The sequence below is a fragment of the Spirillospora sp. NPDC048823 genome, assembly GCF_043198445.1.
Lineage (GTDB): Bacteria > Actinomycetota > Actinomycetes > Streptosporangiales > Streptosporangiaceae > Spirillospora.
The window spans coordinates 1-41,247 of sequence record NZ_JBICUT010000028.1 but is presented as its reverse complement, the minus strand read 5'-3'; the positions used below and the strand labels follow the sequence as shown (position 1 = coordinate 41,247).

At 71.4% G+C, this 41,247-nt stretch carries 36 protein-coding genes and 1 pseudogene; 22 read left to right on the top strand and 15 right to left on the bottom strand.

The window, feature by feature from the left end:
* Positions 1-1,366: 1,366 nt before the first annotated feature.
* Entirely contained in the window at positions 1,367-1,990 is a 624-nt protein-coding gene (locus ACGFK0_RS36990; RefSeq protein WP_392913293.1) for a TetR/AcrR family transcriptional regulator, read from the top strand.
* Positions 1,991-2,210: 220 nt separating this feature from the next.
* Positions 2,211-2,471, top strand: coding sequence for a hotdog domain-containing protein (locus ACGFK0_RS36985; protein WP_392913291.1), 261 nt, complete (start codon positions 2,211-2,213; stop codon positions 2,469-2,471).
* 9 nt (positions 2,472-2,480) lie between these two features.
* Here the strand turns inward: ACGFK0_RS36985 and ACGFK0_RS36980 are convergent, their stop codons facing one another.
* Positions 2,481-2,915, bottom strand: coding sequence for an SMI1/KNR4 family protein (locus ACGFK0_RS36980; RefSeq protein ID WP_392913289.1), 435 nt, complete (start codon positions 2,913-2,915; stop codon positions 2,481-2,483).
* A gap of 56 nt (positions 2,916-2,971) precedes the next feature.
* On the opposite strand from ACGFK0_RS36980, the gene ACGFK0_RS36975 reads away from it, so the two are divergent.
* Positions 2,972-3,919: a MerR family transcriptional regulator gene (locus ACGFK0_RS36975; protein WP_392913287.1), complete on the top strand. Its 948-nt coding sequence runs from the start codon at positions 2,972-2,974 to the stop codon at positions 3,917-3,919.
* Positions 3,920-3,941: 22 nt separating this feature from the next.
* Here ACGFK0_RS36975 and ACGFK0_RS36970 read toward each other — a convergent pair whose 3' ends face one another.
* Together ACGFK0_RS36970 and ACGFK0_RS36965 are read right to left on the bottom strand one after the other, a co-directional pair.
* The gene (locus ACGFK0_RS36970; protein ID WP_392913284.1) at positions 3,942-4,589 is read right to left on the bottom strand and encodes a DUF4241 domain-containing protein; all 648 of its coding nucleotides are present in this window, start codon (positions 4,587-4,589) and stop codon (positions 3,942-3,944) included.
* 7 nt (positions 4,590-4,596) lie between these two features.
* Complete coding sequence (locus tag ACGFK0_RS36965) at positions 4,597-5,256, bottom strand: twin-arginine translocation signal domain-containing protein (protein WP_392913282.1); 660 nt, start codon at positions 5,254-5,256, stop codon at positions 4,597-4,599.
* Between the two features lie 923 nt (positions 5,257-6,179).
* Between ACGFK0_RS36965 and ltrA the strand changes: the two genes are divergently transcribed.
* Both ltrA and murA read left to right on the top strand, forming a co-directional pair.
* Entirely contained in the window at positions 6,180-7,376 is a 1,197-nt protein-coding gene (gene ltrA, locus ACGFK0_RS36960; RefSeq protein ID WP_392913280.1) for a group II intron reverse transcriptase/maturase, read from the top strand.
* 107 nt (positions 7,377-7,483) lie between these two features.
* Positions 7,484-8,785 (top strand): UDP-N-acetylglucosamine 1-carboxyvinyltransferase, encoded by a 1,302-nt coding sequence (murA, locus tag ACGFK0_RS36955; RefSeq protein WP_392913278.1) that lies wholly within the window; start codon positions 7,484-7,486, stop codon positions 8,783-8,785.
* 13 nt (positions 8,786-8,798) lie between these two features.
* Here the strand turns inward: murA and ACGFK0_RS36950 are convergent, their stop codons facing one another.
* Positions 8,799-9,338 (bottom strand): hypothetical protein, encoded by a 540-nt coding sequence (locus ACGFK0_RS36950; RefSeq protein WP_392913276.1) that lies wholly within the window; start codon positions 9,336-9,338, stop codon positions 8,799-8,801.
* A 110-nt stretch (positions 9,339-9,448) separates the two neighbouring features.
* On the opposite strand from ACGFK0_RS36950, the gene ACGFK0_RS36945 reads away from it, so the two are divergent.
* From ACGFK0_RS36945 to ACGFK0_RS36935, 3 genes are all read left to right on the top strand, one after another.
* Positions 9,449-10,312, top strand: a complete 864-nt coding sequence (locus ACGFK0_RS36945; protein ID WP_392913274.1) for a hypothetical protein — start codon at positions 9,449-9,451, stop codon at positions 10,310-10,312.
* Between the two features lie 132 nt (positions 10,313-10,444).
* Complete coding sequence (locus ACGFK0_RS36940; RefSeq protein WP_392913271.1) at positions 10,445-12,046, top strand: long-chain-fatty-acid--CoA ligase; 1,602 nt, start codon at positions 10,445-10,447, stop codon at positions 12,044-12,046.
* Positions 12,047-12,176: 130 nt separating this feature from the next.
* Entirely contained in the window at positions 12,177-13,742 is a 1,566-nt protein-coding gene (locus ACGFK0_RS36935) for an FAD-dependent monooxygenase (RefSeq protein WP_392913269.1), read from the top strand.
* Positions 13,743-13,980: 238 nt separating this feature from the next.
* Here ACGFK0_RS36935 and ACGFK0_RS36930 read toward each other — a convergent pair whose 3' ends face one another.
* Positions 13,981-14,388: a DUF2795 domain-containing protein gene (locus ACGFK0_RS36930; RefSeq protein ID WP_392913266.1), complete on the bottom strand. Its 408-nt coding sequence runs from the start codon at positions 14,386-14,388 to the stop codon at positions 13,981-13,983.
* 103 nt (positions 14,389-14,491) lie between these two features.
* Between ACGFK0_RS36930 and ACGFK0_RS36925 the strand changes: the two genes are divergently transcribed.
* Positions 14,492-14,842 (top strand): hypothetical protein, encoded by a 351-nt coding sequence (locus ACGFK0_RS36925; RefSeq protein WP_392913264.1) that lies wholly within the window; start codon positions 14,492-14,494, stop codon positions 14,840-14,842.
* A 21-nt stretch (positions 14,843-14,863) separates the two neighbouring features.
* On the opposite strand, the gene ACGFK0_RS36920 is transcribed toward ACGFK0_RS36925, so the two are convergent.
* The gene (locus ACGFK0_RS36920) at positions 14,864-16,264 is read right to left on the bottom strand and encodes a cytochrome P450 (RefSeq protein WP_392913262.1); all 1,401 of its coding nucleotides are present in this window, start codon (positions 16,262-16,264) and stop codon (positions 14,864-14,866) included.
* Between the two features lie 145 nt (positions 16,265-16,409).
* Here ACGFK0_RS36920 and ACGFK0_RS36915 point away from each other — a divergent pair, with 145 nt between their 5' ends.
* On the top strand, positions 16,410-16,598 hold the full coding sequence (locus ACGFK0_RS36915; protein ID WP_392913260.1) for a DUF5302 domain-containing protein: 189 nt from the start codon (positions 16,410-16,412) through the stop codon (positions 16,596-16,598).
* Positions 16,599-16,673: 75 nt separating this feature from the next.
* On the opposite strand, the gene ACGFK0_RS36910 is transcribed toward ACGFK0_RS36915, so the two are convergent.
* The 4 genes from ACGFK0_RS36910 to ACGFK0_RS36895 form a co-directional block, all read right to left on the bottom strand.
* Complete coding sequence (locus ACGFK0_RS36910; protein WP_392913258.1) at positions 16,674-17,312, bottom strand: pyridoxamine 5'-phosphate oxidase family protein; 639 nt, start codon at positions 17,310-17,312, stop codon at positions 16,674-16,676.
* 82 nt (positions 17,313-17,394) lie between these two features.
* A complete protein-coding gene (locus tag ACGFK0_RS36905; RefSeq protein WP_392913256.1) occupies positions 17,395-18,432 on the bottom strand; it encodes an MBL fold metallo-hydrolase in 1,038 nt (345 codons plus the stop codon).
* Between the two features lie 99 nt (positions 18,433-18,531).
* Entirely contained in the window at positions 18,532-19,407 is an 876-nt protein-coding gene (locus ACGFK0_RS36900) for a hypothetical protein (protein ID WP_392913254.1), read from the bottom strand.
* Between the two features lie 52 nt (positions 19,408-19,459).
* Positions 19,460-20,764 (bottom strand): M20/M25/M40 family metallo-hydrolase, encoded by a 1,305-nt coding sequence (locus ACGFK0_RS36895; RefSeq protein WP_392913252.1) that lies wholly within the window; start codon positions 20,762-20,764, stop codon positions 19,460-19,462.
* A gap of 211 nt (positions 20,765-20,975) precedes the next feature.
* On the opposite strand from ACGFK0_RS36895, the gene ACGFK0_RS36890 reads away from it, so the two are divergent.
* The 9 genes from ACGFK0_RS36890 (at position 20,976) to ACGFK0_RS36850 (ending at position 30,916) form a co-directional block, all read left to right on the top strand.
* Complete coding sequence (locus ACGFK0_RS36890; protein ID WP_392913250.1) at positions 20,976-22,595, top strand: ABC transporter substrate-binding protein; 1,620 nt, start codon at positions 20,976-20,978, stop codon at positions 22,593-22,595.
* A 6-nt stretch (positions 22,596-22,601) separates the two neighbouring features.
* Positions 22,602-23,528, top strand: coding sequence for an ABC transporter permease (locus ACGFK0_RS36885; protein ID WP_392913248.1), 927 nt, complete (start codon positions 22,602-22,604; stop codon positions 23,526-23,528).
* Positions 23,529-23,537: 9 nt separating this feature from the next.
* Entirely contained in the window at positions 23,538-24,440 is a 903-nt protein-coding gene (locus ACGFK0_RS36880) for an ABC transporter permease (RefSeq protein ID WP_392913246.1), read from the top strand.
* A 20-nt stretch (positions 24,441-24,460) separates the two neighbouring features.
* Positions 24,461-25,495, top strand: a complete 1,035-nt coding sequence (locus tag ACGFK0_RS36875; RefSeq protein WP_392913244.1) for an ABC transporter ATP-binding protein — start codon at positions 24,461-24,463, stop codon at positions 25,493-25,495.
* Complete coding sequence (locus ACGFK0_RS36870; protein WP_392913242.1) at positions 25,479-26,516, top strand: ABC transporter ATP-binding protein; 1,038 nt, start codon at positions 25,479-25,481, stop codon at positions 26,514-26,516. The genes ACGFK0_RS36875 and ACGFK0_RS36870 overlap by 17 nt, the downstream gene beginning before the upstream one ends.
* Before the next feature lie 43 nt (positions 26,517-26,559).
* Entirely contained in the window at positions 26,560-27,420 is an 861-nt protein-coding gene (locus ACGFK0_RS36865; protein ID WP_392913240.1) for a spermidine synthase, read from the top strand.
* The gene (locus ACGFK0_RS36860) at positions 27,420-28,004 is read left to right on the top strand and encodes a sigma-70 family RNA polymerase sigma factor (protein WP_392913238.1); all 585 of its coding nucleotides are present in this window, start codon (positions 27,420-27,422) and stop codon (positions 28,002-28,004) included. Before ACGFK0_RS36865 ends, ACGFK0_RS36860 begins: the two co-directional genes overlap by 1 nt.
* 49 nt (positions 28,005-28,053) lie before the next feature.
* Positions 28,054-28,827, top strand: coding sequence for an SDR family oxidoreductase (locus tag ACGFK0_RS36855; protein WP_392913236.1), 774 nt, complete (start codon positions 28,054-28,056; stop codon positions 28,825-28,827).
* A gap of 103 nt (positions 28,828-28,930) precedes the next feature.
* Positions 28,931-30,916: a SpoIIE family protein phosphatase gene (locus ACGFK0_RS36850; RefSeq protein WP_392913234.1), complete on the top strand. Its 1,986-nt coding sequence runs from the start codon at positions 28,931-28,933 to the stop codon at positions 30,914-30,916.
* Between the two features lie 24 nt (positions 30,917-30,940).
* On the opposite strand, the gene ACGFK0_RS36845 is transcribed toward ACGFK0_RS36850, so the two are convergent.
* Positions 30,941-32,098: a hypothetical protein gene (locus ACGFK0_RS36845; RefSeq protein WP_392913295.1), complete on the bottom strand. Its 1,158-nt coding sequence runs from the start codon at positions 32,096-32,098 to the stop codon at positions 30,941-30,943.
* Entirely contained in the window at positions 32,086-32,940 is an 855-nt protein-coding gene (locus ACGFK0_RS36840; protein ID WP_392913232.1) for a DUF4253 domain-containing protein, read from the bottom strand. The genes ACGFK0_RS36845 and ACGFK0_RS36840 overlap by 13 nt, the downstream gene beginning before the upstream one ends.
* A gap of 191 nt (positions 32,941-33,131) precedes the next feature.
* On the opposite strand from ACGFK0_RS36840, the gene ACGFK0_RS36835 reads away from it, so the two are divergent.
* Positions 33,132-33,626 carry an NUDIX domain-containing protein gene (locus tag ACGFK0_RS36835; RefSeq protein WP_392913230.1) on the top strand — a complete coding sequence of 165 codons (495 nt, stop codon included), beginning with the start codon at positions 33,132-33,134 and terminating at the stop codon, positions 33,624-33,626.
* Positions 33,627-33,694: 68 nt separating this feature from the next.
* Positions 33,695-36,052: a penicillin acylase family protein gene (locus tag ACGFK0_RS36830; RefSeq protein WP_392913228.1), complete on the top strand. Its 2,358-nt coding sequence runs from the start codon at positions 33,695-33,697 to the stop codon at positions 36,050-36,052.
* On the opposite strand, the gene ACGFK0_RS36825 is transcribed toward ACGFK0_RS36830, so the two are convergent.
* Positions 36,039-36,707 (bottom strand): TetR/AcrR family transcriptional regulator, encoded by a 669-nt coding sequence (locus ACGFK0_RS36825; protein WP_392913226.1) that lies wholly within the window; start codon positions 36,705-36,707, stop codon positions 36,039-36,041. The two genes, ACGFK0_RS36830 and ACGFK0_RS36825, sit on opposite strands and share 14 nt — an antisense overlap.
* A gap of 74 nt (positions 36,708-36,781) precedes the next feature.
* Between ACGFK0_RS36825 and ACGFK0_RS36820 the strand changes: the two genes are divergently transcribed.
* Positions 36,782-38,392, top strand: coding sequence for an ABC-F family ATP-binding cassette domain-containing protein (locus ACGFK0_RS36820; protein WP_392913224.1), 1,611 nt, complete (start codon positions 36,782-36,784; stop codon positions 38,390-38,392).
* A 197-nt stretch (positions 38,393-38,589) separates the two neighbouring features.
* Here the strand turns inward: ACGFK0_RS36820 and ACGFK0_RS36815 are convergent, their stop codons facing one another.
* On the bottom strand, positions 38,590-39,087 hold the full coding sequence (locus ACGFK0_RS36815; RefSeq protein ID WP_392913222.1) for an HAD domain-containing protein: 498 nt from the start codon (positions 39,085-39,087) through the stop codon (positions 38,590-38,592).
* Positions 39,084-39,842: pseudogene (locus ACGFK0_RS36810) on the bottom strand (IS256 family transposase); the annotation flags it as partial. The gene ACGFK0_RS36815 and the pseudogene ACGFK0_RS36810, both read right to left, overlap by 4 nt.
* Between the last annotated feature and the right edge of the window lie 1,405 nt (positions 39,843-41,247).

Below are 41,247 nucleotides of genomic sequence, written 5' to 3'. Positions count from 1 at the left end.
CCTTCCCGCCCGCCGTCACCACCCGCCAACGCAAGATCCTCGACGCCCTGAACACCCCACGCGCCACGCACTAACCAATTGAGCCAACTCAGGAGGAAGACGGCGGGCTCGTGCTCGTCGAAGGTTGTCCAGAGTTCGGCGATCCGCCGTTCCCAGTCCGGCTTCGTGTTGATCATCGGTCAAGGATAGGCCGGTCGGTGGTGTGAGCCGGGACGCAACGGTTGTGCAACGTGCGATAGGTGAGAGTTCAAAGAGCCCGACGATGATCCGGGCCATGGCCGCGCCGGTGCCAACCCACACATCTGCACCGGCGCGGCCGCCTACCTTGATTAGCTGCGCTCCAGATCCGGCCACGCGGGGTTCCGCCGCTGCGACCATGCCCTCGCCGCCGGCTGGGTCGATCGCGACCGGTGTCACCGAAGGCGTCCGCCGCGACCGTCTCGCCATCGCTGGCGGTCGCTGGTGCCTGGCCGGCCGCCGATGCCGCCCCGAAACTCCGCGCCCTGATCAGCAACAGCGACCTCGACGACTACTGGAGAGATCGCCTTCGGTAAGACATCACCCACTTGTAACCGCCTTGCCTGCCCCTGGGTCTTCTCTCAGGAATCGGTCGGGCCCAGGCGCTCGCGATACGTGTTGGACGTTCGGCGGAGAGGGGTCTAGCTGGGAAGACGGGCAGCGGAGCGCGTGGCCCGCTGGCCTGCTGTGTGATCGACTCTGGCTTGACCAGCGCAGAGTCGTGGGTATCGAGCAAGTGCACGGGGTTCACCGCGTCTGTTCGGAAGACGTTCCTCGGTCCAGGCGGTGTGACGTGTGCGCAGATCGTTCGCCGTGAGATCCGTCCGGCTGAGGCCGTGGCAGTTGGGCGGAAGCAGGTACTCGGCGATCTGGCCTGCTGCGGTCTGGTAGGCGTCCGTGGACACCTGCCACAGCACGTTGTCCGACCAGAAGTCGAAGTGCACCTCACCGGGCACCGGGCCTCAGTCCAGCCGGGCGCGCGGCCCGCTTCCGCGAGATGTGCCCGTCCCCACCGGAGTGAGCCCGGGTTCGGCCGCGGGGAGGCGATGGGCGTGGACCGTCTGTGCCCTCTCGGGTGGGCGAGGCCGGCGCTGCGGCCTCGTTCGCTGCGGCTCCGTCACCTGGCGGGAAAGCGGCGCAGCATCAGAGTCCGCTTCGACTCCGGCGCATCGAGCAGAGCCCAAGGCTCGTTGGGGCTGCTGGGACTCGGGGCACAGGGGCACCGAGGCACCGGGGCACCGAGGCACCGGGGCAGGATGCGCCATCACGGGTTACGACGTGATTCGCCGGGCGGTCGCGGTTGGGAGTTTTTTCGGATCGGTGATCCGGAATTGGATTACCGTGGTGGGTGGGACGGAAGAAGAGGCGTACCGAGGCGCTGCGCGGCGAGCTGCTCGAGGTCGCGGCGGGGCTGCTGGCGTCGGGTGGGAGCGGTGCGGTGACGACACGTGCCGTGGCCGCCGGCGCCGGGTCGTCGCAGGCGGCGGTGAACGAGCTGTTCGGCGGCAAGGCCGGTCTCGCACGCGCGTTGTTCGCTGAGGGGTTCCGACGGTTGGCCGGGGAACTGCGGGCGCTGGAGACCAGTGGCGACGCCGAGGCGGACGTGCTGGATCTGGCGCTGGCCGTCCGCTCGTTCGCGCACCGGTGTCCGCATCTTTACGAGGTCATGTTCTCCAGGCCGTTCGCCGATTTCCGCCCTGGCCCGCAGGATGCGCGTGCCGCCGAGGAGATCTACGGAATCGTGGTCGGCCGGGTCGCCGCGGCGCTGGGGCCCGGCCGCGCGGACGGGACGGCGAAGGACGCCGCCATCGGGCTGTTCGCCACCGTTCAAGGATTGGCCGGACTCGAATCGTCCGGGCTGCTCGGGAGCGGTCCAGAGTCTGCCGATCGCCGCTTCCGTTTCGCCGTCACCGCGGCGATTCGCGGATTCGTCGACACCGCATCCGCCTCGGCGCCGCCCCGTGAGGCATGACGTGCCGCATCGAATCGTCCTGGAGGGACCATGACCGCCGAACGACCGACCTTCGTTCCCTGGGATCGTCCCAGTCCGCTGCTCGACGCCATCGGGGGTTTCGCCCGGCATGCCGCCGACCCTTTGCGGGCCGGCTTCACCGTCGACGGCCCCAAGGCGAACGCGCGTGGATTCCTGCACGGTGGTGTGATCGCCGCCATAGGCGACGTCGTCATCGGCCATGCCCCTCGCCGTCCAGACCGATCCGCCGACCCGCCTGGTCACCGTCAATCTGTCCTGCGACCTGCTGGGCACGGCGAGGGAGGGGGAGTGGGTCGACATCCTCGTCACGCCGACGCGGGTGGGAAGAAGGCTCGCGGCGGGATCGGCGACGTTCACGTCGGGCCGCGTCATCGCCAACGTCACCGCCCTCTTCATGCCGGCCGGTCCGGTGTCCGCCACCTCCGGTCAGGCTGATGCGGCGGCCGCGCCGGCGAGCTGACGCCGGCGGCTACCGGTACCAGTCGTCGTCGCCGTCCGCCAGGGACCGGCCGAGGTAGTCCCGCAGGTCACCGGCGGCCAAGGAGCGGCTGTCCGTCTCGTGGTCCCATACGAAGATGTCCGGCCGTGGTGGCGTCTGGACGAAGGCGAACTGGTCACCGCCGCCGTTGTCGCCGAAGAAGAGCAACACGTCGAACGGCATGTAGAGGTCGGCGTACGAGTCGTCCGACCAGAAGCGGAGGTTCTGCTCGACGATCTGCTGCAGCGGCCAGACCGTGTCCACCCCATAGTGCCCGACGATCCCGTCCGTTTCCTGAAGCAGGCCGGTGAGTTCGCGCGGCAGGGAACGGCCCAGGCGCTGTTCGGCCGCCGCCAGCGCGGCCGCGTCGGCGGACGTCCTGAACCCGGCATCGGCGTATGCCCGGGATGCTGCTTCCTTCCACATGATCGCAGCCTAGGCGGGGTTGCGTCTCCCGTGGGGGGAGGCGGGAAGGTGGGGACATGGACGGCACGCTCTACTCGATCGGTGAGGTGGCCCGGCGGACCGGTTTGACCGTCAAGGCCATCCGGTTCTACGCCGACCGCCGGATCGTGGCGCCGACCGGACGCAACCCGGCCGGCCATCGCGTCTACGGCATTGACGCCGTCGCGCGCCTGGAACTCGTGCGGACGCTGCGCGACCTGGGGATGGACCTCCCCACGATCCGGCGGGTCGTGGAGCGGGAGGTCCCGCTCTCCGAGGTCGCCGCGGCGCACGCCGAGGCGCTGGACGTGCGGATCCGGGCGCTGCGGTTGCGGCGGGCGGTGCTGACGGCGGTGGCCAGGCGCGGGTCCACCCGTGAGGAGATGCATCTCATGCACAAGCTGGCCCGGCTCTCCGAGGACGAACGCCGGAGGTTGATCGGTGACTTCCTCGACACCGCGTTCGGCGACCGGGATGATGACCCGGGCTTCGCGGGCATCCGGCGTTCGATGACCCCCGAACTGCCCGGCGACCCCGGGACCGAGCAGGTCGAGGCGTGGGTGGAGCTGGCCGAACTGTCCCAGGATCCGGACTTCCGCGGCCTCATGCGGCTCATGGCCGAGCAGCATGAGGCCGACCGTGCGCCGGACGGCCCTGCGGTCGTGTGCCGCGATGCCGTCGCGATGGTCCGTGACCAGGTGGACCCGGCCCTGGCGGCCGGCATCGCCCCGGGCTCCCCGGAGGCCGAACCGGTCGTCGCGGCGGTCACGGCCGGATACGCGCGCGCCTGCGGCCACGGGGACGGTGCCGAACTGCAGCGTCGGCTGCTGGCCAGGGTGGAGACCGCGAACGACCCGCGCAGGGAGCGGTATCTCCGGCTGCTCTCAGTGATCAACGGCTGGCCGCGTCCGGACGACATGACCCCGGCGCTCGCCTGGTTCGTCCGGGCACTGCACATCCATCGCCTCGGCCTCGGCACCTCCTGAGCCGGGCTGGACCGCCTCGTCCTCAATGGGCGTCGGACAGCAGCATGAAGTCGGCGACGAACCGGGTGATCCCGCCTTCGGTGTCGCGTCCGATGAACACCGGGTAGGCGCCGTCGCCCCAGCCTGAGCCGACCACCGGCAGATTGGCTCCGGACGCGGGGTCCACCACGGCCGTCACATACCCCGGGACCGGCTTCTGAGGCAGCGGCCTGGGGATGTAGACCGTCTCGACCCGGCTGAAATCCCATCGCCCCAGGGCTTCGCACGAAGCGGCGTCCGCGATGGTCGCGCGGCCGGAGTCGACCTCGAAGCCGACGTAATCGTCCTCGGCTTCGAGGTCGCCGATCGACTCGTCCTCGGTGACGGCCATCTCCCACGACACCGTCGGAGCCTCGCTGACCCGCAACTCCAGTGCGGCATTGCGGCGATCGACTTCTTTGCCGCGTTCGCACAGGACCGCGACCCACGCGTACATCGGATGGGTGCCCGGCGGAATCGTCGCGGCGAACGGTTCGTCATCGCTGGTCGGGTAGCCGTCGGCGGCGACGATGCGTCCGGTCGGCAGTACGGCGGGAGCGAGCGCCCTGGACTCGATGATGAACTCGGTCTTCTTCCTGGACTGGCGGTGTCCGTCGACCAGAAGCGTGTCGAGGTCGGGGGTGTAAGGCATCCTCGGATCATGCCGTATACACGCGCACATGGCCGACGAACAGGTCCATCGGGAGCGCCTCGGCGTTGATGCGCCCCGTCTCGTTGATCGCCCGGACGTACATGGCGAGCGGCTGCGGCTCCGTCACGGCCTGCGCCCTGTGGCTCCGGTACGGCTCGCCGTCGATGTGGAAGACGACCTTTCCCGCCCGGCGTTCGAGACCGTAGAAGTGGAAGTCCTCGTCGAGTGGACCGCCGGCCCGCCCGATGTGCTGGACGTCGGCGTCGGAATGGCGGATGACGGAGTCTGCGTCCGCGTCGGTGCCGGTCACTTTGGCGCGAACCTCGGTGTAGGTATCCCCGCCGACGGCGAACGTGGACCGCACGCCCCCCGGATGGAAGGGGCCCTGTCCGGACGGGTCGCCGCCGAGCCGGATGCGGAGCAGGCCGTCCGACACCTGGACGTCGCCCTTCCCGACCCACTTCGCGGTGTGCAGTAACCCGCCGTTGAACTCGTCGCTCCTCGACGGGTCGAGCCTCCAGCCGGCGCCGGGTGGAAGCATCGTCTCGCGTTCCGCGTCGAAACCGAGGGCCGATGCCTTGCTGCTCGCCGCGACCATGACCCCGCCGGCCCCCGCCGCCGCGACCAAACCCAGAAAGCGACGCCGGTCGATTCCCCTGACAGCCACGCCCATCACATCCCCGGTTTCCCCTATTCGGTGTGATGGAGCCGGCGGCCCGGGAGTTCACGCGCGGTCTGGGACGTCCGGTAGGGCCGGGCCGCTGCCGTACCGCCATTGCCCCTCCGTGGACGTGGGGAGGCGGATGCCTGCGGGTGGGGCGAGGTGGGTCGCGATGCGCGGGTTCGCGAAGAATTTGCTGGGTGCTCGCCTGCGACGCCGTAGGCTGCTCGGGTGGTGCGTCCTGGAAGCTGGTCCGATCCTGCGGGTGGAAGTCCCGTCCGGGTAGACACCGGAGTGCCCGGTAGCAGGCCCCGGTTCGTTGGAGAGATCCGGCGGGCTGAGCGGGGCGTCGAGAGCCTCTTTGGAGGGAGCAAGCACGCGGGCCGTAGCCGTTTTGCGGTGAGTCCTGCAGCCTCGTCACAACTACAGCGGAGAAGCCGAGCCGTTCCCTTCACGGCGAAGGCCACGTTCGGCGGGCTCTGTTCCGGGGTCAGCCCGTCGGGTTCTTCCGGGGTATGGGGGGCGGCACGTGTGCACGGATCGGGCCGGAACAGGAGAGACCCGTCTGACCATGCCTTCGTCGGGCAGGAGACCGGGTGTATAAGCCGATGGTGAAGTCGTTCGGAGGGCAGCGGGAGTCCGAGGGGGCCGTAGTACCGGCCGGGTGTCGAGGAGACGGGACGGCGGGGAAGGGCCCTCGCTTTGATCACGCTTGTGGCGAGGGTAAGCGCGAGGGCATGACCGGGGATCCCCGGTCCAACCACCCCGGCGGGCGTCGGTCTGCCGTAGCGGAAGGCGGGGCAGGTCGCGTTGATGGCCGCCCGTCGAGTGCGAAAGTGCGACGACTTCAACGCAAGCTATGGGCTGCGGCCAAGCAGTCTCCGGAGCGGCGCTTTCACGCCCTGTATGACCGTGTCCACAGAGGTGACGTGCTGTGGGAGGCGTGGCAGCGTGTCCGGGCCAACAGAGGGGCCGCCGGGGTTGATCGGGTGACCCTGGCGTTGGTGGAGGAGGAGTACGGCGTCCAGCGTATGCTCGCCGAGCTTCAGCATGACCTTCGCGCAGGTTGTTATCGCCCCGCGCCTGCCAGGCGTGTGGAGATCCCGAAATCACAGGGTGGCAAACGGCCACTGGGTATCCCCACGGTCCGCGATCGTGTGGCTCAGCAAGCCGCCAAGCTGGTGCTGGAACCTATCTTCGAGGCCGGCTTCTTGCCGGTGTCGTATGGGTTCCGGCCGAAGCGGTCGGCGACGCAGGCGATGGAGCGGCTCCGTACGGGCTTCATCGAGGGTCAGGTGTTCGCGGTCGAGTTCGACATCGTCAACTTCTTCGGTGAGATCGGCCATGACCGGTTGCTCGCCGAGGTCGGGGGGCGGGTGTCGGATCGGTGGATGCTCAAACTGGTCCGTTCGTGGCTGCAAGCGGGTGTGATGGAGGGCGGGGAAGTCACGCGGACGGTCGCGGGCACCCCGCAAGGTGGCGTGATCTCGCCTCTGCTGGCCAACATCTATCTGCACGTCCTGGACACCGAGCTGGCCCGCCGCAGGGTGGGTGAGCTGGTGCGCTATGCCGACGACGGCGTGGTGCTGTGCCGCAGCATGGCACAGGCACGGACGGCCCTGGCCGTGGTCGAGGAGATCCTCGGCTCGCTGGGGTTGCGGCTGCATCCGGACAAGACGAAGGTCGTTGACCTCGGAGAGGGCCGGGAAGGACTCGACTTCCTCGGCTGCCACTTCAGAGCCCGCTTCTTGGGCCGGGTGTGGGAGAAGTACGGGAAGATCCGCTACTACCTGCACCGATGGCCGAGCCAGGCGGCGATGAAGAAACTCCGGTCCAGGGTCCATGAGCTGACCGACCGCCGCCGGTCGGGAACGGATGTCCGCGCGGTGATCGCGGACTTGAATCCGATCCTGCGCGGCTGGGGCAACTACTTCCGAACCGGGAACGCCGCAGCCAAGTTCCGCCAGATCGACCGGTATGTCGTTTATCGGCTCCACCACCTGATGGTCAGGAAACGGGGTCGTAATCTGCGCGCCGGACGAGCCGCTGAGTGGAACGAGGAGTGGTTCAACGGGCACGGCCTGTACCGCCTGCGAGGCACCATCCGCTACCCAGGAGCTGCGTAGCCATGTCAAGAAGATCATCGGTAAGCCGTATGCGGGAAAACCGCACGTACGAGCTTGAAAGGGGGACGGGGAATCGGGCCTCCACGGCACCGCGCCCCTGACTACCAATGACTGAGAAGTTGTGGCAGATCGAGCCGTCAGGGCCGTTGCGCGGTGACGTCACCGTGCGGGGGGCGAAGAACGCGGTCAGCAAGCACATGGTCGCGGCGATGCTGGGGGACGGGCCGAGCACGATCGGCAACGCGCCGGACGTCGGTGAAGTCGGGATCACGGCGGGGATGCTGGAGCACGTCGGGATGACCGTGGAGCGGTCCGGCGGCGATGTGACCGTCGTGCCGGGGCCGGTGGCCGATCCGAGTGTCGGCAAGGCGTTCACCGGGTTGAACCGCATCCCGATCCTGATGCTGGGGCCGCTGCTGCATCGGGCGGGCGAGGCGTTCGTGCCGCTGGTCGGCGGCGACCCGATCGGCAGGCGGCCGGTCGACTTCCATGTGGACGCGCTGAGGGCGTTCGGGGCCGAGATGACGTACGCGGCCGACGGGATCCACGCGCGGGCGACGCGACTGGTGGGGGCGCGGATCGAGCTTCCGTACCCGAGTGTCGGCGCCACCGAGACGGTGCTGCTGGCGGCGGTGCGGGCCGAGGGCAAGACCGTCATCCGCAACGCGGCCACCGAGCCGGAGATCATCGAGCTGGCGCTGTTCCTGCAGCGGATGGGGGCGCGGATCTCGTTCGCGCCGGACCGCCGGATCGTGGTGGAGGGCGTCGAGCGGCTGAGCGGTGCGCTGACGCGGCTGGAGGGCGACCGGATCGAGGCGTTCTCCTACCTGGTGGCGGGGCTCGTCACCCGGGGGGAGGTGCGGGTGCACGGATGCCCGCAGGACCGGCTCGTCACGGCGATCACGACGCTGACCAGGATGGGCGCGGAGTTCGAGATCACCGATGACTGGATCATGGCGTCGGCGCCGAACGGGCTGAGTCCCGCGGCGGTGCAGACCGACACGCATCCCGGGTTCGCGACGGACTGGCAGACGCCCCTGATGGTGCTGTTCACCCAGGCGGACGGCATGTCCGTGCTGCACGAGACCGTGTACGAGAACAGGCTCGCGTACGTCCCGGCGCTGCAGAGCATGGGCGCGGAGATCGAGGTCTACGACACCTGCCTGGGCGGCCCCGCGTGCCGGTACCACGACACGGCGGCGCTGCACTCGGCCGTCGTGCGGGGAGTGAGCAAGCTCCGCGGCGGTGACGTGACCATGCCCGACATCCGGGCCGGGTTCTCGGCGGTGCTGGCGGCGGCGGTGGCCGAAGGGCCGTCCACGCTGCGCGGCGTGCACCACATCGAGCGCGGCTACCACCGGCCCGTGGAGCAGTTCCGGGCGCTGGGGCTCGCGCTGCGGGCGGGTTAGCCCGGGGTTCTGATCAGCCGGGAGTTCTGACGTTCACGGCCGTGTCCGGCCAGGTGAACGTGAGTGCGCCGCCGACGGGGAGGTCGCGCCAGAGCGGTGCCAGTTCGTCCAGGCGGTCGAGGATGCGTTCGACGATGGGCGCGTCCTCGGGTGGGATCCGCCTGCGTTCGGCCCCCGCGGGCGTCCGGGCTCCGGCGCGGCGTCTCCAGGCGATGTCGCACAGGCCCGCGAAGTGCTCGGACCTGGCCATGTCGCTGCGGTCCGACCTGCTGAGGGACGCCTCGCGCTTCTTCAGTCTGCGCTGTTCCCGGGCCCGGCGGCGCGGATCGCCGGGCGTCTCGGTCGTCGCCGAGAAGCCGCCGCCGCCGGCCGCGGCCCGTCCGTAGACGCCGGACGCCAGCCCCAGCTCCGCCTCGGCCAGGTAGTGGACGAGGTCGTGCGGGATGTTCTCGTCGTATCCGGGTGCGGGGTCCATCCGGCGCGGATGCCGGCCGGGCAGGGAGACGACGGTCGCGTACCGGCGTTCCCCTGTGCGTTCGAAGGCGACGTCCATGCCGTCAGGTTAGGCCGGACGATTCGCCGCCGCATTTCCTTTTCCGGCGCAGACCCGCCGACGGCCGAAAGCTACAAGACGGATGCGGAGGCGGGGGCCACGCTGGAGTGATGAACCTGAACAAGGCATCCGACTTCATGGCCATGCACGCGCGTATCCTCGACCGCCGCCGCTTCGAGCTCCTGATGGGCGAGGGCGACCGGGACGCGCTGCTCGCCGCACTGAACGCCTACCGGAACCCCGACGGCGGCTACGGTCACGGCCTCGAGCCCGACCTCCGGTCGAGGACGAGCCAGCCGGGCCCCGCGCTGCACGCGTTCGAGGTCTTCGAGGAACTCGCCCCCGTCACCGTCCCCGAGGCCGCCGCGCTCTGCGACTGGCTGGAGTCGGTGACGCTGCCCGACGGCGGCCTGCCGTTCGGCCTGCACATCCCCGACCCGGCCGGCTGCGCGCCGTTCTGGGCGGGCGCCGATCCGGAGACGTCCTCTCTGCAGATCACCGCGGTGGTCGCGGCGACGGCGCAGCGCGTCGCCGCCCACGACAAGGCGGTGGCCGGCCATCCCTGGCTCGATCGCGCCACCCGCTTCTGCCTCGACGCCGTCCGGGCGAAGAGCGAACTGCACGCCCTGGAGCTGGCCTTCAGCCTGTGGCTGGCCGACGCCGTCCACGACACCGAGGTCATCGAGCTGCTCGGCGGGCACATCCCGGAGAACGGCCGCGTCCACGTCCAGGGCGGGCTGGAGGACGAGATGATGCGGCCGCTCGACTTCGCGCCGTACCCCGGCCGTCCCGTCCGGGCCCTCTTCGCGCCGGAGATCCTGGCGGCGGAGTTGCGGCGTCTCGACGAGCAGCAGCAGGACGACGGCGGCTGGCGCGTCGACTTCGCCAGCCATTCGCCCGCCGCGGAACTGGAATGGCGCGGGTACACGACCGTCAGGGCCGTCTCCATCCTCACCCGCGACACGGAACGCTGAAGCGAGCCGCGGGTGAAGTGCGCGGGGGGCGAAGTGCGCGGGGGCCCGCGGCGCGCCCGGTGGGCGGGGCGTGCGTCCATGGGATGCTTGAGACGCAGGTCACATACGCTCCGACGCACCCGGAGGCTCCCGATGGACAACGGCGTTGGCCGCACGGCGCTCACCCCGCTCGCGTTCCTGAACCGGTCGGCGGACGTGTTCCCCGGCAAGACCGCCTACGCCTACGGTGATCGGCGCGTCACGTACGAGGAGTTCGCCGCCGAGGCGACCCGGCTCGCCGCCGCGCTGCGGGCGTCGGGGATCGGGCCGGGCGACCGGGTGGCGTTTCTGGCGCCGAACGTCCCGGAGCTGCTGGTGGCGCACTTCGGGGTGCCGCTCGCGGGGGCCGTCCTCGTCGCGATCAACACGCGGCTGGCCCCGGAGGAGATCCGCTACATCCTCGGCCACTCGGGTGCGAAGGCGCTGGTCGTGGACGCGGGCCTGCATCCGTCGGTGGCGCCGCTCGCGGGCGGGCTGCCCGAGGTCGTCACCGTCCCGGCCGCCGGCGTCGAGCCCGACCCGGCGGTCGGCGGCATCGCCTATGGCGAGCTGATGGCGCGCGGCTCGGACGACCCGCTGCCCTGGGAGGTGGACGACGAGGACGCCGCCATCTCGATCAACTACACGTCCGGCACCACGGGACGGCCGAAGGGCGTCGTCTACACGCACCGCGGCGCGTACCTGAACGCGCTCGGCGAGGTGACGCACTCGCGGCACACGCCCGACAGCGTGTACCTGTGGACGCTGCCGATGTTCCACTGCAACGGCTGGTGCACGCCGTGGGCGCTCGCCGCGATCGGCGGGACGCAGGTATGCCTGCGCGCCGTCGCCGCCGGCGAGGTGTGGCGGCTCATCGACACCGAGGGCGTCACGCACCTCAACGGCGCGCCGACCGTGCTGGTGGCGATCGCGAACGCGGCGGAGGCGCATCCGCTGGAGCGGCCCCTGACCGTCACGACGGCGGGCGCCCCGCCGAGCCCCACGATCATCGGGCAGATGGAGGGGCTCGGCGCCGGCATCGTCCACGTGTACGGGCTGACGGAGACCTACGGGCCGTACTCGGTGTGCGAGCCGCAGCCCGGATGGCCCGCCCTGGCCGCCTCCGAGCGGGCACGGCTGCTGGCCCGGCAGGGCGTCGGCATGATCCAGACCGACGGGCTGCGCGTCGTCGACGACGACATGAACGACGTCCCGGCGGACGGGGAGACCCTCGGCGAGATCGTCATGCGCGGCAACAACGTCATGAAGGGCTACCACCGGGACGAGGAGGCGACCGCGAAGGCGTTCCGGGGAGGCTGGTTCCACTCCGGCGACCTCGGCGTCCGCCACCCGGACGGCTATGTCGAGCTGCGCGACCGGTCCAAGGACATCATCATCTCCGGCGGCGAGAACATCTCGACGGTGGAGGTGGAGCGCGCGATCGACTCGCATCCCGCCGTGCTGGAGGTCGCCGTCGTCGCGGTGCCGGACGACAGGTGGGGCGAGCGCCCCAAGGCGTTCGTGGTGCTCCGCGACGGACATGACGCGACCGGGGCCGAGCTGGTCGGGCACGTCCGGGAGAGCCTCGCCCGGTTCAAGGCGCCCGACTCGGTGGAGTTCGTGACCGAGCTGCCGAAGACGTCCACCGGCAAGATCCAGAAGTTCCAGCTCCGGGAGAAGGAGTGGGCGGGCCGGGACCGCCGCGTCCAGGGCTGACCGGCGCCGGGCGGAAAACGGCACGAATCGCCTGCCGTACGGTGTGCCCGGCAGGTGAGGACCGGCGGTTCCTGGGAAGTGTCTCCAAGGCGGCGGCCGGGCCGGCCGCCGAGCGCGAGGAGGGAGTGGGATGTCGCCCACCGGGAAGCCGACGGGGAACGTGCTGATCGTGGGGGCGGGCCCGACCGGTCTCCTGCTGGCGGGCGACCTGGCCGTGGCCGGGATCGGCTGCACGGTGCTGGAACGCCGCGACGCCGAGACGAGCAACCTGACGCGGGCGTTCGCCGTGCACGCCCGCACGCTGGAGATGCTGGACGCGCGCGGCGTCGCGGACGAACTGGTCGCGACCGGCGAACGGGTCGGCGAGGTGCAGGTGCTGCGGAGCAGCAGCCTCGACCTCTCGCGGCTGCCGGGCCGCTTCCCGTACGTGCTGGTCACTCCGCAGTACGAGACCGAACGCGTGCTGAGGGAACGGGCGCTGGCCGCCGGCGCGGAGATCGTGCACGGCGCCGAGGTCGTCGGGCTGAGCCAGGACGCGGCCGGTGTCGACGTCGAGGTCCGGATGTCCGGCGGCGGCGCACAGACCCGCCGCGCGTCCTATGTCGTCGGCGCCGACGGAGTCCGGAGCGCCGTCCGGCGTGAGCTGGGGCTGCCGTTCCCCGGGCAGGCGGCCGTGCGGTCGGTGATGCTCGCCGATGTCCGGCTGGACGACCCGCCGGCCGACGTCCTGACGGTCAACGCGGTCGGCGACGCGTTCGCGTTCCTGGCGCCGTTCGGGGACGGCTGGTACCGCGTGATCGCCTGGAACCGCCGCCACCAGGCGCCCGACTCCGACCCCGTCGACATGGGCGAACTGCGGGACGTGACGCGCCGCGCTCTCGGCACCGACCATGGCATGCACACCCCGCGCTGGACGGCACGCTTCCACAGCGACGAGCGGCAGGTGCCGAAGTACCGGGTGGGCCGGGTGTTCCTCGCCGGCGACGCCGCGCACGTCCACACCCCGGCGGGCGGGCAGGGCATGAACACCGGGATGCAGGACGCCGCGAACCTCGGCTGGAAACTCGCGGCGGAACTGTGGGGCTGGGCCCCGTCGTGGCTGCTCGACAGCTACCACGAGGAGCGGCATCCGATCGGGCGGCTCGTCGTGCGCGGCAGCGGCGCGACACTGCGGTTCGTCCTCGCCGAACCGCTCTGGCTCCGCAGGGCGCGCACCGCCGCGGCGTGGGCGGCGACCCGCACCCGCCCGGTCGCGCGGCGGCTGGCGGGTGCCGTGTCCGGCATCGACATCGCCTACCCGGCGCCGCGCGGCTCCCACCCCCTGACCGGCAGGCGCGCACCGGACGTCCCCCTGGCCGGGAGCCCGGGCCGGCTGTACGGGCTGCTCGGCGACGGCGCCTTCGTGCTGGTGGTCGCGGCGAACGACCCCGCGGTGACCTACCTGGCGACCAAGCGGTGGGCGGGGCGCGTGCACTGCGCCCTCGCGGGCGGCGCGACCCGCACGACGGCGCTGGTGCGGCCGGACGGCTACATCGCGTGGGCGACCGACGAGACGGCGCCCGACCGGCGGGCCGCGGCGATCCGCGACGCCCTGAACCAGTGGTGCGGGCAGCCCGCGGAACGGCCCGTCCACGAACCGCATCCGGTCGACGGAGTGCCCGGGGACGACCGGACCGGGGAGGGGCGGAGGATCTGACATGCCGGACGGCGCGGGGAGCCGGAACGTGGCCCGCAAGCTGCTCGCCTCGCACCTGGCGGGCGGCGAGAGGCCCTCGACCTGGACCGCGTCCGGACGGACGTGTCGGCCCAGTACGTCGACCACAACCTGCTGCAGTCCGACGAGCGCAACATGGCCGACCACATCTTCCTGCGGTCGGCGTGCCGCCGGTACGGGCGCGCCCTCCGGGGGCGGTGAGCGCGGCGCCCGATGAGGGTCAGTAGAGCCGCTGCTCGCGGCCGTAGCCGAGTTCCTCGGCCACGTCGGCGACGTTCTCGTACTCGCGTCTGGGCAGCGTCCGCAGCTGCTCGACCGCCGCGTCGGGCGCGTCGGCCTCGGCGGCGTGCCGGATCAGCTCGTTCGGCCGCGCCGGGTAGCGGATGCCGCTGAGCATGCGGGCGAGGGCGCTGCGCCCTGCGACGTCCTGCGCGCTCATCCCGGGCGGGGAGCCCTCGCGCTCTCCGGCGGCCGGCGCGGTCGGATCCGCGGGGTAGTCGTCGGAGTAGGGCTCGGTCTCCTTGAACTCCTGGGCGTGCGTGGGGTGACCGCCGCTGACCATTCCCTGCGTCTCGCGGGCGATCTCCTCGTCCACCTTCGCGCCGTGCTTGTCACTCTTGTCTGGCATCGTTCGTCCTCCCTGCCGCGCCTACCGGTGAGAACGTTCCCGGGCGGACGTGCCCAAACATGGGACCGGCCGTCCGGCCCGGGGGCGCGGTACGGTGTGGCGCATGCTGCCGCAGGAGGGCGTGAACGCCGTTCGGGTCGTGGTCGCCCTGCTGGTCGCGGGAGACTACGAGGAGCTGGAGACGCTGACCGAGGGGCGCAGGATGAGCGCCTCCGGCATGTCCGGCGCGATCGAGGGGAGCGGGCTCGATCTGATCAGCCCGCCGGAGGACGCCTTCGACGCCGTCGACGTGATCGGCGTCGAGCAGGTCACCGGCGCACGGCGGGCGTTCCGCGTGGCGTTCCCGCTGTGGACGGCGCAGGAGGGCCGCTCGGCCCTGGATCTGCGGCTCACGCTCAGCGAGGTCATGGACGGCGTGTGGACCGTGGAGCTGGACGGCATCGGCGCACGCTGACGTCCATCCCCCGGCGGAGCGTCAGGACTGGGACAGGCGCATCATCCGCAGGACGCGCCGGACCAGCGAACTCGACGCGGCCTCGGCCGCCGCCTCCCGCTCGGGCGCCGCCTCCCCCCCGGCCGGACGCGCGCGCGGCGGCGGGTCCGCGGGCAGTTCGTAGTTGACCGGCAGCGACCGCAGGCCCCGCATCATGGGGGAGGACCGCCACGGAAGCTGGTCGGGGGGCAGCGCGAGCCGCAGCGCGGAGAACCGCTCGAACAGCCGCTCCACCGCGATTGTGGTGATGGTCGTGGCGAGGTCGCGGCCGAGGCAGGCGTGCGGCCCGGCGCCCCAGGCCAGGTGCGCCCGGGAGCTGTAGATCGAGTCGGGGTCCATGGTGCCGGTGAACGCGGGGTCCAGGTGCGCGGCGGCGGGCGACAGCATGACGGGGTCTCCGGCCGCGATCTGGAACCGCCCGATGCGCACGTCGGTCTTCGGCCACCGGAACGTCAGGTTGGCCATCGGCGGGCTGGAGATTGCGGCCCGGTTGACCGCCTCCGGCAGCATCCCGGCGGAGATGCTGTCCCGGACGCCGGTGTCCCCGATGATCACTTCGGCGATCGTGTTGCAGACCAGCGTCCCGGTGTAGTCGCCGACCAGCCCGATGATCATGATCATCTCGCGGCTGAGCTCATCGACGGTCAGGTCGGGCACCGCGGCGAGCATGTAGGACGGCAGGTCCTCGCCGGGGGCGGCCATCTTGGCGGCGCAGATGCCGGCGACCTCGGCGCCCAGCCGCGCCGCCGCCTCGGCGGCGTCCGGCCCGGCGTCCAGCATCCGCCACATGTCCATGATGATCTCGTCGCCGCGTCCGGACTCGGCGCCGAGCAGCCGGCCCACGATCATCAGCGGCAGCGGCCGGGCGTACTGCGCCGACAGATCGGCCCATCCGCCGCGGTCCCCGTTCTCCGACAGGACGGTGATCAGCTCGTCGGCGTACCGCCGGATGTCGCGCTCCAGTTCCTTGGCCTGCGTCTGCGTGCGGTCCTGGAAGGGGCGCAGGCCCTCGCTCCAGGCGCTGCGCAGCCGGGTGAGGTCGGTGCCGTCGCGGAACACCGAGTTGTCGACCTCGAAGGCGGGCAGCAGCGGCCAGTCGGCCGGGACGCGGCCCTCCCGGCGCGCCCGCCACGAGTCGAGGCGCTTGCTCCAGATGCCCCGCGTGTCGCGCAGGATGTCGAGCGTCTGGGGGTAGCCGATGACGAGCCATGCCGGGACGCCGAGGACGTCCACCGGCGCGACCGGTCCGTACTCGGCGCGGAGCCGCTCGTAGAAGAGCGCGGGCCTGGATTCGTAGTCGCGGTTCACCAGCGGCTGGACGGCGAGCGACTCCAGCGGCGGATGGGAGGGGGCGGGCTCTGCCTGCGGGATCTGGGGCTCCACGGGCACAAACCATAGGAGAGATCGTTATGCGCGGACCAGTTGATGGCGAAATATCCTGAGACGATCTTCCCCCGGGGGGCGCAGATGGCTGCTTTACCTCGGGTATGTGAGGCTGGGGGTGCCACTACGAGAGCTGGAGGTCCGCATGGCCGACTCGGCAGGAGAACCAGAGGACGGCGAGAACGACGTGAAGCGCCGGTTCCGGGAAGCCCTGGAGCGCAAGCGCGGAGCGGCGGGCAAGAACGCCGGCGCGTCCGGCAAGAGCGGCTCGAAGGTGCGCGGCAAGCACGCCCGTGCCGATCATCAGCGGCAGTTCCGCCGCAAGAGCGGCTGACAGGGCCGCCCGACCCGTGACCCCCGCGCGCGTCGCGCGGGGGTCGACCCGTCCACGTGGCCGCCGGCCGGCGCGTCAGCTCCGGTACAGCTTCTTCGCGTAGTTGGCCTCGGAGTAGTACTGCTCCAGCTCCTCCACGCTCTTCTCCGCGTACCGCAGGTCGCCGACGATGCGGGCGTGCGACGGAAGCGCGTCCGGGTCCCAGGTGTCCGGCCTCCACAGCTTCGAGCGCATGAGCGCCTTGGCGCAGTGGAAGAAGACCTGCTCGATCTCCACGATCACCGCCAGGGCCGGGCGGTGCCCCTTGACGGTCATCTCGTCGAAGAACGGCGCGTCCCGGACCAGCCGGGCCCGGCCGTTGAGCCGCAGCGTCTCGCCGCGCCCCGGAACGAGGAAGATCAGCCCGATGCGCGGATTGCTCAGGATGTTCATGAAGCCGTCGGCGCGGCGGTTGCCGGGACGGTCCGGGACGGCGATCGTCGCGTCGTCGATGACGTGCACGAACCCGGGCGGGTCGCCCTTGGGCGAGACGTCGCAGTTGCCGTCCGCGTCGCTGGTGGAGATCAGGCAGAACGGGGACCGCGCGAGCCATTCCCTGTCCCAGGCGTGCAGCGTGACGCGCTCCTTGGCGACCGCCACCGGCATCGGCGCGCCGAGGAGCTCGCGCAGCTCCTCCGGAGAGGTGATCGGAGTGGACTCGGGGGCGAGCGTCATCGCCGCTCCTTCCGGGAGGGGAACCGGAAGATCAGCCTAACCCCGGCGATTCCGGGCCTGACGGCCGCGTCTCGCGGCGCGGTCAGCTCCGCGCGGCGTAGCGGCGGACGCCGGCCTCGTCGTGGGCGTCCAGGACGCCCCGGTCGGCCAGGACGTCCAGGTGGGCCTCGATCTCCAGGACGGCCAGCATCCGGCTGAAGGCGTCCAGGTCGCCGAGCGAGCGCCTGCGGCGCGTCCACGGCATGGCGGCCGCGACCTCGAAGGCCGTCGTGTGGCCCGCGCGGACCTGCGCGGCGGCGGTGTCGAGCCGCTCGGCGTGATGCTCCATCAGCTGGTCGATCCGGGTGTGCACGCTCGGCGTCACGGGGCCGTGCGCGGGCAGCAGCAGCGTGTCGGGCATGTCGCGGACGAGGCGCAGCGACTCCAGGTAGCTGCGCAGCGGCTTGCGCTCCGGCTCGGTCTCCAGCCCGATCGACGGGGTGATGTGCGGCAGGACGTGGTCTCCGGCGAACAGCAGCCCGGCGTCCGCGTCCCGCAGGACGATGTGGCCTCGGGTGTGGCCCGGCGTGGCGAGCACGTCCAGGCCCCGCCCGGTCAGGCCGACGCGTTCCCCGTCGTCGAGCCAGGCGTCCGGGAGGGTGTGCGGGACGTCGCGCTCGGACCGCTCGACGGGCGTCCCCGCGATCTCGTCGGCGATCGCGTCCGCGCCGCAGCGGCGCAGCATCTCGACCTGCCGGGGGTGCAGCCCCCGGCGGACGTCGAACGCCTCGATGGACGCCCGCTCGCCGCGCCCGATGCGCACCCGCGTCCCGAACGACTCGCGCAGGGCGAGGGCCTGAGAGTAGTGGTCCCAGTGCGCGTGCGTGACGAGGAACTGCGCCACGTCGTCCAGCCCGTGGCCGAGCGTGCGCAGGGCACGTTCCAATGACGTCCGCGTGTCCGGCATGGCCCAGCCGGAGTCCACCACGACGACGCCGCCGGCGTCCTCGATGACGTACACGTTGACCGCGTGCAACGCGGGGATCGGCAGCGCCAGGGGGATCCGGTGGACCCCCGGCGCCACGGGATGCGCGCCGGGTTCGGTCCAGTCAGTCGGCTGCTCCACGACCGGTGCCGTCACCGCGCGCCCCCTGTTGTCGATCACCCGTATTGGAATTCCGTTCTACTAGAACGTACTTCATGCCGTACACCCGGTTCGTGACCGGGGTGGTGGCCTGGGTCACCCGTGCCGCGCGTCCCGGTCGGCCGCACGGCGCGCCTCCGCGGCCGCCGCGCCGGCCTCCCGAGCCGCCTCCTCGGCGCGGGCGCGGTTCTGCTCGGCGCGCTCCGCCCGCCGCGCCGCCGCGTCGCGCTCGGCGACCGCCTGCTCCAGCTCGTGCCGGAGCCGCCCCACCTCAGCGGACGCCTCGCCCGCCGCCCGCTTCGCCTCGTCGGCCCGCTCCCGGCGCTCGGCGAGCTTGCGGTCCGCCTCTTCGGCGCGCCTGCGCAGCGTCTCCGCCCGCCGTGCCCGCGCGGCACTCGTCCGGGTGACGTTCGACCTCGCCCGCCGGGGTTCCTTCACCGTCGCGGCCTTCTCCCCCTCCTCCTCCTCCTCCTCCTCCTCGGCCCCCGGTGCCATGGGGAATCCGGCGGGGACGAAACCGGTGTGGCTGCGCGGCTGCGGCAGCCGCCCCTCCCGCACCTCCTCGGCGATGCCCGCGTCCACCGTCGCCGCCTGGAGCGTGTCCTCCACCTCGCGGAGGGCCTGCTCGCGCAGCGGATTGCCCGCCTGCGCGGCGAGTTCGCCCGCGGCGCGCACCAGCGACCCGACCAGTCGGGCCCGGCGCTGCTCCAGGTCCCCGAGCCCGCCGCCCGAGCCCCACGCCGAGCGCAGCTCGTCCCCGACGTCCAGCAGCCTTCCCAGCTCGCCGGCGGCCGAGCGGGCGAGAAGGTTCACCGCCCAGGCCGACAGCGTCGGGCGCCGCAGCGCCCCGATCCGCTTGGCGAGCGGCCCGTCGCCCGCCGCCTTCGCGTCCTGGGCCAGGCGCTTGCGGGTCGCCACGAACTGCGCGGGCTGGACGCCGTAGAGCTCATCGGCCGCACTGGAGAAGTCCACGCCCCGTCTCTACCCGTTTCAGCTCCCCACCCGTTTCAGTTCTCCACCCGGTTCAGCGGGTGTCGAGGAAGCGGTCCAGGACCCGGGTTCCGAAGGCCAGGCCGTCCAGCGGCACCCGCTCGTCCACGCCGTGGAACATTCCGAGGTAGTCCAGATCCGGCCCGAGCAGCAGCGGCGCGAAGCCGAAGCTCGCGATGCCGATCCGGTGGAACGCCTTGGCGTCGGTCCCGCCCGCCATCACGTACGGGACGGGGCGGGCGGACGGGTCCTCGGCGCGCAGCGCGCCCGCGAGCGCGGCGAACGTCGGGCCCGCCGGGTCGGCGGCCGGGGCCTCCTCATGGTTGATGAACTCGCGGGTGACGCCCGGGCCGAGGAGCCGGTCGACGGTGGCGAGGAACTCCTCGCCCGTGCCGGGCAGGTAGCGGCCGTCGACCTGCGCGGTCGCGATGTCCGGCACGACGTTGACCTTGTAGCCGGCGTCGAGCCGGGTCGGGTTGGCCGAGTTGCGGACCGTCCCGGCGAACAGGCGGCCGACGCCGCCGAGGCGGGCGGCCTCCTCGTCGAGCCGGTCGTGGTCGATGGCGGTGCCGAGCGCGTCCGCCAGGCCGTCCAGCAGGGCCCGGACGCCGGGGGTCAGCCGGACGGGCCAGCGGTGGGAGGCCAGCCGGGACACGGCGTGCGCGATCTCGGCGACGGCGTTGCCGGGCGCCGGCTTGGACCCGTGCCCGGCGGTGCCGCGCGCCGTCAGCCTCATCCAGGCGGTGCCGCGCTCTCCGGTCGCGATCGGGTAGATCCGCGTCCCGCCCGCCTCCACGCTGAACCCGCCGGACTCGCTGATCGCCTCGGTGCAGCCGTCGAAGAAGTCCCGGTGCTCGCGCGCGACGTACCGGGACCCGTAGTCGCCGGTGCACTCCTCGTCGGCCAGGAACGCCAGAACGAGGTCCCCGCGCGTGCGCCGCCCCTCGCGGAGCCGCCGCCGGACGGTGGCGAGCGTCATCGCCACGCTGCCCTTCATGTCGACCGCGCCGCGCCCCCACACGCACCCGTCGCGGACCTCGCCCGAGAACGGCGGGACGGTCCACCCGGACGGGTCGGCGGGCACCACGTCCAGATGGCCGTGGACCAGGAACGCGGGATGCGCGGGGTCGGTGCCGGGAATGCGGGCCAGCACGCTGGCGCGGCCGGGCGCGGCCTCGACGATCTTCGCCTCGGCGCCCGCCTCGTCCAGCAGCGCGGCGACGTGCTCGGCGGCCGGCCGCTCCGGGCGCGCCACGCCCTCACCCCGGTTGGTGGTGTCGAAGCGGATGAGATCGGCACAGATCGCGGCCGCCTCGGTCCCGGTCGGGTCGTCGCGCACCTTCCCCCCCCAGCAGCCACTTCCGTAATAAACCTGTATTTTCGCCGCTCGCTGACCTCTGTCAATGGAAGATCAAGAACGTCTCGATCCGGTTTCGACTCCGTGAGCCCCGTACACAAACCGTCACCGTGAGCAGACGCTGCGAGGAATCTAGGTGCCGCGGGTGGCCAAGCACCCGCGGCGCGACGCAGCGACCGGGCCGAGGAGGACCATGTCAAGCCAGAGGGGTGCCGGAAGGGGTGTCCGCGGGAGGGTCGCGGGGCTCGCCGCGGTGGCGCTGGCCGCGTCGCTCGGCCTGTCGGCCTGCGGCGGCGACAGCGCCGGCGCGAGCGACGGCACGTTCACCGTGGGCCATTCCGAACCCGACCACCTGATGCCCGCCAACACCACGAGCAGCTACTCCTTCGACGTGATCACCGAGCTGTTCGACAACCTGATGACGCTCGACGCGGAGGGCGAGGCCGTCCCGCTGGCCGCCGAGTCGGTCACCTCCGACGACCAGAAGGTCTGGACGATCAAGCTGAGGCCGGGGCAGAAGTTCCACAACGGCGAGCCGGTGACCGCGCAGAGCTTCGCCGACGCCTGGAACCACGCCGCGTACGGGCCGAACGCCATGGGCGCCAACGACTACTTCTCGGCCATCGAGGGGTACGAGGCGATGAACCCCGAGGACGAGAACGCGAAGCCGGAGGCCGAAACGCTGTCCGGGGTCGAGGTCGCCGACCAGAACACGCTGAAGGTCACGCTCGGCGACCCGTTCAGCCCGTTCCCGCTCCTGCTCACCCACCCGGCGTACGCGCCGATGCCGAAGGCCGGGCTCAAGGACCCCAAGGCGTTCGACGAGCATCCGATCGGCAACGGCCCGTACATGATGGACGGCGGCTGGGAGCGCAACAAGCAGATCAAGCTCGTCGCGTTCCCCGGCTACACCGGGCCGCGCAAGCCCAAGAACAAGGGCGTGACCTGGAAGAGCTACTCCAGCGCCGACACCGCCTACACCGACCTGCGGGCCGGCCGGATCGACGTCCTGCAGACCATCCCGTCCGGCAAGGTGCCCGAGGCGAAGCAGGTGCTGGGCGACCGGTTCCTCGCCCGCAAGATGAGCACGACCGACTACCTGGGCTTCCCGCTGTTCGACGAGCGGTTCGCCGACCCGGACCTGCGCAAGGCGATCTCGATGGTCATCGACAGGGAGGGCATCAACAAGGCGGTCTACAACGGCGACTACTTCCCGGCCGACTCGCTGGTCCCGTCCATCATCCCCGGCCACCGCGACAACGCCTGCGGCGAGCCGTGCACCTACGACCCGGCCAAGGCCAAGCAGCTGTTCGACAAGGCCGGCGGGTTCAAGGGGACGATGGAGCTGTACTTCTCCAACTCGCAGCCGACCTACGCGCAATGGATGCGGATCGTCGCGAACTCCCTGCGCGACAACCTCGGCATCCAGGACATCGAGTTCCGGCAGGTGCCCGCGTCCGACTACTTCTCCATGCTGAGGGAGCGCGAGGAGAAGGGCCCGTACCGGCAGAACTGGGAGGCCGACTTCCCGAGCCCGCAGAACTACCTGGAGAACCTGTGGGGCTCGGCCAACAACCGCATGGGCTGGACGAACAAGGAGTTCGACGACCTCATCGCCAAGGCCAACCGGACGGCCGACCGGCAGGAGGCCGTGAAGCTCTACAACCAGGCCGAGGACATCGCCATCCGGGAGATGCCGATGATCCCGCTGTGGACGTGGGCGGGCCAGGGCGGCCGGTCGGACGACGTGGGGAACGTCAGGATCACCCCGTTCTCGACCGGCCTGGTCGCCACCGAAGTGACGGTGAAGTAGCCCGCGATGTGGCGCTACGTCGTCCGGCGGCTCCTGCAGGCGGTCCCGGTCTTCTTCGGCACCACGCTGCTCATCTACGCGATGGTGTTCGCGCTGCCGGGCGACCCGATCCAGGCGCTCGCCGGGGACAAGCCGGTCCCGGACAACGTCCTGCGGGAACTCCGGGACCGGTACAACCTGGACGATCCGCTGCTGGTGCAGTACGCGAAGTACATGTGGGGTCTCGTCCAGGGCGACCTGGGCGAGAACTACACCGGCCAGAGCGTCTCGGAGATGCTCAGCGGGCGCTGGGCGGTGACCGCGCAGCTGGCGCTCACCGCCTGGATCTTCGAGCTGGCCATCGGGATCGTCCTCGGCGTGTGGGCGGGCCTGCGGCGCGGCAGGCTCGCCGACACCCTCGTCCTCGGCGGGACGACCCTGGTGATCGCGGTCCCGGTGTTCGTCCTCGGCTACATCGCGCAGATCGTCTTCGGCCTGCACTGGAAGATCTTCCCGACGGCCGGGACGGACGAGGGGTGGCCGCTGAGCTACCTGCTGCCCGGCATCGTGCTGGGCTCGCTCGGCCTGTCGTACGTGGCGCGGCTGACCCGGACGAGCCTGTCGGAGAACCTGCGGGCCGACTACGTCCGCACCGCCAACGCCAAGGGGCTGTCGCGGGCGCGGGTCGTCGGGCGGCACGCGCTGCGCAACTCGCTGATCCCGGTGGTGACCTACCTCGGCGTCGACTTCGGGAACCTGATGGGCGGCGCGATCGTGACCGAGGGCATCTTCAACCTGCCCGGCATCGGCCAGCAGGTGTTCCAGTCGATCCAGCTCAAGGAGGGCCCCGTCGTGGTCGGCGCGGTCACGGTGCTCGTGCTGATCTTCCTGCTGGTCAATCTCCTCGTGGACCTGCTGTACGGGGTCCTGGACCCGAGGATCAGGTACGAGTAGGGGGCGGCGATGACGGCGAAGGAGGCGGAGGCCGAGGCCCTCGCCGCCGCGGGCGGGGAGATCGGCCGGGCCTCGCTGTGGGACGACGCGTGGCGCGACCTGCGGCGCCGCTGGGTCTTCTGGGGTTCGGTGTCGATCCTCGCGGTGGTGGCGTCGATGGCGGCCTTCCCGGGCCTGTTCACCGGCCGCGCGGCCAACGAGGGCTGCGACCCGAACCTGGCCAAGCTGGGCCCGTCCGGCGAGCACTGGTTCGGCACCGACCTCGCGGGCTGCGACTACTACGCGCACGTCGTGCACGGCGCCCGGCCGACGCTGCAGATCGGCGTCGCGGTCACGCTGTTCGCACTGCTGATCGCGCTGGTGTTCGGGATGCTGGCGGGCTACTATGGCGGGTTGCCGGACGCGCTGATCGCCCGGATCACCGACGTGTTCTTCGGGCTGCCGTTCGTGCTGGGCGGCACCGTGATCCTCGTCGCGTTCCCCGGCCACGGCGTCGGCGCGATGACGCTGGTGCTGGTGCTGCTCGGCTGGACGACGATGATCCGCATCATGCGGGGGCAGGTCATCTCCGTCCGCGACGCCGACTACGTGCAGGCCGCGCGGCTGCTCGGCGCGTCCGACCCGCGGATCATGATGCGGCACATCCTGCCGAACGCGATCGCCCCGGTGATCGTGATCGCCACCCTCAACGTCGGCAACGTGATCGTGGGGGAGGCGACGCTGGACTTCCTCGGCGTCGGCCTGCAGTACCCGCAGGTCTCCTGGGGCCTCCAGCTCGGCCAGGCCAAGGACGTCTTCATGACCGACCCGCACCTGCTGATCTTCCCCGCGGCGTTCCTGTCGGCGACGGTCCTGAGCTTCCTGATGCTCGGCGACGCCGTCCGCGACGCCCTCGACCCGAAGCTGCGGTGACCGATGACCGGAGGCATCACATGACGGCGGACCTGAAGGGCGGCCCGGTCCCGGCGCCCCGCCCGGACGCGCCGCTCCTCGCCGTCGACGACCTGCACGTCAGTTTCCGGATGCGCGGCCAGGACGTGCACGCGGTGAACGGGCTGTCGTACACCCTCGCCCAGGGGGAGACGGTCGCGATCCTCGGCGAGTCGGGGTCGGGCAAGAGCGTCGCGGCCCAGGCCGTCATGGGCATCCTCGACGTCCCGCCCGCCCGGATCGGCCGGGGGTCGGTGCGGCTGCGCGGCGAGGAACTGCTGGGCCTGCCCGAGCGGCGGCGCCGCGAGTACCGCGGCGACCGCGTCTCGATGATCTTCCAGGACGCGCTGACCGCGCTGAACCCGGTGTTCACCGTCGGCGACCAGATCCGCGAGATGTACCGGGTGCGCCGCGGCCTCGGCCGCAGGGAGGCGAAGGACCGGGCCGTCGAGCTGATGGAGCGGGTCCGCATCCCGTCGGCGGCGCGGAGGCTCGGCGACTACCCGCACCAGTTCTCCGGCGGAATGCGCCAGCGCATCATGATCGCGATGGCGCTGGCGCTGGAACCGGACGTGCTGATCGCCGACGAGCCGACCACCGCCCTCGACGTGACCGTGCAGGCGCAGGTCATGCGGCTGCTGGCCGGGCTCCAGGACGAGATGGGCATGGGCATGGTGCTCATCACCCACGACCTCGGCGTCGTCGCCGGCGTGGCCGACCGGATCGTCGTCATGTACGCCGGGTCCGTCGCCGAGCAGGCACCCGCCCGGGGGCTGTACGCGCGGCCCGCCCACCCCTACACGCGCGGGCTGCTCGCGTCGGTGCCGCGCCTCGACCGGCGCGGGAAACCGCTCGTCCCGATCAAGGGGGCGCCGCCGGACCCCGCCGCGCTGCCGCCCGGCTGCCCGTTCCGGCCGCGCTGCCCGCGCGCGGAGGCGGTCTGCTCGGCGGAGCGGCCGCCGCTCGTCACCGTCGCGCCCGGCCACGCCGCCGCCTGCCACTTCGCCGAGGAGGTTCACGATGCCGGACCCGAGTGAGCGCGCACCCCGGCGGGACGCCCCGGTCCTCCGGGTGGAGGGGCTCGTCAAGCACTACCCGGTGACCCGCGGCATGCTGCTCAAACGCCCGGTCGGGCACGTCAAGGCCGTGGACGGCGTCGACCTGCAACTGCGCCGCGGCGAGACCCTCGGCGTCGTCGGCGAATCCGGATGCGGCAAGTCGACGCTGGCCAGGCTGCTGCTCGCCGCCGAACGCCCCACGGCCGGGACGGTCCGCTTCGACGGCCGCGACGTCTTCGCCATGCCGAAACCCGAACTGCGGGCGCTGCGCCGCCGGATCCAGATGGTGCTCCAGGACCCCTACTCGTCCCTCAACCCCCGCATGACGGTCGGCGACATCGTGGGGGAGCCCTTCGCGATCCACCCCGAGGCCGCCCCGAAACGGCGGCGGCGGGCGCGCGTCGAGGAACTGCTGGAACTCGTCGGCCTCGACCCCGGCCACGTCAGCCGGTACCCGCACCAGTTCTCCGGCGGGCAGCGCCAGCGCGTCGGGATCGCCCGCGCCCTCGCGCTGCGCCCCGACGTGATCGTGTGCGACGAGCCGGTGTCGGCGCTGGACGTCTCCGTCCAGGCGCAGGTCATGAACCTGCTCGCCGAGCTGCAGCGGGAACTGGGCCTGGCGTACGTGTTCATCGCACACGACCTGGCGGCCGTCCGGCACATCTCCGACCGCATCGCCGTCATGTACCTCGGCAAGGTCGTCGAGACCGGCGACGAGCACCAGATCTACGAGCACCCCACCCACCCGTACACGCAGGCGCTGCTGTCGGCCGTCCCGGTGCCCGACCCGGACGCGCCCGGATGGTCCGGCCGGATCGGGCTGGAAGGGGAACCGCCGTCGCCGCTGGACCCGCCGTCCGGCTGCCGGTTCCGGACCCGCTGCTGGAAGGCCCGCGACGTGTGCGCGGAACGGGAGCCCGCACTGGAGGAGCGGGACGGCTCCGCCCACCCCAGCGCATGCCATTTCGCGGCCGAGGAGGCCCTCACCGAACAAACCTGACGTTCCGCCGGTCTCCCGCAAGGGGTTCCGTAGGGTGGTGGACATGGCGCGCAAGGGCAGGCACGGTCCCCGGCCGAACACCTACAGGATCGACGGCGGGGAAGCCGAACTGCTGCGGGACGCCGACCGCGACGGCGGCTGGATGCTGCTCGTCGGGGGTGTGCCCCAGTCGTACGTGAACCTGTCCGACCCCACCTATCTCGACTTCGAGTACATGCGCCTCATGGGCGACGTGGTCGACTCCCTCGGCGAGGACGGCCGGGCGTTCGACGCGGTCCACATCGGCGGCGCCGGCTGCACCCTGCCCCGCTACATCGCAGCGACCCGGCCCGGGTCCCGGCAGATCGTCCTGGAACCCGACGCGGAGCTGGTCCGGCTCGTCCGCGAGCAGCTTCCCGTCAAGGGGATCCCCGGCCTGCGGATCCGCGTCACCGACGGGCGGACGGGGATCGCGGCGCTCGCCGACGGGGCCGACGACCTCGTGGTGATGGACGCGTTCGCCGAGGCGTCGATGCCGCCCGAGCTCGCGACCCGCGAGTTCGTACTGGACGCCGCGCGGGTGCTGCGGCCCCGGGGCGTATACATGATCAACGTCGCCGACGGGTTCCGGCTGCCGTTCGCCCGCCGGGTCGCCGCCACCGTGCGGTCGGTGTTCCGGCACACGCTGCTGATGGGCGACCCGGGCGTACTGCGGGGCCGCCGGTTCGGCAACCTGATCGTGGCCGGGTCGCGCGAACCGCTCCCGGTGTCCGCGCTGACGCGCCGCGCGGCGGGCGGCATCGTCCGGGCCCGGCTGCTGGAGGGCGGCGACCTCGCCGCGTTCTGCGCGGGCGCCGCGCCGATGCACGACGGCGAGGAGATCGTCGCGCCCGTCCCGCCGCCGCAGGTCTTCGGGAGACCCTGATGGACACCGGGCCGATGGCGGCCGGCGAGGCCGCGGAGTTCGAGGCGATGCGCCCCAGGCTGACGGGCATCGCCTACCGGATGCTCGGGGAGGTCCAGGAGGCCGAGGACGCGGTGCAGGACGCGTTCCTGCGCTGGAACCGCACCGACCGGGCCGCCGCCGAGGAGCCGCGGGCCTGGCTGACCAAGGTCGTCACCAACCTGTGCCTGAACCGGCTGACCTCCGCGCGGGCCCGCCGCGAGTCCTACATCTGGCCGTGGCTGCCCGAGCCGGTGCCGGCCGCCGCGCCGGGGCCGCTGGAGCCGCTGGAGACCGTCCAGCAGCGCGACTCGGTGTCACTGGCGCTGCTGACGCCGATGGAGTCGCTCACCCCCGCCGAACGGGCGGTGTTCGTGCTGCGGGAGGCGTTCGCCTACCCGCACCGGCAGATCGCGGACATCCTGGAGGTGTCGGAGGCGTCGAGCCGGGTGCCGGAGGTCTCCGGCGACCGGATCACGAGCCTGTTCATCATCGTCAATCCCGACAAGCTCGCCTTCGCCGACCGGGCGCTGTCACGTTCCGGGGAGTCGTCCGGTCCATCCTGACGGGAAGGGTCCCGATGGACGGACGGGACCCGAGTCGAAGGAGGAACCGATGATTCTCGTGACCGGGGCCAGCGGCACACTGGGCGGCCCCCTCACCCGCCTGCTCGCCGAGGCCGGGGCGGACGTGCACGGGCTGAGCCGCCGCACCAGGGACCCGGAGGGCGGCGTGACCTGGCACAGGGGCGATCTGTCCACCGGCGAGGGCATCGACGCCGCCGTCGCCGGCGCCGAGACGATCGTGCACTGCGCCAGCGACCCGTTCCACACCAAGCGGGACCTGCCCGCCGCGCGCCTGCTGATCGAGGCCGCGCGCAAGCAGGGCGCCCCGCACCTGATCTACATCTCGATCGTGGGCGTGGACAAGATCCCCTACGGCTACTACCGCACGAAGTACGCGGTGGAGAGGCTCATCGAGGACTCCGGGCTGCCGTACACGATCCTGCGGACCACGCAGTTCCACACGCTCCCGGACATGGCCCTGAACGTCCTCACGAAGATCCCCGGCATCGCCGTGCTCCCGAAGGGACTGCGCGACCAGCCGATCGACGTCGGAGAGGTCGCCGGGCGGCTCGCGGAACTGGCCCTCGCCGGCGGGCCCGCGCGGCGGGTCGACGACATGGGCGGCCCGGAGGTGCTGGCGTTCGAGGAGATGGCCCGCGCGTACCTGCGGGCGCGAGGGTTGCGCCGGCCCGTCCGGGTGCCGCTGCCGCTCTTCGGAAAGGTCGTCCGGGGATTCCGGGACGGGCACCACCTGACGCCCGGCCACGCCGTGGGCGAGCGAACCTGGCGACAATTCCTTGACGAACGCCACACGCGCACCTGACGGACGGATTCCGGTCGGTTCCCCTGCCGTATCGCCCGCATCGCGGCCCGTGATGTCCCATAATCGAGCGATGGAGTCGTCCACCCGAATTCTGATTCTCGGCATGGATTCGTCTGGGAGAATACTCCAGTTCGACCGAAACGCCGCCGCAGTTCTCGCCCCCAAGGGCGACGACCTGCAGGGCGCCCCGCTCGACGAGCTGATCCCCGGCGCGCGGGAGCCGCTGCTTGAGGCGATCAAGGCCGGGCGGGAGCGCACGGCGATGCTCGCCGTGGAGAACCCGGAGGGGGGCACCCTCGACGCGGTCGTCACCGTGCACCCCATGATCACCGTGCACCCCATGAACGGCGGCGCCCCCGACGTCGTGGCGCTCGCCGTCGTCCGGGTGCCGGTGCCGCTCGCCGACCGGTTCGTCGACCCCGCCGTGATCCGCAGGGCGCTGCTGGACGACGCGCTCCCGCGGATCGGCTCCACCCTCGACCTCGAAATGCTGGCGCGCGGCCTGATGGACGTGCTCGTCCCGCATTTCTGCAATTCCGGCGCCCTGCTCCTGCTGGAGCGCCACATCGACGCGGACGAGCCGCCGGACGGCCCGGAAGGCCCGCAGATGCGCCGCATGGCGATCGGGTTCGACGACGACGACCCGGCCTGGGACGCGACGTTCCCCACCGGCGAGTCGCTCGTCTACCCGGCGGACACCCCGCACGCGCTGTGCATGGCGTCGGGCGAGCCGGTGCTGCGCGCCCTCGGCGCCGAGGGCGCCGCGAAGCTCGCGGCCGGATGGCGCCGCCCGCCGGTCGCCGAGCTGCTCAAGGGCGCCTCGATGCTGCTGCTGCCGATCGCGTCCGCGGCGGGCGAACTCGGGTTCTTCGTCTGCACCCGCAACGTCGCACACCGCCCCTTCGACGCCTACGACGTCGAGATCGGAATGGACTTCGCCAACCGGGCGTCCATCTTCATCGAGAGCGCCCGGCAGTACTCCAGGGAACGCGCCACCGCCCTCACCCTGCAGCGCAGCCTCCTGCCGACGGGTCTGTCGGCGCCGTCGCCGGTCGAGGTGCACCACCGCTACCTGCCGGGCAGCCGCCTCATCGAGGTCGGCGGCGACTGGTACGAGTCGATCGCGCTGCCGGGCGCGCGGGTCGCGCTGGTCGTCGGGGACGTCGCCGGGCACGGGGTGAAGGCCGCCGTCACCATGGGCCGGCTCCGCACCGCCATCCACACCCTCGCCGGGCTCGAACTGCCGCCCGCCGAGGCCCTCGAACGGCTCGACTCGCTGATGCGGACGCTCGGCGAGCGGGAGCCGCACTTCGCCACCTGCGCGTACGTCGTCTACGACGCGGTCAGCGGCAGATGCGAGGTCGCCAGCGCCGGGCATCTGCCGCCGCTGCTCGCCCCGCCCGGCAAGGACTCGGAGTTCCTGCCGGTGCCGCCCGCGCCGCCGCTCGGCGTCGGCGGCGACGGCCCGATCGTCAGCCGCGAGTTCACCGTCGAGGACGGGACGCTGCTGTTCCTCTACACCGACGGGCTCGTGGAGAACCGGGCCCGCGACATCGACGACGGGCTGGCGCGGCTGCAGGCCACCTTCGGCCCCGGCGCCGCCGCCCGCCCGCTGGAGGACCTGTGCCAGGCGGCGCTCGACGGCGTCTACGACGACCAGCACCGCGACGACATCGCGATGCTCGTGGCCCGGCTGGCGCGCATCCCCGCCGACCAGCACGCCACCTGGGAGCTGCCCGCCGAGCCCGCCGCCGTCCGCCGGGCCCGGGGCCTCATCCGCGACCGGCTGGCCCGCTGGGACCTCGACGACATGGCCCACTCCACGATGCTGCTGGCATCCGAGCTGGTCACCAACGCGATCCGGCACGCGGGCGGGCGGATCACGCTGCGGCTGGTGCGGGAGGGCGGCCTGGTCTGCGAGGTCTTCGACTCCTCCGACGGCCGTCCCCGGATCCGCCACCACGACGACGAGGACGACATGACCGAGTCGGGCCGGGGCCTGCACGTCGTGGGACGGCTGGCGCAGCGCTGGGGCGTGCGCCGCACCGTCGGCGGCAAGGTCGTCTGGTGCGAACAGGACCTGCCCTGACCCGCCGCGCGGGCGGGGGAGAGGTCAGCGCAGCACCGAGATGTGAATGTGGTCGTAGTGGTTCTGCGTGAGGCTCCCGCGGTCCTCCATCGGGCGCCAGCCTCCGCCGCGCACGTTCCAGATGTGCTGCTTCCAGATGACGTAGGAGATCCCGAGCCGCCGCGCGTTCCCGACGGCGTAGGCCGCGACCTGGTCGCCGTGCCGCAGCGCGCCGGCGCTCGGCATGCGCCCGCCGGTGCTCTCCATGAAGTCGCAGGCGCGGCCGTCGCCGTGGTCCTGCGCGTCGGCGGTGGAGCGGTGGCAGCCGATCACCGGGAACGGCCCGAAGAGCCTGGCGATCTCCAGCACCACGGCGCGCATCCTCGGCGTCATCCTGTTGCCGGTGATGGGGGTCGACTCGGCCGTCACCCCGTCCGGCCGTCCGGTCAGCCGCGGCCGCCCCTTCCGCTCGGTGGTCCCGGCCGGGGTCCGCGGCGGCGCCAGTGTCGCCACCTTCGTGCCGGGCGGCAGGATCTTCTTCAGCCGCGCCACGAGCTTGCCGGTGTCGCCCTTCGGGGCGCTGACGACCAGGCCGTTCCCGTCCGGCATGCCGAGTGCCCTGGCCTGTTCGCGGGACACGACCGCGTCGATGTCGCCGATGCCCATCGAGGCGTAGGCGCCGACGCGCACCCGGCCGGAGCGCTCGCTGCTGCCCGCGGGGACCACCGCGCCGAGCGGCAGCGTCCCGTCGCGGCTCTGCTCGAAGGACAGGGCCATGCCGCCCGACGCGATCGTCTGCCACAACTGGTCGGATTCCGCCGTCGCCTCGGGCGCGAACGCCCTGAACTTCGACGGGTCCACACCGAGCAGCCCCATGCGGTGCCCGCCGACCTTGGCCCGCGCGGCGTCCACGACCGTGACCCCGGCGACGCCCTTGAGCGCCCTGGCGCGCTCGACGGCCCGGGGCGGCAGAGGGGACGTCCCGGCGACGAGGAGGTGCGGTGTGTAGCGGCGGGTCAGTGGCGCGACCGCCGGGGCCTGCGGCGCCGAACCCCGGTCGACCGACACCAGGTCGTCCGCCCGCGAGTCCTCCACGCCGGCGTGCCACGAGACGAGGACCGTCACGTCGGCCGCCAGCGTCAGCGCGACGGCCGCGGCGACGATGGCGGGCAGCGTCCTCCCGCGCGCGGTCAGTCCCACCAGAAGGACCAGTTCGTCTTGCCGCGGATCTCCTCGGCGTAGCCTGCGAGGCTGCCGGGCCCCTGGAACAGGATGTCGGGGCAGAACGCCCAGTGCTCGGCGGCGACGTGGACGGCGTGCCGGGTCGTGACCGGCGGCGCGGCGACGCTGACCTCCAGGGTGTTGAAGCCGAGCCCGACGACGCGGGCGCCGAAGCGTTCCTCCCAGCTCCGCAGGACGGCGGCGAGCGGCGCCGTCCACTCGTTGTGGTTGAGGGCGCCCTGCCAGCCGGTGACGGCGAGGGCGTCGGCGCCCCGGTCCACCGCGACCAGGCCCAGCGACATGCCCCGCCTGGCGAGCGCGCGGGCGAACCGGTCGGCCACGGCGCCGGGGTCGTCGATCGGGATGCCGGGCGGGGCCAGGCCCGGGCAGTGCCGCCCGAACGGGGCGAGGTCGTCGAGATCCTCCTCGGCGACCTGATCCGCCCAGTCGGCCCACACCTCGTACATGAACGCGTGGGGATGGTAGTTGCCGATCTCCGCCGCCGGCTCGGGCGCGATCTGGCCGGACGCCCAGGGCTGGTCGCTCTCGTCCATCAGCAGCGGCCACAGGCCCGACCGGGGGTGCTCGGCGCGGAGCCCGCCCCACAAATCCCCGTGGACGGGCTCGTCGCTGAGCCAGAACGCGGGACGCATGAGCAGCCGCCGCTGCGGGTAGCCGGGATCGGGCCACACCAGGTCGCCCTCGGGCAGCGGCACCGACAGCGCGCGCTCGGCCGCGCCGCCGGGCCCGCCGCCGACCCCGTCGCTGTCGTCGAACAGCCGCGGCAGATCGCCCGGCAGGTGCCGGACCTCCACATCATCCATTTCACGCCGTTCCGGTACAGAGCATGCCAGTGGCGATCGTAACGGCGGCGGGGTCGCCCTGGGGGACGAGCCGTACGGTTCGGTCGTCCCGGTCAGGCGTCCGATGGTCCGCGGTCCGCGGTCCGCGGCGGCGCCGGACGCGGGCGTGCGAGGTGGCTTGCGGTGTGCTCCAAGGTGAGATGATCGGCGATATGCGCCGTGTGGAGGCCCGGTCCGGCCCACCTGGACTCGTCAGCGGGACCGTACGGGTCCGGCGGGCCGTCCGGGCGCTGCTGCTGGACGGCGACGCGCTCGTCCTGATCCGGCGCACCCGCCCGGGCCGTCCCGTCTACTGGACGACCCCCGGCGGCAAGGTCGAACCCACGGACGCGAGTCCCGAGGCGGCGCTGCGCCGCGAACTCGACGAGGAACTGGGCGCCACCGCCGGGCCCGTCCGGCAGGTCTTCGCCTGCGCGGAGCAGAGCCCGGGCCTCTACCGCCTCAACACGTTCTACGTGTGCCGCCTGACCTCGATGGACGTGTCCCGCAGGCACGGCCCCGAATTCGACGACCCCGGCAACGGCCGCTACGACGTCGACCGCATGGCCTGCACCTCCGCCGGCCTGGCGTCCATCGACCTCATCCCCGAGACGCTCGCCGCGTACCTCCATGACCACGCCGCCGACCTCCCCGGACTGCTGCCGTAGCGCTCAGGGGCTTGCCAGAGCTGTCGGCGTGTGCGAATTTTGCGGTGTTCTGTGATCAAGGAGCCGCAATGCCGCGAACCCTCCTGCGTGTGATGGGGACCGCCGTCCTCACCGCCGCCGCCCTGACCCCCGTGACCGCCGGCGCGGGGGCCGCCGCCACCGAGTTGCGCGCGGGGCGCGGCATGTCGGCGACCATCCGCTACACGGGATACGGCATCCCGCACATCACGGCGAAGGACTACGCCGGACTCGGATACGGCACCGGCTACGCGGCGGCGAAGGACAACATCTGCCTGATCGCGCAGGGCGTCGTCACGCTGAGCGGCGAACGATCCACGTACTTCGGCCCGGACGCCGCACCGGACGGGTCGCTGTCATCTGCGTCCACCAACCTGGCCAGCGACGTGTTCTTCACGGCCGTGAACGACAGCGGAATCGTCGAGAAGCTGAGCGCCGTGCCCGCCCCCTACGGCCCGGCCGCCGAGGTGCACGAGCTGAGCCGCGGCTGGGCGGCCGGATACAACCGGTTCCTGCGCGAAGGCGAGATCACCGACCCGGCGTGCAAGGGCGCGCCATGGCTGCGGCCCATCACCGAACTGGACGTCCAGCGCAGCGGCTACGCCCTCGCCATGCTCGGCGGGTCCGGAATGGTCACCGACCAGATCGTCGGAGCCGGGCCGCCCGGGGAGAACACGCCGCTGCGCAGGACGCAGTCGCCGCAGGAGGCCGCCGAGGCCGCCCGCAACCTGCTGCCGGACGCCGGCATGGGCAGCAACGCGATCGCCGTGGGGGGCCAGGCCACCGCGAACGGGCACGGGCTCCTCCTCGGCAACCCGCACTACCCGTGGCACAACGGGAGGCGCTTCTGGCAGATGCACCAGACGATCCCCGGCAAATTCAACGTCAGCGGCGCGGGCCTCCTCGGCTCGCCCGTGGTCAACATCGGCCACAACTCCACCTTCGCGTGGAGCCACACCGTCGCCAAGGGCGTGCCCCTCACCCTGGCGGAACTGCGCCTGGTGCCCGGCGACCCGACGTCCTACTTCGTGGACGGCAAGAAGGAGAAGATGACCAAGCGGCGGGTCACCGTCCAGGTCAAGCAGCAGGACGGCTCGCTCAAGCCGGTGACGAAGACGCAGTGGCGCAGCCGCTACGGCCCGATCGTCACGTCCGTCTCGGCCGTCGACCTCCCGTGGACGACGTGGAACGCGTACGCGATCACCGACCCGAACGCCACCAACGTGCGCCTCGCCAACACCTCGCTCGCCCTGGGCCAGGCCCGCACGACCGACGACGCCGTCCGCGCGCTCAAGCGAACGCAAGGCCTGCCCTGGGTCAACACCATCGCCGCCGACTCGCGAGGCAACGCACTCTTCGCGCAGATCCAGGTGCTGCCCAACGTCACCGACGAGTTCGCGGACCGCTGCAACAGCCTCCTCGGCCACCTGACGTTCCGCCAGGCCGGCCTGGCGATCCTGGACGGCACCCGATCGTCGTGCGCGCCGGGCAAGGCCCCCGGAACCGTCCAGCCGGGCATCCTCGACCCGGACCGCTACCCGGTACTGAACCGCGCCGACTACGTCACCAACTCCAACGACAGCCACTGGCTGTCCAACCCCGAGGAGCCGCTGACCGGCTACGACCGCATCATCGGCAACGAGAACGCGGTCCGCAGCCTGCGCACCCGCAGCGGCCTCGTCGCCGTCCAGGACCGGCTCGACGAGAGCAGGTTCACCCGGACCGACATGCAGAACCTCGTGTTCGCCAACCGCAACCACGCGGGCGAACTCGCCGCCGACGGCACCGTGGAGATGTGCCGCGACATGCACCTCGGCGAACCCTGCGACATTCTCGCCGAGTGGGACAGGACGGCCGACACCGGCAGCCGCGGTGCCCTCCTGTTCGACCGCTACTGGCGCAAGGCCACCGCCGCCTGGGACTTGTGGAAGACGCCGTTCGACGCGTCCGACCCCGTTGACACACCACGCGACTTCAACACCGGCTCCTGGGCGGCCCGCAAGGCCCTGATCGACGCGGTCGACGAACTGCGCAAGTCGAACATCCCCCTCGACGCGCCCCTCGGCGACCACCAGTACGTCACACGCAACGGCGAGCGGATCCCGATCGGCGGCGGCACCGAGGGCCTCGGCATCCTCAACAAGATCGAGGCCACGTGGACGCCCGGCAAGGGCTACACCGAGGTCAGGACCGGCTCCAGCTACGTCCAGGTGGTCTCCTTCGACGGCGACCGCTGCCCGGACACCCGGACGCTGATGACGTACTCGCAGTCCGCCGACCCGACGTCCCCGCACTACGCCGACCAGACCCGCCTCTTCTCCGAGAAGCGCTGGGTCACCGAAAGCTTCTGCCCCCAGGAGATCGACAAGACCCCCGGCCTGAAGGTCGTCGACCTCAGCGGAGGCTGACCCGGGCCAACCCCTCCAGCAGGCATTCCAGCCCTTGGACGAACGCGGCGTCCCACTCGTCCCCGCTCAGATGGCCGTGCGCGGCGAGGTTCGGATACCGGTCACGGTTGCGGGCGACATGCTCCGCGGCGGCCTCATGCTCCGCGGCCTCGTCGCCGCGCTGTGCCCCGACCTCCATGAGCGCTGAGCCGATGACATAGTTCGCGACCGCGTACGCGGCGCCTGCGAGCTGCGGCCCCGTCAGCCCTGTCGCGGCCAGAACCCCGTACAGGAAATCAGTGCGGGCCATGACGTTGGGGCCCAGAAGGGGACGTCCACCCAGAACCGCCGCCGACCACGGATGGTCCAGCATCGCGGCCCGCCACCCCGACATCAGCGCGGTCACGTCGGCGTGCCAGCCTGGCCCCGCGTCAGGCATGGGGACGTCGCCGAAGATGGCGTCGAGCGCCAGTTCCAGTACGTCGTCCTTCGTCCTGACGTGCCAGTACAGGGTCGTGGATCCGGTGTTGAGACGCTCGGCGAGCCGCCGCATCGTCAACCGCCCGACGCCCTCCTCGTCCAGCAGCGCCACGGCCTCGCCGACGATGCGTTCCCGCGTCAGAGGTGGCGCCTCCCTGCGCTGACGTTCCTGCCGCAGCCACACGCTCTCGCTCATGCGACCCAAGCTAGTACATTGAGCGATTACTAGACCAATGATCCGGTTACTCGAACAGCGTACGAGAGGATGGCATGGGACACATCGAGGTGAGCCGCCTGACATATGCGCTCCCCGACGGCCGGCTCCTCCTGGACGACGTGTCATTCCGCGTCGGCGAAGGCACCAAGGCGGCCCTCGTCGGGCCCAACGGCGCAGGCAAAACGACATTGCTGCGGCTGATCGCGGGTGACATCCGGCCATCGGAAGGCGTCGTGACTGGCTCCGGCGGCCTCGGCGTCATGCGCCAGTTCGTCGGCAGCGTCCGTGACGGGCGGACCGTCCACGACCTTCTGCTTTCGATCGCCCCCGAGAACGTACGGCACGCCGCGGAACGTCTCGCGGCCACCGAACGCGATTTGGCCGACGAGCGCGATATGGTCACCGAACCCGATATGGCCACCGAACGCAGCCAGCTCGCCTACGCGCAAGCCATCACCGACTACACCGACGCAGGCGGATACGACATCGAGGTCGTCTGGGACACCTGCACCACGGCGGCGCTGGGCCTGCCTTACGACGAGGTGAAGGCCCGAGGGGTGAACACCCTGTCGGGCGGGGAGCAGAAACGCCTCGTCCTGGAGGCCCTCCTCCGCGGCCCGGACGAGGTTCTCCTGCTGGACGAACCTGACAACTACCTGGACGTCCCGGCCAAGGAATGGCTGGCCGAAAAGCTGCGGGCCACGAACAAGACCATCCTGCTGGTGTCCCACGACCGCCGACTCCTCGCGGACACGGCCGACCGCATCGTCACCGTGGAGTCGCGGGGCGTCTGGATACACGGCGGCGGCTACCCGGGCTACGCACAGGCCCGCCGCGAACGCACCGGACGCCTCCACGAACTGCGCCGCCGCTGGGACGAGGAGCACACACGCCTCAAGCAACTCGTCCACACGCTCCGCCAACGCGCCGCCAACAACGACGCGGTCGCGTCCTCCTACCAGGCCGCCCGCACCCGCCTGCAACGCTTCGAAGAGGCAGGACCACCGCAGAGCGCCCCCAAGGAACAGAACGTGCGAATGCGCCTGCACGGCGGCCGCACCGGCAAACGATCCCTGATCTGCGAGTCCTTGGAACTGACGGGCCTGACGCGCCCTTTCGACACCGAGATCTGGTACGGCGAACGCGTGGCGGTACTCGGCTCCAACGGCTCAGGCAAATCGACATTCCTGCGCCTCTTGGGCGGACACGACGTCCCGCACACCGGAGCCTTCCGTCTGGGTGCCCGCGTGGTTCCCGGCCTTTTCGTCCAGACGCACACACGCCCAGACCTGCTCGGCCGTACACCGGCGGAAATCGTCATGTCGGAGAACGCACTGACCCGCAACGACGCCATGGCCGCGCTCGCCCGCTACGAACTGGCCCCCGCGGGCTCCCGCCCATTCGAAACGCTCTCCGGCGGCCAGCAGGCCCGCCTGCAGATTCTGCTCCTCGAACTGTCCGGCGCGACGCTTCTCCTGCTGGACGAGCCGACCGACAACCTGGACCTGGCCGGCGCCGAAGCACTCCAGGAGGGTCTGGCGTCCTACTCGGGCACCGTGCTGGCCGTGACCCACGACCGCTGGTTCGCCACCGACTTCGACCGCTACCTGATCTTCGCCTCCACAGGCGACGTCCACGAGTCGCCCACGCCACTGTGGAAATGACGCGTCGGCGCCCCCCGCGGCGCAGGGGTGTCAATCTAACGGCCGGGTACCCCGCTGAATCGCACCAGCCCGTGAAGGGCAGGTCGTGGAGGGGCACGTCGTGACGCGGTGGACGATCATCGCCTGACGGCGGAATGCGGCATGGGGATCTCAAGGGCCGGCGGAGCAATTGCCGGAAGCAGGGGATCTTCGGTGCCTCAAACCGTCCGTAGCCAGTGGTCGAGGGCCACGAAGTCGTCGTCGGTGAGGCCTTGGGACGACGCGACGTGGTGGAGGAGGGCTTGGCCGGGATGGTGCGCGGTCACCCAGTCCCGATCGGCGTCGGTGATCTCGTCGTCGACCCAGGCGAATGGACGCTGGTTCGCCCAGGCCACCACGGTCCTGGTCTTCCAGCAGAGCCCGAACCACTGGTCCTCACGTTCGTGTTCGGCGGAGGGCTCGGGCCAGGTCACGACGGGGAGCCGGGGCAGCCCGCTCCGGGGTGCGATCAGGGCGTTCGCCTCGTCTTCCCAGGTCGTGGCCCAGACCAGGTCGCACGGCAGCGCCGCCAGCCGAGGCCCCACCTGCGGGTCGAGCCGTGCCAGGTGCGCGGTCGCCCCTGTGCCCGACCGCTCGCCTCGGGAGCCGTCGCCGAACGGCAGGAGCGGCCCGTCGACATCAAGGAACAGCAGGGGGTGCTCCAGGTGGCCGGTCATGCCGCGACGTCCTGCCGGCGATCAACCAGGATGCCGCGCTCGAATCGGCCTCCGGCACGGACCAGGGCGAGGAGGCGGGGTGCGTTGACGGCGTGCCGGCGGGCTTGGGCGGATTCGATGAGCTTGAAGGCCATGGCCAGGCCTGCCGTTCGCGAGCCGGGCGCCGTGGTGACCTTGGTGCGGTGCCGGACGGTGGCGAAGGTCGATTCGATGGGGTTGGTGGTGCGCAGATGCACCCGCTGCTCTGCGGGCAAGTCGTAGAAGGCCATCTGTTCGTCCAGGTCGTCACGGATCTTGGCTACGGCCTTGGGGCGCTTGGCGCCGTAGGCGGCCTCGAACTCCTTCACCGCTACGCGGGCGTGCTCTGCTTCTTCGGCGTTCCAGATCTCGGCCAGGTGCTTGTTCGCGCCGGGGTGCGCGGACTCCGGGAGCGCCCCGAGACAGTTTGCGAGCTTATGGAACCAGCACCTCTGCTCGCGAGACTCCGGGAACACCTCGCGCAGCACGCCCCGCCAGCCCAGCGCACCGTCGTCGACCGCGAGCACCGGAGCGTGCATGCCGCGGCGCTTGCAGTCACGCAGCAGGTCGGGCCACGACTCAGCGGATTCCCGGTGGCGGTCGGTCAGCGCGATGAGCTCCGTGCGGCCGTCGGCGCGTACTCCGATCATCACCAGCAGGCACAGCCTGTGTTCCTCCAGCCGGACATTGATGTTCACGCCGTCGGCCCACAGGTAGGCGCCGTCGACCCGCATGGAGACATGGTCGACGCTGGACAGGGTGCCTTCCCCCTGAAGTGTGGATCATGGGTCCAGGGGAAGAAGGTGTCTTTTGATGGCGCTGACGCATTATCCCGGAGGAGTCTAAGGCCGACGCGGTGGCGTTGTTCCTGTCTGACCCGTTCAACACCTGTAAGCGGATCGCTGCCGATCTGGGGATCAGCCGTGGCTTGTAGCGCAACTTGGTGCTGGAGGGCCAGCGGCGCGGGACGCCGCCGACCCGGCTCGCCCCCGCTGCGCCGCCGACGCGGCAGTACCTATCGTCTGCTGACGTGCATGAACAGGAGGATTCAGCACCTCGAGGCGCGGATCCGTGAACTGGAGACCGAACGCGACATACTCCGGAAGGCCCCTGAGTATGCCGCCGGGGAGACGCGCTGATGAACCGCTTCCAGTTCGTCGCCGACCACCAGGCCCGCCTACGGGGTGAAGCGGTTGTGCCGGATGCTGGAGATCGCCTGGTCCAACTACTACCGGGTGGGGGTCGGCCACCCAGGCCCGGGCCGCCCGGGCCCGCGCCGACGCGCAACTGGCCGAACGCACACCGGAGGTCTTCCTATTGATCAACCACCCTCAGCCGTCAACAACGTGCCTGGTCAGTACAGCCAGGGCGTGGGGTGTGTCTCGAAGTCGGCTGAGCGGCGGCATGCCCTGACACGCCCACCCGCTGGAGCGGTGTCCAGGCTCGTGTTCATCCTGTTACTCGCGCCGGCCAGGATTGGCCGTATCTGGTGGACGCCCTCAGTTACCGCCGTCGACGCGAGGGAGCGCCCATGGGTGACCGCATCGGGTCTCGGCGAGTCGCGGAGGCAGCCCTGACCGCGAGCCTTGTGTGCCCCGGGCTATCTGTCATGTCCCTGCTGGTGGCCCTGTTCATGCTCAGTTACACGTGGACGGGGACGGGGCTGAATCGTGTGCTGGCCGTGGCAGCGAGCCTGGCTGCACTGGCGGTTTTCAGCCTCGGCGGAAGTGCCGTACTCCGCGCAAGAATGGGCGAGCCGGTCTTCCGACGTCACCCCCACGCGGGCGAGGTCGTCCGAAGTCTGGTGCGTGCCGTTACCGGGCCCTTCTTTTCCTGGTCGCCCTCATCCTCGCCATCATGCTGTTCGGAGCCTTCGTGATGTGGCTTGCCTCATGGAGCCGTTGAGTCAGTACGGCAGCCTGATTGGTCTACTTCGAGACACGCCCTTGCCGATCCGGGAAGACACACCCTTTCCCGGGAGATCCACAGGTTTCGATCATTGCTCGCCGGCGGGTTGGCGGTGCCCTCGGTTGAGGGTGCCTTTCCATGGGGTGCGGCGCCGGTGCCGTTGTCGCGGGCTCGGGTCCGGTGCGCACGACGAGCTGGTCGTCGGTGGGCTGGTCGTAGGTGGGCTGGTTGTGG

What these genes read in the sequence shown, in the direction of transcription:
- ACGFK0_RS36870 (WP_392913242.1), top strand. Translation starts at nt 25,479, where the DNA reads ATGCCGGACCCGAGTGAGCGCGCACCCCGGCGGGACGCCCCGGTCCTC.
- ACGFK0_RS36830 (WP_392913228.1), top strand. Translation starts at nt 33,695, where the DNA reads ATGCCGCGAACCCTCCTGCGTGTGATGGGGACCGCCGTCCTCACCGCC.
- ACGFK0_RS36880 (WP_392913246.1), top strand. Translation starts at nt 23,538, where the DNA reads ATGACGGCGAAGGAGGCGGAGGCCGAGGCCCTCGCCGCCGCGGGCGGG.
- ACGFK0_RS36825 (WP_392913226.1), bottom strand. Translation starts at nt 36,707, where the DNA reads ATGAGCGAGAGCGTGTGGCTGCGGCAGGAACGTCAGCGCAGGGAGGCG.
- ACGFK0_RS36820 (WP_392913224.1), top strand. Translation starts at nt 36,782, where the DNA reads ATGGGACACATCGAGGTGAGCCGCCTGACATATGCGCTCCCCGACGGC.
- ACGFK0_RS36855 (WP_392913236.1), top strand. Translation starts at nt 28,054, where the DNA reads ATGATTCTCGTGACCGGGGCCAGCGGCACACTGGGCGGCCCCCTCACC.
- ACGFK0_RS36915 (WP_392913260.1), top strand. Translation starts at nt 16,410, where the DNA reads ATGGCCGACTCGGCAGGAGAACCAGAGGACGGCGAGAACGACGTGAAG.
- ACGFK0_RS36945 (WP_392913274.1), top strand. Translation starts at nt 9,449, where the DNA reads ATGAACCTGAACAAGGCATCCGACTTCATGGCCATGCACGCGCGTATC.
- ACGFK0_RS36860 (WP_392913238.1), top strand. Translation starts at nt 27,420, where the DNA reads ATGGACACCGGGCCGATGGCGGCCGGCGAGGCCGCGGAGTTCGAGGCG.
- ACGFK0_RS36980 (WP_392913289.1), bottom strand. Translation starts at nt 2,915, where the DNA reads ATGTGGAAGGAAGCAGCATCCCGGGCATACGCCGATGCCGGGTTCAGG.
- ACGFK0_RS36910 (WP_392913258.1), bottom strand. Translation starts at nt 17,312, where the DNA reads ATGACGCTCGCCCCCGAGTCCACTCCGATCACCTCTCCGGAGGAGCTG.
- murA (WP_392913278.1), top strand. Translation starts at nt 7,484, where the DNA reads ATGACTGAGAAGTTGTGGCAGATCGAGCCGTCAGGGCCGTTGCGCGGT.
- ACGFK0_RS36950 (WP_392913276.1), bottom strand. Translation starts at nt 9,338, where the DNA reads ATGGACGTCGCCTTCGAACGCACAGGGGAACGCCGGTACGCGACCGTC.
- ACGFK0_RS36835 (WP_392913230.1), top strand. Translation starts at nt 33,132, where the DNA reads ATGCGCCGTGTGGAGGCCCGGTCCGGCCCACCTGGACTCGTCAGCGGG.
- ACGFK0_RS36865 (WP_392913240.1), top strand. Translation starts at nt 26,560, where the DNA reads ATGGCGCGCAAGGGCAGGCACGGTCCCCGGCCGAACACCTACAGGATC.
- ACGFK0_RS36840 (WP_392913232.1), bottom strand. Translation starts at nt 32,940, where the DNA reads ATGGATGATGTGGAGGTCCGGCACCTGCCGGGCGATCTGCCGCGGCTG.
- ACGFK0_RS36975 (WP_392913287.1), top strand. Translation starts at nt 2,972, where the DNA reads ATGGACGGCACGCTCTACTCGATCGGTGAGGTGGCCCGGCGGACCGGT.
- ACGFK0_RS36985 (WP_392913291.1), top strand. Translation starts at nt 2,211, where the DNA reads ATGCCCCTCGCCGTCCAGACCGATCCGCCGACCCGCCTGGTCACCGTC.
- ACGFK0_RS36875 (WP_392913244.1), top strand. Translation starts at nt 24,461, where the DNA reads ATGACGGCGGACCTGAAGGGCGGCCCGGTCCCGGCGCCCCGCCCGGAC.
- ACGFK0_RS36935 (WP_392913269.1), top strand. Translation starts at nt 12,177, where the DNA reads ATGTCGCCCACCGGGAAGCCGACGGGGAACGTGCTGATCGTGGGGGCG.
- ACGFK0_RS36925 (WP_392913264.1), top strand. Translation starts at nt 14,492, where the DNA reads ATGCTGCCGCAGGAGGGCGTGAACGCCGTTCGGGTCGTGGTCGCCCTG.
- ACGFK0_RS36890 (WP_392913250.1), top strand. Translation starts at nt 20,976, where the DNA reads ATGTCAAGCCAGAGGGGTGCCGGAAGGGGTGTCCGCGGGAGGGTCGCG.
- ACGFK0_RS36850 (WP_392913234.1), top strand. Translation starts at nt 28,931, where the DNA reads ATGGATTCGTCTGGGAGAATACTCCAGTTCGACCGAAACGCCGCCGCA.
- ACGFK0_RS36815 (WP_392913222.1), bottom strand. Translation starts at nt 39,087, where the DNA reads ATGACCGGCCACCTGGAGCACCCCCTGCTGTTCCTTGATGTCGACGGG.
- ACGFK0_RS36970 (WP_392913284.1), bottom strand. Translation starts at nt 4,589, where the DNA reads ATGCCTTACACCCCCGACCTCGACACGCTTCTGGTCGACGGACACCGC.
- ACGFK0_RS36885 (WP_392913248.1), top strand. Translation starts at nt 22,602, where the DNA reads ATGTGGCGCTACGTCGTCCGGCGGCTCCTGCAGGCGGTCCCGGTCTTC.
- ACGFK0_RS36930 (WP_392913266.1), bottom strand. Translation starts at nt 14,388, where the DNA reads ATGCCAGACAAGAGTGACAAGCACGGCGCGAAGGTGGACGAGGAGATC.
- ACGFK0_RS36940 (WP_392913271.1), top strand. Translation starts at nt 10,445, where the DNA reads ATGGACAACGGCGTTGGCCGCACGGCGCTCACCCCGCTCGCGTTCCTG.